Annotated in this window: 52 protein-coding genes (1 of these 52 only partly in view); 30 read left to right on the top strand and 22 right to left on the bottom strand. The window is 67.3% G+C overall.

All coding sequences use genetic code 11. The features are described 5' to 3' along the window. From ACCC97_RS12240 to ACCC97_RS12215, 6 genes are all read right to left on the bottom strand, one after another. Positions 1 to 196 carry the 5' portion of an AAA family ATPase gene (locus ACCC97_RS12240; protein WP_413333016.1) on the bottom strand. Its footprint begins 476 nt before the window's first position, so 196 of the gene's 672 nt are visible here — the first part of the coding sequence; its start codon is at positions 194 to 196; its stop codon lies beyond the left edge, outside the window. Next, complete coding sequence (gene pnuC, locus ACCC97_RS12235) at positions 193 to 786, bottom strand: nicotinamide riboside transporter PnuC (protein WP_413333028.1); 594 nt, start codon at positions 784 to 786, stop codon at positions 193 to 195. Before pnuC ends, ACCC97_RS12240 begins: the two co-directional genes overlap by 4 nt. 165 nt (positions 787 to 951) lie before the next feature. Then, a complete protein-coding gene (gene ftsB, locus ACCC97_RS12230) occupies positions 952 to 1,230 on the bottom strand; it encodes a cell division protein FtsB (protein WP_007835683.1) in 279 nt (92 codons plus the stop codon). Positions 1,231 to 1,249: 19 nt separating this feature from the next. Beyond that, complete coding sequence (eno, locus tag ACCC97_RS12225; protein ID WP_007835681.1) at positions 1,250 to 2,533, bottom strand: phosphopyruvate hydratase; 1,284 nt, start codon at positions 2,531 to 2,533, stop codon at positions 1,250 to 1,252. Between the two features lie 48 nt (positions 2,534 to 2,581). Then, the gene (locus ACCC97_RS12220) at positions 2,582 to 2,872 is read right to left on the bottom strand and encodes a DUF1330 domain-containing protein (RefSeq protein WP_007835679.1); all 291 of its coding nucleotides are present in this window, start codon (positions 2,870 to 2,872) and stop codon (positions 2,582 to 2,584) included. A gap of 61 nt (positions 2,873 to 2,933) precedes the next feature. Then, positions 2,934 to 4,616 (bottom strand): CTP synthase, encoded by a 1,683-nt coding sequence (locus ACCC97_RS12215; RefSeq protein ID WP_007835677.1) that lies wholly within the window; start codon positions 4,614 to 4,616, stop codon positions 2,934 to 2,936. Between the two features lie 123 nt (positions 4,617 to 4,739). Between ACCC97_RS12215 and coaBC the strand changes: the two genes are divergently transcribed. The 4 genes from coaBC (at position 4,740) to ACCC97_RS12195 (ending at position 7,558) form a co-directional block, all read left to right on the top strand. Beyond that, entirely contained in the window at positions 4,740 to 5,963 is a 1,224-nt protein-coding gene (gene coaBC / locus ACCC97_RS12210) for a bifunctional phosphopantothenoylcysteine decarboxylase/phosphopantothenate--cysteine ligase CoaBC (protein WP_007835675.1), read from the top strand. Beyond that, a complete protein-coding gene (locus ACCC97_RS12205; RefSeq protein ID WP_007835674.1) occupies positions 5,963 to 6,430 on the top strand; it encodes a hypothetical protein in 468 nt (155 codons plus the stop codon). Before coaBC ends, ACCC97_RS12205 begins: the two co-directional genes overlap by 1 nt. Continuing rightward, positions 6,427 to 6,873, top strand: coding sequence for a dUTP diphosphatase (gene dut, locus ACCC97_RS12200; protein ID WP_007835673.1), 447 nt, complete (start codon positions 6,427 to 6,429; stop codon positions 6,871 to 6,873). Before ACCC97_RS12205 ends, dut begins: the two co-directional genes overlap by 4 nt. Positions 6,874 to 7,057: 184 nt before the next feature. Continuing rightward, the gene (locus ACCC97_RS12195) at positions 7,058 to 7,558 is read left to right on the top strand and encodes a glycine zipper 2TM domain-containing protein (RefSeq protein WP_007835672.1); all 501 of its coding nucleotides are present in this window, start codon (positions 7,058 to 7,060) and stop codon (positions 7,556 to 7,558) included. A gap of 65 nt (positions 7,559 to 7,623) precedes the next feature. Here the strand turns inward: ACCC97_RS12195 and ACCC97_RS12190 are convergent, their stop codons facing one another. Then, positions 7,624 to 8,148, bottom strand: coding sequence for an FKBP-type peptidyl-prolyl cis-trans isomerase (locus tag ACCC97_RS12190; RefSeq protein ID WP_413315070.1), 525 nt, complete (start codon positions 8,146 to 8,148; stop codon positions 7,624 to 7,626). Positions 8,149 to 8,162: 14 nt separating this feature from the next. On the opposite strand from ACCC97_RS12190, the gene ACCC97_RS12185 reads away from it, so the two are divergent. The 3 genes from ACCC97_RS12185 to ACCC97_RS12175 all read left to right on the top strand — a co-directional run bounded on the left by ACCC97_RS12185 (position 8,163) and on the right by ACCC97_RS12175 (position 10,154). Beyond that, positions 8,163 to 9,305, top strand: a complete 1,143-nt coding sequence (locus ACCC97_RS12185) for a JmjC domain-containing protein (RefSeq protein WP_413333013.1) — start codon at positions 8,163 to 8,165, stop codon at positions 9,303 to 9,305. After that, positions 9,295 to 9,798, top strand: a complete 504-nt coding sequence (locus ACCC97_RS12180; RefSeq protein WP_413333011.1) for a hypothetical protein — start codon at positions 9,295 to 9,297, stop codon at positions 9,796 to 9,798. Before ACCC97_RS12185 ends, ACCC97_RS12180 begins: the two co-directional genes overlap by 11 nt. A 95-nt stretch (positions 9,799 to 9,893) precedes the next feature. Beyond that, positions 9,894 to 10,154, top strand: a complete 261-nt coding sequence (locus tag ACCC97_RS12175; RefSeq protein WP_007835667.1) for a hypothetical protein — start codon at positions 9,894 to 9,896, stop codon at positions 10,152 to 10,154. A gap of 79 nt (positions 10,155 to 10,233) precedes the next feature. Here ACCC97_RS12175 and ACCC97_RS12170 read toward each other — a convergent pair whose 3' ends face one another. The 6 genes from ACCC97_RS12170 to ACCC97_RS12145 all read right to left on the bottom strand — a co-directional run bounded on the left by ACCC97_RS12170 (position 10,234) and on the right by ACCC97_RS12145 (position 15,149). Then, positions 10,234 to 11,010 (bottom strand): MBL fold metallo-hydrolase, encoded by a 777-nt coding sequence (locus ACCC97_RS12170; protein ID WP_413333009.1) that lies wholly within the window; start codon positions 11,008 to 11,010, stop codon positions 10,234 to 10,236. Positions 11,011 to 11,015: 5 nt separating this feature from the next. Then, positions 11,016 to 12,095, bottom strand: a complete 1,080-nt coding sequence (gene bamC / locus ACCC97_RS12165; RefSeq protein WP_007835664.1) for an outer membrane protein assembly factor BamC — start codon at positions 12,093 to 12,095, stop codon at positions 11,016 to 11,018. A 116-nt stretch (positions 12,096 to 12,211) separates the two neighbouring features. Continuing rightward, a complete protein-coding gene (gene dapA, locus ACCC97_RS12160) occupies positions 12,212 to 13,102 on the bottom strand; it encodes a 4-hydroxy-tetrahydrodipicolinate synthase (RefSeq protein ID WP_007835662.1) in 891 nt (296 codons plus the stop codon). Between the two features lie 78 nt (positions 13,103 to 13,180). Next, entirely contained in the window at positions 13,181 to 13,732 is a 552-nt protein-coding gene (locus ACCC97_RS12155) for a class I SAM-dependent methyltransferase (protein WP_413333026.1), read from the bottom strand. A gap of 31 nt (positions 13,733 to 13,763) precedes the next feature. Next, complete coding sequence (locus ACCC97_RS12150) at positions 13,764 to 13,904, bottom strand: hypothetical protein (protein ID WP_200936025.1); 141 nt, start codon at positions 13,902 to 13,904, stop codon at positions 13,764 to 13,766. Positions 13,905 to 13,922: 18 nt separating this feature from the next. Continuing rightward, the gene (locus tag ACCC97_RS12145) at positions 13,923 to 15,149 is read right to left on the bottom strand and encodes an MFS transporter (protein ID WP_413333007.1); all 1,227 of its coding nucleotides are present in this window, start codon (positions 15,147 to 15,149) and stop codon (positions 13,923 to 13,925) included. A gap of 180 nt (positions 15,150 to 15,329) precedes the next feature. On the opposite strand from ACCC97_RS12145, the gene ACCC97_RS12140 reads away from it, so the two are divergent. The 6 genes from ACCC97_RS12140 to ACCC97_RS12115 all read left to right on the top strand — a co-directional run bounded on the left by ACCC97_RS12140 (position 15,330) and on the right by ACCC97_RS12115 (position 22,071). Next, positions 15,330 to 15,785 carry a DUF2846 domain-containing protein gene (locus ACCC97_RS12140; RefSeq protein WP_007835658.1) on the top strand — a complete coding sequence of 152 codons (456 nt, stop codon included), beginning with the start codon at positions 15,330 to 15,332 and terminating at the stop codon, positions 15,783 to 15,785. Positions 15,786 to 15,876: 91 nt separating this feature from the next. Then, positions 15,877 to 17,874, top strand: a complete 1,998-nt coding sequence (locus tag ACCC97_RS12135; RefSeq protein WP_007835656.1) for a DNA topoisomerase IV subunit B — start codon at positions 15,877 to 15,879, stop codon at positions 17,872 to 17,874. 14 nt (positions 17,875 to 17,888) lie between these two features. Beyond that, positions 17,889 to 18,815 (top strand): lytic transglycosylase domain-containing protein, encoded by a 927-nt coding sequence (locus ACCC97_RS12130; protein ID WP_007835654.1) that lies wholly within the window; start codon positions 17,889 to 17,891, stop codon positions 18,813 to 18,815. 84 nt (positions 18,816 to 18,899) lie between these two features. Continuing rightward, positions 18,900 to 21,311: a DNA topoisomerase IV subunit A gene (parC, locus tag ACCC97_RS12125; protein WP_413333005.1), complete on the top strand. Its 2,412-nt coding sequence runs from the start codon at positions 18,900 to 18,902 to the stop codon at positions 21,309 to 21,311. Further along, complete coding sequence (locus tag ACCC97_RS12120) at positions 21,311 to 21,502, top strand: hypothetical protein (protein WP_413333003.1); 192 nt, start codon at positions 21,311 to 21,313, stop codon at positions 21,500 to 21,502. Before parC ends, ACCC97_RS12120 begins: the two co-directional genes overlap by 1 nt. A 47-nt stretch (positions 21,503 to 21,549) precedes the next feature. Next, entirely contained in the window at positions 21,550 to 22,071 is a 522-nt protein-coding gene (locus ACCC97_RS12115) for a hypothetical protein (RefSeq protein ID WP_007835649.1), read from the top strand. On the opposite strand, the gene ACCC97_RS12110 is transcribed toward ACCC97_RS12115, so the two are convergent. Then, on the bottom strand, positions 22,068 to 23,189 hold the full coding sequence (locus tag ACCC97_RS12110; RefSeq protein WP_413333001.1) for an MBL fold metallo-hydrolase: 1,122 nt from the start codon (positions 23,187 to 23,189) through the stop codon (positions 22,068 to 22,070). The genes ACCC97_RS12115 and ACCC97_RS12110 overlap by 4 nt on opposite strands. Before the next feature lie 222 nt (positions 23,190 to 23,411). On the opposite strand from ACCC97_RS12110, the gene ACCC97_RS12105 reads away from it, so the two are divergent. Continuing rightward, a complete protein-coding gene (locus ACCC97_RS12105) occupies positions 23,412 to 25,004 on the top strand; it encodes an esterase/lipase family protein (protein WP_413332999.1) in 1,593 nt (530 codons plus the stop codon). Between the two features lie 22 nt (positions 25,005 to 25,026). Then, on the top strand, positions 25,027 to 25,557 hold the full coding sequence (locus tag ACCC97_RS12100) for a cysteine hydrolase family protein (RefSeq protein ID WP_007835646.1): 531 nt from the start codon (positions 25,027 to 25,029) through the stop codon (positions 25,555 to 25,557). Here the strand turns inward: ACCC97_RS12100 and ACCC97_RS12095 are convergent, their stop codons facing one another. Further along, complete coding sequence (locus tag ACCC97_RS12095; RefSeq protein WP_413332997.1) at positions 25,558 to 27,267, bottom strand: hypothetical protein; 1,710 nt, start codon at positions 27,265 to 27,267, stop codon at positions 25,558 to 25,560. A gap of 142 nt (positions 27,268 to 27,409) precedes the next feature. On the opposite strand from ACCC97_RS12095, the gene ACCC97_RS12090 reads away from it, so the two are divergent. From ACCC97_RS12090 to ACCC97_RS12035, 12 genes are all read left to right on the top strand, one after another. Further along, complete coding sequence (locus tag ACCC97_RS12090) at positions 27,410 to 28,081, top strand: amino acid ABC transporter permease (protein ID WP_007835644.1); 672 nt, start codon at positions 27,410 to 27,412, stop codon at positions 28,079 to 28,081. Between the two features lie 24 nt (positions 28,082 to 28,105). Then, positions 28,106 to 28,759 (top strand): amino acid ABC transporter permease, encoded by a 654-nt coding sequence (locus ACCC97_RS12085; protein ID WP_007835641.1) that lies wholly within the window; start codon positions 28,106 to 28,108, stop codon positions 28,757 to 28,759. 55 nt (positions 28,760 to 28,814) lie between these two features. Beyond that, complete coding sequence (locus ACCC97_RS12080) at positions 28,815 to 29,612, top strand: transporter substrate-binding domain-containing protein (protein WP_413316368.1); 798 nt, start codon at positions 28,815 to 28,817, stop codon at positions 29,610 to 29,612. A gap of 137 nt (positions 29,613 to 29,749) precedes the next feature. Continuing rightward, positions 29,750 to 30,505, top strand: a complete 756-nt coding sequence (locus ACCC97_RS12075) for an amino acid ABC transporter ATP-binding protein (RefSeq protein ID WP_007838571.1) — start codon at positions 29,750 to 29,752, stop codon at positions 30,503 to 30,505. Then, positions 30,506 to 31,249, top strand: a complete 744-nt coding sequence (locus ACCC97_RS12070) for a sugar phosphate isomerase/epimerase family protein (RefSeq protein ID WP_007838569.1) — start codon at positions 30,506 to 30,508, stop codon at positions 31,247 to 31,249. A gap of 14 nt (positions 31,250 to 31,263) precedes the next feature. Next, positions 31,264 to 32,217: a sugar kinase gene (locus ACCC97_RS12065; RefSeq protein WP_413332994.1), complete on the top strand. Its 954-nt coding sequence runs from the start codon at positions 31,264 to 31,266 to the stop codon at positions 32,215 to 32,217. 5 nt (positions 32,218 to 32,222) lie between these two features. Next, on the top strand, positions 32,223 to 33,212 hold the full coding sequence (locus ACCC97_RS12060; RefSeq protein ID WP_413332992.1) for a 2-hydroxyacid dehydrogenase: 990 nt from the start codon (positions 32,223 to 32,225) through the stop codon (positions 33,210 to 33,212). A gap of 124 nt (positions 33,213 to 33,336) precedes the next feature. Next, a complete protein-coding gene (locus tag ACCC97_RS12055; RefSeq protein WP_413316137.1) occupies positions 33,337 to 34,362 on the top strand; it encodes a substrate-binding domain-containing protein in 1,026 nt (341 codons plus the stop codon). Between the two features lie 46 nt (positions 34,363 to 34,408). Next, a complete protein-coding gene (locus tag ACCC97_RS12050; RefSeq protein WP_007838561.1) occupies positions 34,409 to 35,251 on the top strand; it encodes a MurR/RpiR family transcriptional regulator in 843 nt (280 codons plus the stop codon). Positions 35,252 to 35,492: 241 nt separating this feature from the next. Further along, the gene (locus tag ACCC97_RS12045) at positions 35,493 to 36,947 is read left to right on the top strand and encodes an MFS transporter (protein ID WP_413332990.1); all 1,455 of its coding nucleotides are present in this window, start codon (positions 35,493 to 35,495) and stop codon (positions 36,945 to 36,947) included. 19 nt (positions 36,948 to 36,966) lie between these two features. After that, the gene (locus ACCC97_RS12040) at positions 36,967 to 37,626 is read left to right on the top strand and encodes an aspartate/glutamate racemase family protein (protein WP_413332988.1); all 660 of its coding nucleotides are present in this window, start codon (positions 36,967 to 36,969) and stop codon (positions 37,624 to 37,626) included. A gap of 22 nt (positions 37,627 to 37,648) precedes the next feature. Continuing rightward, positions 37,649 to 39,007: an MFS transporter gene (locus ACCC97_RS12035; RefSeq protein ID WP_237726176.1), complete on the top strand. Its 1,359-nt coding sequence runs from the start codon at positions 37,649 to 37,651 to the stop codon at positions 39,005 to 39,007. Between the two features lie 70 nt (positions 39,008 to 39,077). Here the strand turns inward: ACCC97_RS12035 and ACCC97_RS12030 are convergent, their stop codons facing one another. The 5 genes from ACCC97_RS12030 to ACCC97_RS12010 form a co-directional block, all read right to left on the bottom strand. Next, the gene (locus ACCC97_RS12030; RefSeq protein ID WP_413332986.1) at positions 39,078 to 39,536 is read right to left on the bottom strand and encodes a RidA family protein; all 459 of its coding nucleotides are present in this window, start codon (positions 39,534 to 39,536) and stop codon (positions 39,078 to 39,080) included. After that, the gene (locus tag ACCC97_RS12025; protein ID WP_413332984.1) at positions 39,533 to 40,504 is read right to left on the bottom strand and encodes a transglutaminase family protein; all 972 of its coding nucleotides are present in this window, start codon (positions 40,502 to 40,504) and stop codon (positions 39,533 to 39,535) included. Before ACCC97_RS12025 ends, ACCC97_RS12030 begins: the two co-directional genes overlap by 4 nt. 25 nt (positions 40,505 to 40,529) lie before the next feature. Continuing rightward, positions 40,530 to 41,357 (bottom strand): basic amino acid ABC transporter substrate-binding protein, encoded by an 828-nt coding sequence (locus ACCC97_RS12020; protein WP_413332982.1) that lies wholly within the window; start codon positions 41,355 to 41,357, stop codon positions 40,530 to 40,532. Between the two features lie 127 nt (positions 41,358 to 41,484). Next, a complete protein-coding gene (locus ACCC97_RS12015; protein WP_042673131.1) occupies positions 41,485 to 44,220 on the bottom strand; it encodes a circularly permuted type 2 ATP-grasp protein in 2,736 nt (911 codons plus the stop codon). 62 nt (positions 44,221 to 44,282) lie between these two features. After that, the gene (locus ACCC97_RS12010; RefSeq protein WP_413332980.1) at positions 44,283 to 47,795 is read right to left on the bottom strand and encodes a DUF2126 domain-containing protein; all 3,513 of its coding nucleotides are present in this window, start codon (positions 47,793 to 47,795) and stop codon (positions 44,283 to 44,285) included. A gap of 141 nt (positions 47,796 to 47,936) precedes the next feature. On the opposite strand from ACCC97_RS12010, the gene ACCC97_RS12005 reads away from it, so the two are divergent. The 3 genes from ACCC97_RS12005 to ACCC97_RS11995 all read left to right on the top strand — a co-directional run bounded on the left by ACCC97_RS12005 (position 47,937) and on the right by ACCC97_RS11995 (position 53,007). Beyond that, positions 47,937 to 50,378 (top strand): DNA internalization-related competence protein ComEC/Rec2, encoded by a 2,442-nt coding sequence (locus tag ACCC97_RS12005; RefSeq protein WP_413316144.1) that lies wholly within the window; start codon positions 47,937 to 47,939, stop codon positions 50,376 to 50,378. Positions 50,379 to 50,539: 161 nt separating this feature from the next. Then, complete coding sequence (locus ACCC97_RS12000) at positions 50,540 to 52,036, top strand: circularly permuted type 2 ATP-grasp protein (protein WP_007831587.1); 1,497 nt, start codon at positions 50,540 to 50,542, stop codon at positions 52,034 to 52,036. A gap of 14 nt (positions 52,037 to 52,050) precedes the next feature. Then, positions 52,051 to 53,007, top strand: a complete 957-nt coding sequence (locus ACCC97_RS11995; protein WP_007831588.1) for an alpha-E domain-containing protein — start codon at positions 52,051 to 52,053, stop codon at positions 53,005 to 53,007. Between the two features lie 445 nt (positions 53,008 to 53,452). Here the strand turns inward: ACCC97_RS11995 and ACCC97_RS11990 are convergent, their stop codons facing one another. After that, a complete protein-coding gene (locus tag ACCC97_RS11990; protein ID WP_413332978.1) occupies positions 53,453 to 53,971 on the bottom strand; it encodes a hypothetical protein in 519 nt (172 codons plus the stop codon). A gap of 115 nt (positions 53,972 to 54,086) precedes the next feature. Beyond that, positions 54,087 to 55,583: a glycerol kinase GlpK gene (gene glpK, locus ACCC97_RS11985; protein WP_413332976.1), complete on the bottom strand. Its 1,497-nt coding sequence runs from the start codon at positions 55,581 to 55,583 to the stop codon at positions 54,087 to 54,089. Positions 55,584 to 55,734: the final 151 nt, after the last annotated feature.

The raw sequence follows: 55,734 nt of genomic DNA, 5'->3' as shown, positions 1-55,734 counted from the left end.
CGATGGCCCTTTGCTCGTCGGGGCGCGGCGTGCGGGCTTCGCGTTCGCACCATTCGCGCAGGTACTCGCTCACCAGCATCGTCGGCGTGCCGCGGTCCTTCAGGCGCTGCGCGATGGCGCGGGCCAGCTCGGTCTTGCCGGTGCTCTCGGCGCCCACGAGTGCGATGACACAGCCGGTCGGCAACGTGGGCGTCATGCGCGTACCGCCTCGGCCGGCATGCGCTGCCGCCACGCGACGTAGCCGGCCACGCTGAGCACGGCGAACACCGCATACAGGCCCACGGTGAGCCACAACCCTTTGTGGATGAACAGGCCCACGCTCACGACGTTCACGGCCAGCCAGATCAGCCAGTTCTCGATGAACTTGCGCCCGAGCAGGAACTGCCCGACCAGGCTCAGGCCGGTGGCGAAGCCGTCCCACCAGGGCACGTCGGTGTCGGTGAAACGGCGCAGGAAGAGGGCGACGGCCGGCCATGCCAGTGCGCAGGCGGCTAGAGTGAAAGCGATGCCGCGCGGCGAGAGCCGGGCGACATGCAAGGCGCTGCCGTCGGCCCGGTGGCCGCGCAGCCATTGCGACCAGCCCCATAGGGCGACGAAAGCGAAGAAGACCTGGAGCGAGGCATCGCCGTAGATGCGCGCCTTGGCGAACACCACGACGTAGAGCAGCGAACTGATGATGGCCAGCGGCCATCCCCAGTGAATCTCGCGCATGTTGCAGCCGACCATGACGAGCGCCAGGAGCGAGGCCACGAGTTCGAGCCAGCTGACAGGAGAGCCCCACAGCAGAAATGCAGGGGCCGAGAGAAGCTCGAGGATCAGGTTCTCCCCCGGAGGGCACCGTCGCAGTCTGTGCGTGGGACACCGCGGAACCGGCTTTGCCGGGCCGCTGGTGTCGCCCCCTGGAAGGGGGTTGGCGAAGCGACACGAAGTGCGCGAAGACTGAGGGTCATCCTAGTGAGCGATCTGTACGAACACTTCGTTCGGCTTGACCATGCCGAGCTCCGCGCGCGCGCGCTCCTCGACCATCTCGAGGCCGTTCTTGAGGTCGTTGACCTCGGAGGTCAGGCGCTCGTTGGTCAGCGTGGCCTTGGCGTTGGCTTCTTTCTGGTCGGCCAGCTTGGTGCGCAGCTGGGCCACGTCGCGCACGCTGCCGCGCCCATTCCAGAGCTGCCACTGCAGGATGGCCAGCAGGAGCAACAGGACGATCGGAGGAACGAGGCGGGCGCGCATGCCGCGTGGCGTCCGGGCGTTACTTCAGGTTGTAAAACGCGCCGCGGCCGGGGTACACGGCGATGTCGCCGAGATCTTCTTCGATGCGCAGCAGCTGGTTGTACTTGGCGATGCGGTCCGAACGCGAGAGCGAACCGGTCTTGATCTGGCCGGCGTTGGTGCCCACGGCGATGTCGGCGATGGTGCTGTCCTCGGTTTCGCCCGATCGGTGCGAAATGACGGCGGTATAGCCCGCGCGCTTGGCCATCTCGATGGCGGCGAAGGTTTCGGTTAGCGTGCCGATCTGGTTGATCTTGATGAGGATCGAGTTGGCGATGCCCTTCTCGATGCCCTCTTGCAGGATCTTGGTGTTGGTGACGAACAGGTCGTCGCCCACCAGCTGCACGCGCTTGCCCAGGCGTTCGGTCAGGTGCTTCCAGCCGTCCCAGTCGCCTTCGTGCATGCCGTCCTCGATGCTGATGATCGGGTACTTGTCGACCCAGTTCGCGAGCATGTCGGTCCAGCTTTCGGCCGTGAGCGAGAGGTTCTCGCCCGACAGCACGTACTTGCCGTCCTTGTAGAACTCGCTGGCCGCGCAATCGAGGCCCAGGGCGATCTGTTCGCCGGCGGTGTAGCCGGCCTTGTCGATGGCTTCCAGGATCAGCTGGATGGCTGCTTCATGGCTCTCGACGCTGGGGGCGAAGCCGCCTTCGTCGCCGACCGCCGTGCTGATGCCGCGATCGCCCAGGATCTTTTTCAGGGCATGGAACACTTCGGCGCCGTAGCGCACGGCCTCGCGGAAGCTCCTGGCGCCCACGGGGATGATCATGAACTCCTGCAGGTCCAGGCTGTTGTTGGCGTGCGCGCCGCCGTTGATGACGTTCATCATCGGCACCGGCAACTGCATGCCGCCCATGCCGCCGAAGTAGCGGTACAGCGGCAGGCCCGATTCCTCGGCCGCGGCGCGTGCCACGGCCATCGACACGGCGAGCGTGGCGTTGGCGCCCAGTCGGGCCTTGTTGTCGGTGCCGTCGAGGTCGATCATCGTGCGATCGAGGAAGGCCTGTTCGCTGGCGTCGAGGCCCAGCACGGCTTCCGAGATCTCGGTGTTGATGTTCTCCACGGCCTTGAGCACGCCCTTGCCGAGGTAGCGGCTCTTGTCGCCGTCGCGCAGCTCGATGGCCTCGCGCGAACCGGTCGATGCGCCCGAGGGCACGGCCGCGCGGCCCATGGTGCCCGATTCGAGCAGCACGTCGCACTCGACGGTGGGGTTGCCTCGGCTGTCGAGAATTTCGCGGCCGACGATGTCAACGATTGCACTCATCTTCTGTCTTTCTCTTTCTGGTCTCTTTGGCGGATGAATAAATGGGGATCAGAGGCCCTCGACGGCGATCATGTTCATGATCGCGGCGCCGGCACGCGCCTCGCGTGCCTTGAGGTACTCGGGCGTCTCGTAGAAGGCCTTGGCCTTCTCGAAGCTGGGGAACTTGAGGATCACCACGCGCGTGGGCTTCCAGTCGCCCTCGAGCGGCTGCACCTGGCCGCCGCGCACGCACACTTCGGCGCCATGCGCCTGCATCGCGGCGCTGGACCACTTCTTGTATTCCTCGTACTGCGTCGGGTTCGTGACCTCGACGTGGGCGATGACGTAGCCGCTGCTCATTCAAATACCTCCGTGCTTCGCACTGCGGTGCGAGCTTGCTTGGGGCGGCCCGGCGCGGCGCTCATGCAACGGCCTTCAACGTCTTGTTGGTGCTGCCCGCGCCCTTTTCCTTGTGGTCGAGCGCCGCCTTGATGAAGGCGTTGAACAGCGGGTGGCCGCCCCATGGCGTCGACTTGAACTCGGGGTGGAACTGCACGCCCATGAACCACGGGTGCACGTCCTGCGGCAGCTCGACGATTTCGGTCAGATGCTCGCGCTGCGTGAGCGCGGAGATCACCAGGCCGGCGTTGCGCAGTTCGTCGAGGAAGTTGACGTTGGCTTCGTAGCGGTGGCGGTGGCGCTCGGTGACCACGTCGCCGTAGATGCTGTGGGCCAGCGTGCCGGGCGTGACGTCGGAGCTCTGCGCGCCCAGGCGCATGGTGCCGCCGAGGTCGGACTTCTCGTCGCGCGTCTTCACCGTGCCGTCGCGGTCCTTCCACTCGGTGATCAGCGCGATCACGGGGGTGGGCGTCTCGGGGTCGAACTCGGTGCTGTTGGCGTTCTTGAGGCCGGCCACGTGGCGGGCGTACTCGATGGTGGCAACCTGCATTCCCAGGCAGATGCCGAGGTAGGGTACCTTGCCTTCACGGGCGAAGCGGGCCGCCGAGATCTTGCCCTCGACGCCGCGCTGGCCGAAGCCGCCGGGCACCAGGATGGCGTCGTACTTGGCCAGGCGCGACACGTCTTGTGCCGAGATGGTCTCGGAGTCGATGTAGTCGATCTTCACGCGCGCATGGTTCTTCATGCCGGCGTGGCGCAGGGCCTCGTTGAGCGACTTATAGCTGTCCGACAGGTCGACGTACTTGCCGACCATGGCGATCGACACTTCCTTTTGCGGATGCTCGACCTCGTAGACCAGGTCGTCCCAGCGCTGCAGCTTGGCGGGCGGCGTGTTGATGCGCAGCTTGTCGCAGATCAGGCCGTCCAGGCCCTGTTCGTGCAGCATGCGGGGCACCTTGTAGATGGTGTCCACATCCCACATGGAGATCACGCCCCATTCGGGCACGTTCGAGAACAGCGAGATCTTGGCGCGCTCGTCGTCGGGAATCGGGCGGTCGGCGCGGCACAGCAGCACGTCGGCCTGGATGCCGATGGCGCGCAGTTCCTTGGCGGTGTGCTGCGTCGGCTTGGTCTTGAGTTCGCCGGCGGCGGCGATCCAGGGCACGTAGCTCAGGTGCACGAAGGCCGAGTTGTTCGGACCGTTGCGCAGACTCATCTGGCGCACCGCTTCGAGGAAGGGCAGCGACTCGATGTCGCCCACGGTGCCGCCGATCTCGACGATGGCCACGTCCACCTCGTGCGCCGTGCCGATGCCGGCGCCGCGCTTGATGTATTCCTGGATCTCGTTGGTGATGTGCGGGATCACCTGCACCGTCTTGCCGAGGTAGTCGCCGCGGCGTTCCTTCTCGAGCACGGTCTTGTAGATCTGGCCGGTCGTGAAGTTGTTGGCCTTGCGCATCCGCGTGTTGATGAAGCGCTCGTAGTGGCCGAGGTCGAGGTCGGTCTCGGCGCCGTCATCGGTGACGAACACTTCCCCATGCTGGAAGGGCGACATCGTGCCGGGGTCGACATTGATGTACGGATCGAGCTTGATGAGGGTGACTTGGAGGCCGCGCGATTCGAGGATCGCGGCGAGCGAGGCGGAGGCGATTCCCTTGCCAAGGGAAGATACGACACCACCGGTGACGAAGACAAATTTGGTCATGCCAGTTCCGGATGCGTGAATCCGGGCAGTGGGAAATTGCGATTATAGATGTGCCCTTTGCGACACCCCCCGCCAAGGGCTTGTTGCCGTTTGTTCGATGGCCTATGAGCAACAATACGGCCCATGCAAGATCTCGCCGGCAAACACATCGTCCTTGGCCTCACCGGAGGCATCGCCTGCTACAAGTCGGCCGAGCTGTGCCGGCTGTTCGTGAAGGCCGGGGCTACTGTCCAGGTCGTGATGACCGAGGCGGCCGAGGAGTTCATCACCCCGGTGACCATGCAGGCGCTCTCGGGCCGCACCGTCTACACCTCGCAGTGGGACACGCGCGAGCCCAACAACATGCCGCACATCAACCTCAGTCGCGAGGCCGATGCGATCGTGCTGGCGCCCTGCAGCGCCGACTTTATCGCTCGCCTGGTGCAGGGCCGCGCCGACGACCTGCTGAGCCTGATGTGCCTGGCCCGCCCGATGGACCGCGTTGCGCTGCTGATCGCGCCGGCCATGAACCGCGAGATGTGGGCCCACCCCGCCACCCAGCGCAACCTGATGCAGGTGGCTGCCGACGGCGCAACCGTGCTGGGCGTGGGCAGCGGCTGGCAGGCCTGCGGCGAAACGGGCGATGGGCGCATGCTCGAACCTGCGCAGCTGTTGGAGGACATCACGGCCTTCTTCCAGCCCAAGCTGCTGGCGGGGCAGAAAGTGCTGGTCACGGCCGGCCCGACCTTCGAGGCGCTCGACCCGATCCGCGGCATCACCAACCATTCGTCCGGCAAGATGGGCTTTGCCATCGCCCGCGCGGCCCGCGAGGCGGGGGCCGAGGTCACCCTGGTGGCCGGCCCGGTGCATCTGCCGACCCCGCGCGGCGTGACGCGCGTCGACGTGCTGTCGGCGCAGGACATGCTCGAAGTGACCACCCATGCCGCGCAATCTGCTAGCATTTTTGTAGCGACTGCCGCCGTGGCCGACTGGCGTCCGGCCACGCAGAGCGATCAGAAGATCAAGAAGGACGGCAGCGGCAAGACGCCGGTGCTCGAGTTCGTCGAGAACGCCGACATCCTCCTGAGCGTTGCCAAGAGCGAGCGGGCACAGGCCCGAAAGCTCTTCTGCGTGGGCTTCGCGGCGGAGAGCGAGAACCTCGCCGAGCACGCCAAGGCCAAGCGCGAGCGCAAGGGCATTCCGCTGCTGGTGGGCAACATCGGCCCGCTGACCTTCGGGCAGGACGACAACGCGCTGCTGCTGGTGGATGCCAAGGGCGTGCGCGAGCTCCCGCGCGCGCCCAAGCTCACGCTGGCGCGAGAACTCATGGCCGAGATTGCCGCCCGACTTCCCGACTGGAGGGCCTGATGAATCCCCATCCCCAGTGGAACACGCCGCCGAACGGCGACTTCGCCCGTTATGTCGAGCGGCTGTCGGCGCAGGCCGCGCTGCCGAAGCGGGCGGCGAAAGAGGGCGAGCCCGGGCTCGACGTCGGCATGGGCCCGTCACCCGGCCAGCAGGGGCCGGTGAGCGCGGCCATGCAGCGCAGCGCAGAACTGCCGAATGGCGAAGTGCCGAAGAAGGAGCCTGGCTCCTTCGACCCCCTGACCCTCAAGGTGCTGGGCGCCGTCGGCGCGCTGGTGTTCCTCGTGCTGTGGGCCGCCGGCGTGCCTTTCGGCGTGCTGCTCCTGCTGGCGGGCGTGGCCATCTGGTTCGGCAAGAAATTGAAGGGCGTGAAGCTCACCCCCGGCGTCGCCAAATGGCAGCAGGTGCTGGAAGAGGCGGCCCGCAAGCAAAGAGAACAGCAACAGAAGCAAGGCAGCAAGCAAAAGTGAAAGTCGACGTCCGTATCCTCGATCCGCGCATGGTGGATCAATTGCCCGCATATGCCACCCCTGGAAGCGCCGGCCTCGACCTGCGGGCCTGCCTCGATGCCCCGATCACGCTGGAGCCCAACGGCTGGCAGCTGGTGGGCACGGGCATCGCGATCCACCTGGCCGACCCGGCCTATGCGGCGCTGATCCTTCCGCGCTCGGGGCTGGGCCACAAGCACGGCATCGTGCTCGGCAACCTCGTCGGCCTGATCGACAGCGACTACCAGGGCGAACTGAAGATCAGCGCCTGGAACCGCAGCGACACACCCTTCGTGCTGCAGCCGATGGAGCGGCTCGCCCAATTGGTGATCGTCCCCGTGGTACAGGCGCAATTTCGGGTGGTCACAGACTTTGCACCTTCGCAACGCGGCGAGGGCGGCTACGGCTCCACGGGCAAACATTGAGCAAATGCTGAAGGGAAGCTGAGTTTCGGGGCGGTAAAGACTGGAACTGGCGAAGGCCGGGCGGCCTCGAAGGTTTCAGTGTGTGTTCTGGCGTCATCGCGGCGGACGCTGCGGCGTTAGTCAGGCACACGCAGGGTGCATGCATTCATCATTCGTGCACTGTTCTATCCGAGGAGCCTCCAACATGAAGATCTCAATGCGCTTTGTTTCCGTCACCGCTTCCGTGCTGGCCGTGGCCACGCTCACGGCATGCGTGGCACCGGCGCCCGTCTACCAGACCTCGCGCTATCCGTACCAGGCGCCCCCGCAGGCCATCCAGTACCGCGAAGCTTCCTACGTCGAGTACGGCCACGTGGCCAACATCGAGGTGCTGCGCAGCGAAACAGCCGGCACCGGCACCACCGGCGGCGGCGCTGTCGCCGGCGGGGTCATCGGTGGTGTGGTGGGCAACCAGTTCGGGCGCGGCAATGGACGTGCAGCGGCCACCGCGCTGGGCATCGTGGGCGGCGCCCTGCTGGGCAACACCATCGAGGCTCAGCAGAACGGGCCACGTGCCTATGAAACCTATCGCGTGTCGGTGCAGACCGACAACGGCGGTTACCGCGCCTTCGATGTGCAAAGCCCGGGCGACCTGCGCATCGGCGACCGTGTGCGCATCGACAACGGCCAGATCTCGCGCATGTAGCCGTCGACGATCTTCCGTACGCAAAAAAGCCGAGCATGCTCGGCTTTTTTTTGGCTGACGGAGCCTCAATGCAGCGTATGGTTGCCCGGCGCCATCGGCGCGACCTTGAAGAAGCCCGTGCCCGCCGAGCCGCGGCCGACTTCCTCTTCGGTGGCCTCGCGCACGGAGCGCACCGTGATGTCGAGCCGGATCGCGATGCCTGCCAGCGGATGGTTGCCGTCCAGCACCAGGTGCTCCGGATAGATCTCGGCCACGGTGTAGATCGCGTCTTTCGGAATGTCGCTGTTCACGCCCTTGGGAAGGGCGGAGCCGTCGAAGGTCATGCCTTCTTCCGTGCCTTCGGGAAAAAGCGAGCGCGGCTCCAGGAAGAGCAACTGGTCGTTGAAGTCGCCGAAGCCCTGTTCGGGTTCGATCTGCAGCTGCACCCGGGCGCCGGGCTCATGGCCTTGCAGGGCCGCTTCGATCACGTCGAAGAGGTCGTCGCCGCCGACCATGAATTCCACCGGCTCGTCGAGCACGTCCAGCACGTCGCCGAGCGTGTCTTTCATGGTCCAGGTCAGGCCGACCACGCATTGTTCAGAGATTTCCATTGCAGAATTCTCCCATGGAGATCAATCAACCCCTGCCATTGCTCGGCGGCCTGAGTGCCGCGCAGTTCATGCGGCGGCACTGGCAGAAAAAACCCTTGCTCGTCCGACAGGCGATACCCGCGATGGTGCCACCGATCGAACGTGCTGCGTTGTTCGCGCTGGCCGAACGCGAGGAGGTCGAATCGCGGCTCATCCGGCATGGCAAGGCCGGCTGGTCGCTCAAGCATGGGCCGCTGGCCCGGCGTGCCTTGCCGCCGTTGAAGCAACCAGCCTGGACGCTGCTGGTGCAGGGCGTCGACCTGCATCACGAAGGCGTACACGAACTGTTGCAGCAGTTTCGCTTTCTGCCCGACGCTCGCCTCGACGACCTGATGATCAGCTATGCCAGCGATACCGGCGGGGTCGGCGCGCATTTCGACAGCTACGACGTGTTCCTGCTGCAGGCGCAGGGGCGTCGCCGCTGGTCCATCGGCAAGCAGAGCGACCTGCGCCTGCAGCCGGGCGTGCCGCTCAAGATCCTTGAGAACTTCGAACCCGAGCAGACCTTCGTGCTCGAACCCGGCGACATGCTGTACCTGCCGCCGCGCTATGCCCACGACGGCGTGGCCGTGGGTGACGACTGCATGACCTGTTCCATCGGCCTGCGTTCGTCCGCATTGGGCGAACTCGGCGCCGACCTGCTGGCGCGCATGGCGCAGGCGTACGCCGAAGACCTGGAAGATGCGGGGCCTGCCGAGCTGGCGCGCTACCGTGACCCGATGCAGCCGGCGGTCGATGCACCCGCGCAGATGCCCGCCGCATTGCAGGGCTTCGCCCGCAAGGCCATCGAGGCCGCACTGCGCGATGCCGATGCCGTCGATCGCGCACTTGGCGAGTCGCTCACCGAGCCCAAGGCCAATGTCTGGTTCGGCGAAGGCGGCGAGGCACCCGATGCAATGCAGCGCGTGGCACTCGACCGCCGCACGCGCATGCTCTACGACACGCGGCACATCTACATCAACGGCGAGAGCTTTCGCGCGGGAGGGTCCGACGCCACGCTGATGCGCCGCCTTGCCGACCGGCGCGCGCTGGATTCCCGCGAGCTGGCCCGTGCCAGCGAAGGCGCTCTCGCGCTGCTTGGCGAATGGTGCGAGGCAGGTTGGCTTCATGCCGAATAATCACACCGGAGCGCCGCTGAGCGACGGCCGCTTCGATGGCCGCGAAGCCTTCGATGCGATCCTGCGTGCCGCACTGTCGGCCGCCGCGCGGGAGGGCTGGAAGGAGATCGTCTTCAGCGACCCCGACTTTGCCGACTGGCCATTGGGTGAGCGCGCGAGCATCGAGGCGTTGCAGGCCTGGTCGGCAAGCGGCCGCCGCTTCGTGCTGCTCGCCCAGCGCTTCGATGTACTCGAACGCGGCCACGCGCGCTTCGTGCCGTGGCGCCGCATGTGGGACCACATCATCGAATGCCGCGCGACCGGCAAGGCCGCGGACTCCGAAGTGCCCAGCGCCATCTGGACGCCCACCTGGTTCGTGCATCGCATCGACCCCGAGCGCAGCCGCGGCGTGAGCGGCACCGATGCGCCCGCCCGCCGCGCCTTGCGCGATTCGATCGACGAATGCTGGCGCATCGCGCGGCCGGCGTTTCCGGCATCGACATTGGGCTTGTAAGCCAATGCCGCGAATGCGGCCGCGAGACATATTCGGACAGGTGGGCAGGTCTAGAATTTTTTTCGTTCCAGACCTTCATTGCCAAAGGAGATTCCATGAAGAAGTCATCGTCCGTCCTGGTTGCCTCGCTGATTGCCGCTGCCGCGCTCGTCGCCTGCGGAAAGAAGGAGGATGCTGCGCCGGCTGTCGTGACGCCGCCTCCTGCGCCCGTGACCGAACCCGCGCCTGCGCCTGCACCTGCCACCGATCCGGCCGCATCGGGGGCGGCAACGCCGGCGCCCGGCGCATCGTCCGCGCTCGACGCGGCGAACGCAGCCACCGAGGCAGCGAAGAAGAACGAAGCGCCGAAGCAATAGGCCAGGCCTCGGCACCCGCCATGATGAAAGCCGCCACGAGGCGGCTTTTTTTCTTAGGAGAGCGTGAGGATCGCGCGGCTCATACGTCGAGCCAGGGCGAGCCCTGCGATGCCGTGGCGGTGAGCATCTCGGCCTCGTCGCCGCCGAGGGCCTCGGCCATCAGGCGGCGCACGATCTCGGGTCGGTTGTTCTGCTCGCTCAGGTGCGCAGCCACCACGTGGCGCAAGCCGTCGTGCAGCACCGCGCGTGCGATCTCTGCGGCGGCCGTGTTCGACAGGTGGCCGTAGTTGCCGCCGACACGATGCTTGAGAAATGGCGGATAGGCCGAATTGGCCAGCAGATCGCTGTCGTGGTTGAACTCCAGCAGCAGCGCATGCACGCCGCTCAGGCGGGCCAGCACGTGGGCCGTGGCGTGGCCCAGATCCGTCAATATGCCCAGCGTGCGGTTGCCGTCGGTGCAGCGAAGCTGCAGCGGCTCGCGCGCATCGTGGGGCACGGTGAAGGGCTGCACGCAGATGTCGCCGACCTCGAACTCGGCGTCGTCGCGCGCCAGGTTCAGCAGGCCCTCGAAATCGCGCCCGCCGGTGGCGAGCCACGTGCCTTCGCTCATCCAGACGGGGATGCGGTTGCGCCGCGACAGCGAATGGGCGCAGCCGATGTGGTCGCCGTGCTCGTGCGTGACGAAAACCGCATCGATGTCGCTGGCGGCGAGGCCTGCCTGGGCCAGCCGCAGATCGAGCTGCTTGAGGCCGAAGCCGCAGTCGATCAGGAAGCGGGAGGTGCGGCCGGCGCTGGTCGCTTCGACCAGCGCGGCGTTGCCCGTGCTGCCGCTGCCGAGGCTTCGGAAGCGGAGCATGCGGGTTACTTCAGGTCGTCTGCGATGACCTTGACGATGCGCTCGGCGTTGGCCGAGGTTTCAGGTGCGCCGGCTGCGTCGAGCACGGACACCGTCGTGGCTTCGCCCTGTCCCTTGACCGAGATGCGGAACTTGATCGGTGCTTCGTCCTTGGGCGAGCTGCTGAACAGCTTGCCGAAGAAGCCGGGCTCCTTCTTGTCGGGGTTGGGGGTCACGTAGCGCACGTAGTACAGGCCGGCGCTGCGGTCGCGGTCTTCCACGGTGAAGCCGGTGCGGTCGAGCGCGAGCCCGACGCGGCGCCATGCGCGCTCGAAGCCTTCGCTGATCTGCACGACCGGCTGGTTGCCGACCTTGGCGACGGTGGCGGTCTTGGTCGTCGCGGTGGTGGCGGCCAGGATCTTCGACTGCTCCTGCGAGACGCCGAGCTTGACCATCAGGCGGCGCAGGAATTCGGTCTCGAGCTCAGGATCGCTGGGGCGAGGCTGCCACACGGTCTGGTCCTGGCGCGAGTTGTTGTAGACCTCCTGCATGCCGCGGTGGCTGATGAAGATCTCGGTGCCGTTGGGCGTGCGTTCCAGGCGGGTGCGGAAGCGGTCGAGTTCGCCGGTCGAGTAGACCGAGTCGACCAGCTTGCCCAGCGTGCCGCGGATGATGTCCTGCGGCAGCTTGGCGCGGTTCTCGGCCCAGTCGGTTTCCATGATGCCCAGGTTGCGCTGGTCGGTGGTCAGCAGGAAGCCGCTTTCCTGCCAGAAGTCCTTCACCGGGTCCCAGAGCTGGTCGGGCGTACGGTTGACGACGATCCATCGCTGCGTGCCCGAGCGCTCCATGCGCACGTCGCCGAGGTTGCTCACGGCGGTGGGCACGCCCGGGGCGTTGGCGATGCCGGCCTGGTAGGCATTGGCGGTCACGGCGCCGCCGGGGATGGCGTAGCGGTTGTCGCGCGAGAGTTGGGAGAGATCGGGTGGGACTTCGAGCGTCGGGGCCTTGCCTGCACTCTTGTAGTCGATCTTGTCGCTCTCGAGGACGGAGCAGGCGGCGAGGCTGGCAACGAGGGCCAGCAGTGCAAGTCGCGAAAGGTTCTTCAACGTCGTCTTCCTTGTTGGAATGGTTCGGTCAATCTAGGGGCCGCAGTGCCCGCCATCTCAGAGCACGGTTCGGGCAAAAGGTTGCTTAACCTTGCTGCAGCCAGGGGAAAGGATGCTCAGCCCTTCAGCAGGCCGGTGGCGCGCAGGGCGCCTTCGACCGCGGGGCGGCTCGCTTCGCCGAGTTCGGTGAGCGGCAGGCGCAGCGTGCCGCCGCACAGGCCGAGCCGCGCCATGGCCCACTTCAGCGGGATCGGGTTGGGCTCGACGAACAGGTTGCGGTGCAACGGCATCAGCTCGAACTGGATCTGCATGGCGCGTTTGACGTCGCCCGCCAGTGCCGCCACGCACAGTTCGTGCATCTTGCGCGGCGCGACGTTGGCCGTGACGCTGATGTTGCCCTGGCCGCCGCAGAGCATGAGCGCGACCGCGGTCGGGTCGTCGCCGGAATAGACGGCAAAGTTCTTAGGCAGGTCGCGAATGAGCCACTGGGCGCGCTCGATGTTGCCGGTGGCTTCCTTGATGCCGATGATGCCGGGCACCTGCGCCAGTCGCAGCACGGTGTCGTGCGCCATATCGGCAACGGTGCGGCCGGGCACGTTGTAGAGCACGACGGGCAGGTCGCCCACGGCTTCGGCGATGGCCTTGAAATGCTGGTACTGGCCCTCTTGCGTGGGCTTGTTGTAGTACGGCACGACCTGGAGCTGCGAATCGGCGCCCACGCCCTTGGCGAACCTGGCGAGCTCGATGGCTTCCTTGGTCGAGTTCGCGCCGCAGCCGGCCATCACGGGCACGCGGCCCCGGGCCTGCTCGACCGAAACACGGATGATTTCGCAGTGCTCTTCGACATCGACCGTCGGCGATTCGCCGGTGGTGCCGACCACGCCGAGGCAGTCGGTGCCTTCTTCGATGTGCCAGTCGATGAGCCGCCGCAGGGCGGGGTAGTCGACACTGCCGTCGTCGTGCATCGGCGTGACGAGCGCGACGATGCTGCCTGTCAGTTGCTCCAAGGGGAATCTCTTTGTCGGTGGACGAAAGTGCCGATTCTACTTACTCCGGCGTGCCGCAAGACAGCCGCCCCAACCCCCTCAGTTTCCCGCAAGGAGGTGCCGGGGCGGCTGGCCGTCGTTGCTGCCGGCGGGGCGGATGGCGGCAATGCGCTGCACGAAGCGCGCAGGTTCGGGCATGAAGCCGTCCTCGTAGGCCACTACGCGCAGGCCGGTGCAGGCCGCCAGCAGTTCGCCGGGCTGCAGCAGGAAGTCGGGGCGCGAGGGCTTGCCGACGGTCTCGTTGCCCGCCGCGAAGGTTTCGTAGAGCAGCACGCCGCCCGCTGCCACCGCGGCCACGATGTCGGCCATGCGCGGGCGCCAGAGGTAGTTGGTGACGATCACGGCGCCAAAGGCCTGGCCGGCGAAGGGCCAGGGGCCCGACTCGATGTCCGCCGAGACGGTGCGGCCGAAGGCGCCGGCCGCCGCTATGGCTTCAGGCGAGCGGTCGACACCGGTGGCCGGATGCCCGCGGCCCGCGAACCACTGCATGTGCCGCCCGGCGCCGCAGGCCACGTCGAGCACCGTGGCGCCGGGCGCGAGCAGGTGCGTCCAGCGAACGATCCATTCGGAAGGCGCGGACGGGCCGTGCATCTGTACAGCATCTTTCATGGCGGGGCGGGCCTCAGAAGCAGGACCAGATCTGGTCGACCAACGTCACGAGGAAGTCCGGGTGGACGTAGAGAGCGAACACGCCGCCCAGCACTGCCAGCGCGGCGGCCAGCCAGCCCGCGTGGACGATGTGGTGGCGCATTTGCGAAGTCATGGCCGTGTTTATACGCAATCAGCCCGCGGCCCCCAGCGGCTGTGGCGACGAGCGCGAGATGGCGCTTTCCTTCACTGGCAGGTTGATCAGCGCCGCGAACACGCCCAGCGCGACCGCGATGTACCAGACGATGTCGTAGCTGCCCGTGGTGTCGTACAGGTAGCCGCCGAGCCACACGCCCAGGAACGAGCCCACCTGGTGGCTCAGGAACACAAAGCCGCTGAGCATCGACAGGTGCGCCACGCCGAAGATGCCCGCCACGATCGCATTGGTCGCGGGCACAGTCGACAGCCACAGGAAGCCCATCGCCGCCGAGAACACATACACGCTGAGCGGTGAGATCGGTACCAGCAGGAACAGCGCGATCGACACGGCCCGCGCGAAATAGATCGCCGCCAGGATCTTGCGCTTGGCCAGCTTCTGCCCCAGCAGCCCCACCGTGTAGGTGCCGAACACGTTGAACAGCCCGATCAGCGCCAGCGCATAGCCCGCCACTTCGGCCGGCAGGCTCCGGTCGCGCAGGTAGGTCGGTATGTGGATGCCGATGAACGCAAGCTGGAAGCCGCAGACGAAGTACCCCGCCATCAGCAGCCCGAAGCTCGGATAGCGGAAAGCCTCGCCCACCGCCTGCAGCACCGATTGTTCGCGGTGCCCGGCCAGCGCGGACGTCTTCGGTTCGCGCAGGCCGAAGGCCATCGGGATGATCACGAGCACCAGCACCGCCACCACGGCAAGCGCCGTCTGCCAGCCCAGGTGGCCGATCAATCGCCCCTCGATGGGCGCCATCAGGAACTGCCCGAAGGAGCCGGCCGCCGCCGCAACGCCCATCGCCCACGATCGCCGTTCGGCCGGAATCTGCCGACCGATCACGCCGTAGATCACTGCATAGGTCGAGCCCGCCTGCGCCGCGCCGATCAGCACGCCCGCGCTCAGCGTGAAGAGCAGCGGCGTCGGCGAATGCGCCATGCCGAGCAGACCCAGCGCATAGAACACCGAGCCGCCGATCAGCACCCGGAACGCGCCGAAGCGGTCGGCCAGCATGCCCGCGAACACCCCGAAGATGCCCCATGAAAGATTCTGGACCGCCAGCGCGAACGAGAAGGTCTGCCGGCTCCAGTCCTGCGCCTGCGTGATCGGCTGCAGCCAGAGCCCGAAGCCGTGGCGGATGCCCATCGACAACGTGACGATCATGGCCCCGCAGAACAGGACTTGCTTGATGGAGAGGACGGGGGCTGGGGCTTGCATCGCGTCGAATGTAGCGACTTGAGGGCTTCGGCAGGCGGCAGGTCGGCCGACGGCATTGATGATTTATCGAGGTGGCTTTGATGCGACCGGTGCATCAAAACCGGTGAGGGCCCCGCAAACCCTTGTGTGTGATTTGTTACATTTGTGTTCCAGCGCACTTCCCCACAAGGAATCCAGACAATGAGAAGAACCGCCTTGAAGTTCGCCGCGCTCGCAGCGCTGACGATCCTCGCCGCAGGCTGCGCCAGCACTGGCGTCAAGCACCAGGACATGGCCGGCACCATTCCCGCCGTGAAATCAGGCGAGGGCCGTATCTATTTCTTCCGCGCGGCGACACCCTACGGCTCGGCACTGCAGCCCCTCATCCGCCTCAACAAGGTGGTGGTGGGCGCATCGAAGTCTGGTGGTTTCTTCTACGTGGACCGTCCGGCCGGCACCTACCTGGCCGCGACCACGACCGACGCCGGGAAGACGCTCGGCATACCCCTGGAAGCCGGCGAAACCAAATACGTGCGCATGTCGCCATCGTTCGGCCTGGTGATCGGCAGCATCGTTCTCGACCTCGAGCCGGCCGAAAAGGCCAGGCCCGAACTCGCCTCGCTGGCCTATACCGGCCAGGCCATCATCAACAAGTAAGTCCGGTCATCGTGCAAACCTTCGGCTTCCGGTCGAAGGTTCCTGTATGGGTATCCAGTCATTTGGTGGCGACTGACTACAATCCGCCCCCATGGCGACTCCCCTCAAGACTCCCCCCAGTTCAGCGTCCGCATCGTCCGGCTACTCGGAAGGCTCCATCCGCGTGCTCAAGGGCCTCGAGCCCGTGAAGCAGCGCCCGGGCATGTACACCCGGACCGACAACCCGCTGCACATCATCCAGGAAGTGCTCGACAACGCCGCCGACGAGGCGCTGGCAGGCTATGGCAAGAAGATCAAGGTCACGTTGCATGCCGACGGCTCGGCCAGCATCGAAGACGACGGCCGGGGCATTCCGTTCGGCCTGCACCCCGAAGAAAAGGCCCCCGTGATCGAGCTCGTGTACACCCGCCTGCACGCGGGCGGCAAGTTCGACAAGGGCTCGGGCGGTGCCTACAGCTTCTCGGGCGGCCTGCACGGCGTGGGCGTTTCGGTGACCAATGCGTTGTCCAAGCGGCTCGAAGTCACCTCGCACCGCGAAGGCTCCGTCGCCAAGCTGGCCTTCAGTGCCGGCGACGTGATCGAGGCGCTCGAAATCCGCAAGCTCGAGGCCGGCGAGCGCCGCCAGGGCACCACCGTGCGCGCCTGGCCCGACGCCAAGTATTTCGAGACCGCCGTGCTTCCCATGGGCGAGCTCACGCACCTGCTGCGCAGCAAGGCCGTGCTGATGCCTGGCGTGAGCGTCACGCTCGTCAATGAGAAGACCAAGGAAACCCAGCAGTGGCTCTACAAGGGCGGCCTGAGCGACTACCTCATGCAGACGCTCAACGGCGACCCCGTCATTCCGCTGTTCGAAGGCAGCGGCCACGCTGACAAGAACGCCGACAACTTCGCCGAAGGCGAGGGCGCCGACTGGTGCGTGGCCTTCACGGAAGACGGCCAGCCGGTGCGCGAGAGCTACGTCAACCTGATTCCCACCAGCGCCGGCGGCACGCACGAAAGCGGCCTGCGCGACGGCCTGTTCACCGCCGTGAAGGGCTTCATCGAGTTGCACTCGCTGCTGCCCAAGGGCGTGAAGTTGCTGCCCGAGGACGTGTTCGCGCGCGCCTCGTACGTGCTCAGCGCCAAGGTGCTCGACCCGCAATTCCAGGGCCAGATCAAGGAACGCCTGAACTCGCGCGACGCGGTGCGCCTGGTGTCGAGCTTCGTGCGCCCCGCGCTCGAACTGTGGCTCAACCAGCACGTCGACTATGGCCGCAAGCTCGCCGAGCTGGCCATCAAGGCCGCGCAGACGCGCCAGCGCGCCGGCCAGAAGGTCGAGAAGCGCAAGGGCTCCGGCGTGGCCGTGCTTCCCGGCAAGCTGACCGACTGCGAGAGCAAGGACATCAGCCACAACGAAGTCTTCCTGGTCGAGGGCGACTCCGCCGGCGGCAGCGCCAAGATGGGCCGCGACAAGGAAAGCCAGGCGATCCTGCCCCTGCGCGGCAAGGTGCTCAACACCTGGGAAGTCGAGCGTGACCGGCTCTTCGCCAACACCGAGATCCACGACATCTCGGTGGCCGTGGGCGTCGACCCGCACGGCCCCAACGACACGCCCGACATGAGCGGCCTGCGCTACGGCAAGGTCTGCATCCTGAGCGATGCCGACGTGGACGGCTCGCACATCCAGGTGCTGCTGCTCACCTTGTTTTTCCGGCACTTTCCGAAATTGATCGAAGCCGGCCACGTGTATGTTGCAAAGCCGCCATTGTTCCGGGTCGACGCCCCCGCGCGCGGCAAGAAACCGGCCTCCAAGGTCTATGCGCTGGACGAAGGTGAACTCACCGCCACGCTCGACAAACTGCGCAAGGACGGCGTCCGCGAAGGTGCCTGGAGCATCAGCCGCTTCAAGGGGCTGGGCGAAATGAGCGCGGAACAATTGTGGGAAACCACGCTCAATCCAGACACCCGGCGCCTGATGCAGGTCCAATTGGGGCGGTTCGACTTTACGGCCACCCAGGGCGAGATCACCAAGCTCATGGGCAAGGGCGAAGCGGCAGCGCGGCGCGAACTCATGGAGTTGCGGGCCGACGATGTCGACATCGACGTCTGATTCCTCCACCACGCATGTCAGCTTTCAAGCGTTCGTTGTTGCTTTCGGCCTTCCTGCTGTGTACACAGCAGGAGGCGGCGCACGCCGCTGACATCTACGGCTACGTCGACAGCAAGGGCGTGGCGCATTTCGCCGCCGAGAAGGTCGACGAGCGCTACCAGGTCTTCTTCCGTGGCGGCCAGAGCTTCGACACGGCGCAGGGCCTTTCTCCGCTGGGCCGCGGCGCCCGCAAGCTCGACGGCAAGGTGCCGGCCGCGTCGCAGTCGCTGCTGGCCATGTTCGAGGCCTCGCCCGGCTACAAGACCGCCAAGTCCGCCCTGCGCGACGCATCGAACAAGCACGACATCGACTACGAACTGCTCCAGGCCCTGGTCGCGACCGAGTCGGGCTTCGACGCGCAGGCCGTCTCGCCCAAGGGCGCCATGGGTCTCATGCAGTTGATGCCCGCGACGGCTCAGCGCTATGGCGTGTCGGCCGACAAGCGCGCGACCATCGAGAAGAAGCTGTTCGACCCGCGCATCAACATCGCCGCCGGTTCGCGCTACCTGCGTGACCTGATCGCGATGTTCCCGGGACAGATCGAGCTCGCGCTGGCTGCCTACAACGCAGGCGAGGGGGCTGTGCAGCGTGCGGGCAACAAGATCCCGAACTACAAGGAAACGCAGAACTATGTACAGACCGTGCTGCAGTTGTATGCGTACCTGAAGCCTTCGGCAGTGACGGTGGGCGGAAACCTTCGGGGTGGCAGTGGCGGCGGCAGGACGCCGGGGCGCATCCGCATGGAAATGGCGGTGCCAAAGGGCGGCGCGATCGGCCGCGGCAACATGCCCTCCGAATCGCCGCGCAGCGCTCCGACGATGCCCGAGCTGCCCGAGCTGCCCGACGTGCCGACCGGCGCGGCCGAGCCGGGCGCCACCGCGCCGCCGTCCCCGTTGTCCTGACCTCCGGGGACTGCCAAGTACCGTCCTCGCGACCGCAAACAAGGCGCGCAGCCTCAAGCAACTGTTTTTCTTTCCCTCTCATTCATGGACGACTCTCAACCTCCGCTCGATCTCCAGGGTCCCACCGACGGCGACACGACCCTGACCCTCGCCGACTACGCCCAGACCGCCTACCTCGAATACGCGCTCAGCGTGGTCAAGGGCCGCGCGCTGCCCGATGTGTCCGACGGCCAGAAGCCGGTGCAGCGCCGCATCCTGTACTCGATGTCGCGCATGGGCCTGGGCTTCGGCGGCACCAACGGCACCGTGGGTGCCAAGCCCGTGAAGAGCGCGCGCGTGGTCGGCGACGTGCTCGGCCGCTTCCACCCGCACAGCGACCAGGCCGCGTACGACGCGCTGGTGCGCATGGCGCAAGATTTTTCGCAGCGCTATCCGCTGGTCGACGGCCAGGGCAACTTCGGCAGCCGCGACGGCGACGGCGCCGCGGCCATGCGCTACACCGAAGCGCGACTGGCGCGCATCACCAGCCTGCTGCTCGACGAGATCGATGAAGGCACGGTCGACTTCATTCCCAACTACGACGGCAGCACCGAAGAGCCGCGCCTGCTGCCCGCGCGGCTGCCGTTCACGCTGCTCAATGGCGCCAGCGGCATCGCGGTCGGCCTTGCCACCGAGATCCCGAGCCACAACCTGCGCGAGATTGCCGACGCCTGCGTGGCGCTGATCAAGTCGAACGGCAAGCTCAGCGAGGAAGAACTCTTCGCCATCGTGCCCGGCCCCGACTACCCGGGCGGCGCGCAGATCATCAGCAGCGCGGGCGACATCGCCGATGCCTACCGCACCGGCCGCGGCTCGCTCAAGGTGCGTGCGCGCTGGAAGATCGAAGACCTCGCGCGCGGCCAATGGCAGTTGGTGGTCAACGAGCTGCCGCCGGGCGTCAGCACGCAGAAGGTGCTCGAAGAGATCGAGGAAATCACCAACCCGAAGGTCAAGACCGGCAAGAAGGCGCTGAGCGCCGACCAGACGCAGCTGAAGGCCGCGATGCTGTCGGTGCTCGACGTGGTGCGCGACGAGTCCAGCAAGGACGCGGCCGTGCGCCTGGTGTTCGAGCCCAAGACCTCGCGCATCAGCCAGGACGAGTTCATCACCACGCTGCTCGCGCAGACCTCGCTCGAAACCTCGTCGCCGATCAACCTCACGATGGTCGGCATCGACGGCAAGCCCACGCAGAAGTCGCTGCGCCAGATGCTCAACGAGTGGATCGCGTTCCGCGAGGTTACCGTCGAGAAGCGCTCGCGGCACCGGCTCAACAAGGTGCTGGAACGCATCCACATCCTCGAAGGCCGTCAGCTGGTGCTGCTGAACATCGACGAGGTGATCGCGATCATCCGCGCGGCGGAAGACCCGAAGGCCGCGCTCATCGCACGCTTCAATCTCAGCGAACGGCAGGCCGAGGACATTCTTGAAATTCGCCTGCGCCAACTTGCGCGGCTCGAAGCCATCAAGATCGAGCAGGAGCTTTCGGGCCTGCGCGACGAGCAGAAGAAGCTCGAAGACATTCTCGGCAGCCCGACCGCATTGCGCCGCCTGCTCGTGAAGGAAATCGAGGCCGACGCCAAGACCTTCGAGGACGCGCGCCGCACGCTCATCCAGGCCGAGAAGCGCGCCGTGGCCGAGGTGAAGGTGGTCGACGAGCCCGTCACCGTCATCGTGTCGCAGAAGGGCTGGGTCCGTGCGCAGAAGGGCTGGGCGAGCGAGAAGGCTGCGGGCAACGGTGCGAACGCAGAGAAGGGCGCAGCGCCGGAATACAGCTTCAAGTCCGGCGACTCGCTCTACGGCGCCTTCGAATGCCGTAGCGTCGACACGCTGTTGGTCTTCGGCAGTGCCAAGGACAAGAGCGTGCGCGTCTACACCGTGCCCGTGTCCTCGCTGCCCGGCGCGCGCGGCGACGGCCAGCCGGTCACCACGCTCATCGAGCTCGATGCCGGCACGCACGTCACGCATTTCTTCGCCGGCCCCGTCGGCGCCAGCGTGCTGCTTGCCAACACCGGTGGCTACGGCTTCATCGCCACGGTCGAGAACATGATGTCGCGCCAGCGCGGCGGCAAGGCCTTCATCGACGTGGGCGAGGGCGAGCAGCTGTGCCGTCCGTCGCTGGTGGGCGGCGCGAGCGGCGCCGAGCCGATGCCTGCCGCCACGCACGTGGCCTGCGCCTCGACCGGCGGCCGCATCCTGACCTTCGACATCGCCGAGCTCAAGAGCCTGCCGAAGGGAGGGCGCGGCCTCACGCTGATCGACCTCGAGGCCAAGGACACCCTGGCCGGCGCCGCGGCCTACACGCGAAGCGTGAAGATCGAGGGCATCGGCCGCGGCGGCAAGGAGCGCGATGAAACGCTGGAAATCCGCACACTCAACAACGCCCGCGGCAGCCGTGCACGCAAGGGCAAGGCGGCCGACCTCGGCTTCAAGCCGTCGAGCATCGTGCGGGTGCAGTAATGGGCGGCATCGACATCAGCGTCATCGGGATCTTCATTGCCGTGGTCACCGGCTTCGGCAGCTATGTGCTGGGCCGGCGCATGCGCGAAAAGCGGGCGGCGAAGAAGCGCGAGAAAGACTGCATTGCTTCGCAGGCGAACGAGACGCGGCAGGTGCGGCGCGCGCGGGAGCGCAAGGAGCGCGGCGAGTAAACATGGCCGCTTGCGCTTGGAGTCGAACAGCAGGAGGAGAGAGCGTTATGGCAGTAGCTGAGGGACTGCTCGGTTGCGTTCGCTATATCGCGTTCGCAGGCGCAGCGGCTGTGTTGTCGGGGTGTGCGAGCGTCGAATACAAGGACGCGATGGGCGACAGGACTGCAAGACTGCGTGTTGTCCAGAATGCGTCGGCCCGGGTGATCTCTTACTCCTTCGCGGTGCGCGAGAGTTGCCGCAGGGAGGGACCCAAGGGCGGTGTGCTCTTCAACGAGCGATCGGAGTCCAGGAGGGTAGGCATGGCGCCCCGTCTGAGTACCGACTTCATGAGCTCTGAGCGGATCATTCCGGCGGACGTTGAAGTGGTGCTGCTGGCTGGCGGCAGCACCGTGTGGTCGAATTGCGTGGGAACCGTTCGCTTCGTCCCTCGCAGCGGCGAACAGTACGAAGCGATTTTTCTCTGGCCTGCATCGGCGCCTCGCTGCACCATTCAGTTGCGCAGGATTGTTCTGGCCGGAAACGGCGAGGTTTCACGTATCGAGGAGCCCAGCGCTTCGCGTTGCGACTAGCGCAACCCTTGCCACCACCGCGTGTTGGTCCGCGCCTGCCCCACCGTCACCACCTCCCCGATCACCGGCGTCGCCAGCTCGATCTTCTTTGCCTCCGCGAGGTTCGCGATGCGGTCCAGCGGGTCGTGCCAGGTGTGGAAGGAAAGGTCGAAGGTGCTGTTGTGCACCGAGAAGAACACCTTGCCGCGCAGGTCCTCGAAGGCCTGCACGCTTTGCTCGGGCGTCATGTGCACGGCCGGCCACATGTTGTCGTAGGCGCCGTTTTCCATCAGCGCGATGTCGAAGCCGCCGAAGCGTTCACCGATCTGCTTGAAGCCGGGGAAGTAGCCCGAATCCCCGCTGTAGAACAGGCGCTGCTCGCCGCTCTGCACTACCCATGAGGCCCATAGCGTGCGGTCGCGGTCGCCCAGCGTGCGGCCCGAAAAATGCTGCGCAGGCGTGGCGGTGAGCTTCACGCCGTCGTGTTCGCCGCTTTGCCACCAGTCGAGCTCGCTCACGCGCTCGGCCGGCACGCCCATCACCACCAGCCGCGTGCGCACGCCCAGCGGCACGAAGTAGCGCTGCACGCTCTTCGAGAGGTACTCGATGGTCGCCACGTCGAGGTGGTCGTAGTGGTCGTGCGAAAGGATCACGCCCTCTATCGGCGGCAGCTGTTCGAGCGCGATCGGCGGCTGGTGAAAGCGCTTCGGCCCGGCCCACTGCACCGGCGATGCACGGTCGCTGAACACCGGGTCGATCAGCCAGTACTTGCCGCGCAGCTTCAGCAGATGCGACGAGTGGCCGAGGCGCACCACGTGGTTGGCCTTGGTGTCGAGCGCATCGAGCGCGCCGCGGTTCAGCGCCTGCACGGGGATCGCATCGACCGGCACGGTGTCGACCTTGCTGCCCACGATGAAGCGCGACCAGATGCGCCATGCGCTGGCCTGGGTCGGCAGGTCGGGGTTGGCCATGTTGTGGAAGCCGCCGTCGCGGAATTGCGGCGAGTTGTCGTAGCGCGTTTCGCCGCCGCCGGCGGCGCCGCATCCCGCCACGAACGCGCAGCCGGCGGCCGCCAATGCAGTGCCACGGCGCAGCAGTTGAGGCAGGTAGGAGCCCTGCGAACCTGGATCGTCAGCCATGGGAGTGCCTTCTGGATTGTGTTTGTCGGATGGCGCGAGACTAGCGACGATGCGCGTTTCAATGGTTTCAACCGTAGAAACATTTGGGGAGCGGGGGTATCCGGGACGCTTGTCCGGGGCGAAACAGCGAACAGTCCTATGCCATGCGCGATATGGCGCTCCCCTTCACCCCTCGGCAAACTGAAAATCTTCATCGATCCCAAGGAACGAGGCGGCAGAGCCATGAGCAGCAATCGCTACCCCATCATCTACGTGCGTGGCTACGCCATGACCGAAGCGGAGCGCGATGACACCGCCGCCGATCCGTTCTGCGGTTTCAACATCGGCTCCACGGTGTATCGCGCCACCGTCAAGAAGGAAGCGCCGGCGCAGAAGTTCGTCTTCGAGTCGCCCATGGTGCGGCTGCTGGCTGACTTCCAGTACCAGAGCGTCTACCAGAACGGGCTGGACATCCTCGACCCCGACTGGAAGCCCTCGCCCGATGAAAACGGCAGGGACGTCGACGGCATTCCCTCGGCTTCGGTCATCATCTACCGCTACTACGACTCGGGCTCCGAGCTGCTCGGCGATGGCCGGGCCAGGGACATCAAGGTGTACGCGCAAGGCCTGAGCCAGTTGATCCTGCGCGTGCGCGACCTCGTGGCGCTGCGCGAGGGGTCCGGCTCCTCGCCCGCGGATTTCCGCTGCTACCTCGTCGCGCATTCGATGGGCGGCCTGGTGGTGCGCGCCTTCCTGCAGAACCCCGAGCTCGGCGATGCGGCCGCGCGTGCGTGCGTCGACAAGGTGTTCACCTATGCCACGCCGCACAACGGCATCGACATGGGCGGCATCAACGTGCCGGCCTGGCTTACGGCGGCTGAGATGAACACCTTCAACCGCGAGAAGATGTCGGAGTTCCTGGCCACGCCGGCGGTCAACGGCCGCATGGACTACCTGCCGGCCACGGCCTTTCCGGCCGAGCGCTTCTTCTGCATGGTCGGTACCAATCGCGGCGACTACGAAAGCGCCAAGGGCCTGTCGCGCATGTTCGCGGGCCACGGCAGCGATGGGCTCGTGCGCATCGAGAACGCCTCGCTCTGGGCCTCCGACGCTGCGGGCAAGACGCAGCCGGTGGCCACCGCCTACACCTACCGCTCGCACTCGGGCTTCTTCGGCATCGTCAATTCGGAGGAGGCCTACCAGAACCTCGTGCGCTTCCTGTTCGGCGACGTGCGGGTCGATCTGTGGTTCGACATTGAGGGCGTCACGCTGCCGCCCGACCTGCCCAAGGGCGCCGACGTCGATGCGCTCTACCAGGTCGAGCTGCTCGCCGCACCGCGCGGCAAGCGCTGGTACCTGAGCCGGCGCGTGGCCGAGGAAGATTCGCCCGCCTGCCGTACGCACAAGGAACTGACCGACCCGGCCAAGGCGGATCGCCGGTCGATCTACCTTTCCACCGTGTTTCTCGCCAACAGGGCCCGCGTGAAGCAGGACCGCCCGACGCTTGCCTATGCCATGACGCTGGGCGTGCGCGTGCCCGACTACCAGGTCAACAACAAGTTCTGGCTCGATGGTCACTACGAAGGCAGCTCGCTGTTCCGCGACACGCTGGTCATCGAGATCGCGCCGCCCGCGCCTGGCGATCCGGCGCAGAGCTGGAACGTCAAGTACGGCTGGCAGACCGACACGGCGGGGCAGGCCTCGCTGCCGATGAGCCCGAAGCAGCTGGCCAGCGGCAAGCTGCAGTTCATGGTGCCGCTGTCGAGCCTCGGCGCCGCACCGGCGGCGCCCGGCATCAGCGGGAAAGTACGGCTCGAAGTGAGTGCCTGGAACTGAGGGGAGCCGCTACGATGGGCGCATGAACACTGCCGTCCTCGTCATCGACGTCCAACGTGGCCTTTGCGACGATCCGCCGCGCCCCCATGAAGCCGGGCAAGTGATGCAGCGCATCAATGCGCTCACCGAACGTGCCCGTGCAGCCGGTGTGCCCGTGGCCTTCATCCAGCACGAGAATGCGGTCGACCTGGAATTCGATTCCGAGCGCTGGCAGCTCGCCGGTGCGCTGAACACCGATTCGCGCGACGTCCGCATCCGCAAGACCACGCCCGACTCCTTTCTGCGCACGCCGCTCGAAGCCTGGCTGTCGGAGCATGGCGTGAAGTGCGTGGTGGTCTGCGGCTATTCGTCGGAGTTTTGCGTCGACACCACCGTGCGCCGCGCCGCCGCGCTGGGCTACCACGTGGTGCTCGCAGCCGACGCGCACACCTCGCACGACAAGCCGCACGCGACGGGTGCGCAGATCCGTGCGCATCACAACGCCACGCTGTCGGACATCACGAGCTTCGGCGTGCCGATTCGCGCGGTGGCCAGCGCCGACATCGCGTTCTGATCAGTCGGCCCCCGGCCGCCACACCCGCGCCAGCGCGGCCATCTTCCCCTTGAAGCCCAGCCTGTCGTTCGACAGCGCGTCGATGAAATCCGACAGCCGCTGCGACTTCACCATCGTGTAGATGGTGAGCCAGGTCGTAAGGACGAACACCACGCCGAACCACAACGCCTTGCGCCACAGCGGTGCGTCGGCCTCGGCCAACAGGTTCATGCCGAGGAAGCCGGTGGTGATGGTGCCGATCAGGCCGAACAGCGTGACCACCGTGAGGCGCACCACGGTGCTGGCCTGCCGGCGCAGGCTGTCGGCGTCGAGATATGTGTTCATGTCGGCGATGCGCGCCTTGACCTCGTCGTAGAGCGGGTCGAGCCCGAGGTGCGCGGCACACATGTGCGACAGCGCGCGCACCTGCGCCTGTTCCGAGATCTCGTGGAACCAGTAGCGGTGCGTGAAGCGCAGGAAGCGCTCGAAGCTCGCGCGGATCGCGCGCTTGAACTGCTTCACGCTCGGCGTGCTGCGGATGTCGAGCCGCTTGAGCGCCTCCACCAGCTGGTCGGAGAACATCAGCAGCGAGGCCTTCTGGAAATGCGCGATGAGGAACAGCAGGAAGTGCTGGTGCCTGAACTGCGCGAGCACGCCGCGGTCGCGGCAGCAGAAGAACTCGGAGTGCGCATCGCCCACCACGATGAGGGCGTGGCCGTTGCACAGGTAGCGCGTGTTGGGTGCTGCGCCGGCGTTGACCCAGAAGCGGTCGTAGCAGTACTTGTGCTCGAAGTCGGCGAGATGGTGGTCGGCGTAGGGCAGGTGCGCGTCGGTGGTGCCGGCACCCGTTACCAGCGCGAGCCGCACGAAGTCGTCGCGCGTGAGGCGGCACGGGTCGTCCAGCGAGAGGTAGGCCATGACCGGCATGCGGTAGTACTCGATCTGCCGGTAGCGCAGCACGCCGGGGTCTTCCGAATGGTCGCTCACCAGCGGCTGCATCAGGTAGGCCCAGTGCGAAGAGATGCGCGGCGCGCGGTGCTGCGCCACGTGCGAGAGGAAGCTCTCGCGCTGCTGCGCGTCGGAGCTTGCGAGGACGCGGCCGTCGGCGCCCAGCCATTCGACGCTCGCCATGCAATGCAGCGCCGAACCATCGGGCTCCCAGCCGGAGGGGTAGGCGCGGCCGAAGCGGTAGAGGATTTCCTGCGCCTGCGCGAGGCTCAGGTGGTCGGCCCCGACCTCGAGGTTCACCATGACCACGTCGATGTCGAAGAAGAAGTAGAGGTCGCAATGCACCACGTCGAGCGTGACGGGCGCGTCGCCCGCGCGGGCCACCACGCGCACCGATGCGATGTCTTGGCGGCGGAAGACGCGCATCGGTGAATCGCCGTCGTTGCCGGAGGCCGGACCGCCGCTGCTGCCGTTGCGGGAGCGGCCCTCGCCGTAGAGAAAGCGCTGCACGTACGGCAGGAAGCTCACGAACTCGTTGTAGTGCCGCTCGTGAAAGCGGCTGCTGTCGCCGGTGTATTCGTCGACCTCTTCGCGCCATGGCGAGGCATCGCCCATCTCGCGCAGCACATGCCAGGGCGCGTGGTGGTGCGCGTGCCCGGCGTCCGGCGCAGGCATCAGCCGCAAGGGCCAGAGCAGGGCCTGGCGGAAATGCTGCACGGTGGGGGCGCCTGTGGAGAGCGCAGTTGCCTCTGTGGGCATGGTGGCCGCGGGTGGGTTCAGCATGGCTTCAGTGTAGGCAGAAGGCGAGACAAAACGACCACTTAGGGGAATCCCTAGGCAATCATGAAACCGGTTTCAGATAAGCTGCAAGCATTGCTTTTGAGGCATGCACGCGCCACGCGCGCACCTTCCGGGTTCGCCCTTCATGAACTACCAGTTTCAATTCGACGCCGTCTTCGCCGCCTGGCCGTTGCTGCTCAAGGGCACGTGGATCACGGTCCAGCTCTCGCTCGTGGCCACGGTGCTCGGCCTCGTGGTCGCCATCTTCTGCGCCTGGGGCAAGACCTCCGGGCCTGGCTGGCTGCGCTTCATCGTGAATGCCTATATCGAGGTGATCCGCAACACGCCGTTCCTCGTGCAGCTGTTCTTTTTCTTCTTCGCGCTGCCGGCCATCGGGCTGCGCTGGTCGCCGCAGACGGCCGCGCTGGTGGCGATGGTGGTGAACCTCGGTGCGTATGCGACCGAGATCATCCGCGCGGGCATCGAGTCGATCCCCAAGGGGCAGATCGAGGCGGGCAGGGCGCTCAACCTCAAGCCCTGGGAAATCTTCCGCTTCGTCATCATCAAGCCCGCGCTGAAGGCCATCTACCCGGCGCTCACGAGCCAGTTCATCCTGCTGATGCTGAGCTCGGCGGTGGTGTCGGTCATCTCGGCCGACGACCTGACCTCGGTGGCCGCCAACCTGCAGTCGCAGACCTTCCGCAGCTTCGAGATATACATCGTCGTGGCTGCGATCTACCTCGCGCTGGCGCTGGCCTTCTCGACGATGTTCAAGCTGATCTACAGGCGCACGCTCAACTATCCGGACCGCCGGTAAGAAACGACGGACGGAGACAACACCATGCGCACCTTCGGCTTTCCCGAATTCCTTTTCATCCTCGAAGCGGCCAAGTGGACGCTTGCGCTGTCGGCCATCGCCTTCGTGGGCGGCGCGATCCTGGGGCTCATCGTCGCGTTGATGCGTACGTCGCAGTCGACGTGGGCGCGCGGCGTGTCGACCACTTTCATCCAGATCTTCCAGGGCACGCCGCTGCTGCTGCAGCTGTTCCTGGTGTTCTTCGGCGCGCCGGTGCTGGGGTTGGACATCAATCCGTGGGTGGCTGCCGGTGTCGCGCTCATCCTGAACAGCGCCGCTTTCCTCGGCGAGATCTGGCGCGGTTGCATCGAGGCCATTCCGCGCGGCCAGTGGGAAGCCGCCGAGGCGCTGAGCCTCAGGTACACGTCCCGCATGCGCGACGTGGTGTTGCCGCAGGCGCTGAAGATCGCGCTGGCGCCCACGGTGGGCTACGTGGTGCAGATCATCAAGGGGACGTCGCTCGCGGCCATCATCGGTTTTGTCGAAGTCACGCGCGCCGGGCAGATCGTCAACAACGCCACCTTCCAGCCGCTCATCGTGTTCTCGGTGGTGGCGGCCATCTACTTCGCGATCTGCTGGCCGCTGTCGCTGCTGGCCGCTCGCATGGAGCGCCGCCGCGCCCGGGCGCTTGCCCGCTGACCCTTTCCGTTTTCTCTTTCTCGTCGCTTCCTTTCTTTATTCAGGAGACACACCCATGACCCGTATCACCACCCGCCGTGCCGCGCTCGCCGTGCTGGGCCTCGGCGCCGCTCTCACCGTGTTCGCACCCTTCGCCTCGGCACAGTCGGTGGCCGACATCAAGAAGAAGGGCGAGATCACCATCGGCATGCTGGTCGACTTTCCGCCCTACGGCACCACCGATGCGAAGAACCAGCCCGACGGCTACGACGCCGACGTGGCCAAGCTGCTTGCGAAGGACTGGGGTGTCAAGGCCAACATCGTGCCGGTCACGGGCCCCAACCGCATCCCGTTCCTGCTGACCAACAAGGTCGACCTGCTGGTCGCCTCGCTGGCCATCACGCCCGAGCGTGCCAAGCAGGTGCAGTTCTCGCAGCCCTACGCGGCCGCGACCATCGTGCTGTACGGCGCGACCAAGGCCCCCATCAAGGCCGCGGGCGACCTGAAGGGCCTGCGCGTGGGCGTGGCCCGCGCCTCGACGCAGGACGTGGCCGTGACCAAGGCCGCGCCCGAAGGCACCGAAATCCGCCGTTTCGACGACGACGCCTCGGCCATGCAGGCGCTGATCTCGGGCCAGGTCGATGCCATCGGCTGCTCGGTGACCGTGGCGGCACAGATCGCCAAGCGCGTGCCTGCCGGCACCTACGAAAACAAGTTCACGCTGGTGCAGCAGTCGATGGGCATCGCGATGCGTCCGGGCCAGGAAGAGCTGCACAAGGCGGTGAACGAATTCGTGCAGAAGAACACCGCCAACGGCGAGCTCAACAAGCTGTATCAGAAGTGGCTGCAGGCCGACCTGCCGAAAATGAACTAACCCCCAGGCTTCGCGCACTTCGTGTCGCTACGCCAACCCCCTTGCAGGGGGCAACACCTGCGGCCCGGCAAAGCCGGTTCCGCGGTGTTCCTTGAGAAGGCGCAGGGCGCCCCACAGTGAGTATCGGAACAACGAGCATGACGACGGAATCGATCATCCGCATGGAAGCGGTCAACAAGTGGTACGGTGAATTCCAGGTGTTGACCGGCATCGACCTGTCGGTGCGCCAGGGCGAGCGCATCGTGATCTGCGGGCCTTCGGGTTCGGGCAAGTCGACGCTCATCCGCTGCATCAACCGGCTGGAGACGGTGCAGAAGGGCCGCATCGTGGTCGACGGCATCGACCTCACGGCCGGCGGCAAGAACGTGGATGCCGTGCGCGCCGAAGTCGGCATGGTGTTCCAGCAGTTCAACCTGTTCCCGCACCTCACCATCCTGGAGAACTGCACGCTGGCGCCGATGCGCTCGCGCGGCATGACGAAGGCGCAAGCCGAAGAGGTGGCCATGAAGTACCTCACGCGCGTACGCATTCCCGAGCAGGCCGGCAAGTACCCGAGCCAGCTCTCCGGCGGCCAGCAGCAGCGCGTGGCCATCGCCCGCGCGCTGTGCATGGCGCCCAAGATCATGCTGTTCGACGAGCCCACTTCCGCGCTCGACCCCGAGATGGTCAAGGAAGTGCTCGACACCATGATCGGCCTTGCCGAAGACGGCATGACCATGCTGTGCGTGACGCACGAAATGGGTTTTGCCCGCAGCGTGGCCGATCGCGTGATCTTCATGGCCGACGGAAAGATCGTCGAGCAGGCGCCGCCGGAAGAGTTCTTCGGCAACCCCAAGGACGAGCGCACGCGCCAGTTCCTCGGCCAGATCCTCAGCTCCCACCAAGCGCACTGAATGTCCTTTCCCGTTCTGATTTCTCTGTCGTCCTTCGGTGCGGCCGAGGTGGGGCGGCATGGCCAGCTCTGGTGCTCGCAGCTGGCATTGGCGGCTGGCGCCGATTCGGTGGAAGTGCGCGGCGAGATGCTGCGCGACGCCGGGGCCGAACTGCCCGCCCTGAGCGGGCTCGCTTCCGTGTACTCCAGCCCCGAGGGCCTGTGGGCCCAGGGTGGCTGGCTCGACAGCGCCGCGCTCAAGCGCGGCATCGCCGCGGCCACGCGCATAGGCGCCAAGCGGCTCAAGATGTCCATCGGCGACTTCCAGGCCTCGTCGCACGGCTCGCTCTGGGGCCTGAAGGTGGAACTGGCCGAAACACGCGTCGAGCTGCTCATCGAGAACGACCAGACCGTGCGCGCCGGCACGCTGCCCGCGCTGCAGACTTTCTTCGAGGTGGCCGACCGTGCCGGGGTGCCGCTCGGCATGACCTTCGACATGGGCAACTGGCACTGGCTCGGCGAATGCCCGCTGCAGGCGGCGCAGGCGCTGGGCCACCGCGTGCGCTACGTGCATTGCAAGGGCGTGCAGCGCCTGCCGCACAAGTGGGTGGCGGTGCCGCTGGGCGATTCGGCCGCGCCGTGGCGCGCGGTGCTGCGTGCATTGCCGGCTGACGTGCCCCACGCCATCGAATACCCTCTCGCAGGCGACGACCTGCTGGCCGTTACCCGCGCGCAGATCGATTTCATCCGCGCCGCGCGCGCATAGATCGAGAGACACACATGACAGAACCCACCGCTTTCGACGTCGCCCTGTTCGGCGAAGCCATGCTGCTGCTCGTGGCCGACCGGCCCGGTCCGCTGGAAGACGCCCAGTCGTTCCACAAGCGCACCGCCGGCGCCGAGACCAACGTGGCCATCGGCCTCTCGCGACTGGGCCTCAAGGTCGGGTGGGCCAGCCGCCTGGGCACCGACTCGATGGGCCGCGCGTTGCTGGCCGCGATGCGCGCCGAAGGCATCGACTGCTCGCACGTGATCACCGACGCGACGCAGCGCACCGGCTTCCAGTTCAAGGGCCGCGTCACCGACGGCAGCGACCCGCCGATCGAATACCACCGCAAGGGCTCGGCCGCGAGCCACATGGGCCCGGCCGACGTCGACGAGGCCTGGCTGCGCTCGGCGCGCCATTTGCACGCCACGGGCGTGTTCGCCGCCATCTCCGACACCAGCCTGCAGGCCGCGCTGAAGACCATGGACGTGATGCGCGCGGCCGGCCGCACCATCTCCTTCGACACCAACCTGCGCCCGACGCTGTGGTCGTCCACCGAGACCATGCGCCATTGGGTCAACGAACTCGCCTCGCGCGCCGACTGGGTGCTGCCCGGCATCGAAGAGGGACTGCTGCTCACGGGCCACGACAAGCCCGAGGACGTCGCGAAGTTCTATCGCGAACGCGGCGCGAAGCTGGTGGTCGTCAAGCTCGGCGCCGAGGGCGCCTACTACGACAGCGACGTGGCCGGCACTGGCCGCGTCGACGGCTTTCCGGTGAAGGAAGTGATCGACACCGTGGGCGCGGGCGACGGCTTCGCGGCCGGTGTGGTGAGCGCGCTGCTCGAAGGCCGCAGCGTGCCCGATGCCGTGCGCCGCGGCGCATGGATCGGCGCGCGCGCCGTTCAGGTGCTGGGCGATACCGAAGGCCTGCCGACGCGGGCGCAACTCGAAGAAGCGGGGCTCTGAACGCCATGACGAACGCATCGAAGAAGAACATCCTCGTCTTCCGGCCGCTGCCCGAGGATCAGCTGGCACGCCTGCAGGCCGCGCACCACGTCACCGTGGCCGATCCCCGCAAGGAGCCCGAGGCCTTCGCCGCCGCGCTGCGCACCGCGCACGGGTTGATCGGATCGAGCCATACGGTCGATGCCGCGCTGCTCGATGCGGCGCCGCAGCTGCAAGTCATTTCGAGCGTGTCGGTCGGTGTCGACAACTACCCGCTGGCCGAGCTGCACAAGCGCGGCATCGTGCTGTGCCACACCCCCGACGTGCTCACCGAGACGGTGGCCGACACGGTGTTCGCGATCCTCATGGCCACGCAGCGCCGCGTGGTCGAACTCTCGAACCTCGTGCGCGAAGGGCGATGGACCAGGAACATCGGCGAAGAGCTCTTCGGCACTGACGTGCATGGCAAGACGCTGGGCATCCTGGGCTTCGGCCGTATCGGGCAGGCCGTGGCAAGGCGCGCCGCACTGGGTTTCGGCATGCCGGTGCTCTACCACTCGCGCCGCGCGGTCGACCTGCCTGCGCAGGCGCCCGAACTGCAGGGCCGCGCCACGCACACGCCGCTCGACGATCTGCTCGCGCGCGCCGACATCGTGCTTGCGATGCTGCCGCTGACCGACGCGACGCGCGGCATGATCGACGCGGCCTTCTTCGCGCGCATGAAGCCCGGTGCGTCCTTCATCAACGGCGGCCGAGGCGCCACCGTGAACGAAGACGCGCTGCTGCACGCCCTCGACCACGGCACGCTGCGCGCCGCCGGCCTCGACGTGTTCGCGAAGGAGCCGCTGCCGGCCGACTCGCCGCTGCGCACGCATCCGCGCGTGACGCCGCTGCCGCACATCGGCTCGGCCACGCACGAGACCCGGCACGCGATGGCGGAGCTGGCGACGACCAATCTGCTGCAGGTGCTGGCCGGGGAGAAGCCGGCGGCGCCGTACGACACGGCGGCTGCATGAGTCCCTCAAGGCTTTTCTCCCTCCCCTTCCGGGGGAGGGCAGGGGTGGGGGCAAGCGGCGCATCCACTGGGCACTCTGCCTGCCCCCACCCCAACCTTCCCCCAGGAGGGGAAGGAGCAAGACCATGAAGCCGACGGGCCGCGCCACCATCGCCGATGTCGCCGCGGCGGCCGGCGTCTCCAAGGCCACCGTCTCGCGCTTCCTCAACCACCGCGAACGCCTGCTGAGCCCCGACATCGCCGCGCGCGTCGAAGTCGCCATCGCCGCGCTCGCCTATTCGCCGAGCCCGATGGCGCAGGCCCTGAGCCATGGCCGTTCGCGCCTCATCGGCCTGATCGTGGCCGACATCACCAACCCGTATTCCGTCGCGGTGCTGCGCGGCGCCGAGAAGGCCTGCCAGGACGCCGGCTATCTCGTGATGCTGTTCAACCTCGGCAACGAGAGCGAACGCGAGCGCGAAGCCATCGATGCGCTGGCGGGCTACCAGGTCGACGGCTTCATCCTCAACACGCTGGGTCGAGGCAGCAACGTGGTCGATGCGGTCACGCTGCACGGCAAGCCGGCGGTGCTGGTCGACCGCCGCCACGCGGGCATGCACACGGACTTCGTCTCGCTCGACAACCCTGCCGCGATGACGGCCACCTGCGGCCACCTGGTCGAAGGCGGCTACCGCGATCTGCTCTACGTCACGGAGCCGCAGAAGGGCGTGAGCTCGCGGCGCGAACGCACGGCAGCGTTCGGCGCCTGCGTGGCCGCGCATGAGCCGCGCGTGGCGGGCGAGGTGTTCGAATCGGTCGAGGGTGAGAGCGATGCGCTCGACGAGGCTTTGCGCGCCTTGCGCCAGCGCGCCAAGCGCGGCCGCCGCGCGGCCGTGGTCGCGGGCAATGCGGTGGTCACGCTGCGCATTGCGCAGGCGATGGCGCGGCTGGGCTGGCAGTTCGGCACCGACCTGGGCTTTGTCGGTTTCGACGATCCGGAATGGGCCTCGCTCATCGGTCCCGGCCTGAGCACCGTGGCCCAGCCCACCGACGCCATCGGCCGCACCGCCGCTACCTGCCTGATCGAGCGGCTGCGGGGACTGGACGCGGCGCCGCGCCAGTTGCTGCTGCCTGGAGAGCTGGTGGTGCGGGGCTCGTCGCGGGCGCTCTAGCATCCGCGAACAGTTGAAGCTGGCATCATCGCGTGCCCAGACCACCATGTCACCTTCCGCAGACTCCTTCGTCCGCCGCGTTCGCAGCCAGCTCGACCAGCTGTCCGCGACGGAGCGCCAGCTTGCCGACTTCGTGCTGGAGTTCCCGGGCGAGCTGGCGAGCTATGCCGGTAACGAACTGGCGGAGCTTGCGGGCGTGTCGCCCTCGACGGTAAGCCGCTTCATCCGCCGCATCGGGTACGAGAACTACGAGGAGGCCCGGCGGCAGGTCCGTGAGGAAAAGCAGACCGGCTCGCCGCTGTTCCAGAACGCCACCGAGGCTTCCAAGCGGGGCCACCTGGTGGCCACGCATTTCCAGCAGTCTCAGGCCAACCTGGCCAGCACCTTCGATCGGCTCGACGACCGGCAGATGGCAGAGATCGTCAAGGCGATCATCGGCGCGAACCAGGTGCTGATCTTCGGCAGCCGCAGCAGCCATGCCTTCGCGCAGTACCTGCGCTGGCAGATCATCCAGGTGGTCCCGCGCGTCACCGCCATTCCGGGGCCTGGAGAAACGCTGGCCGAGCACCTGGCCGGGCTGGGCACGCGCGACTGCGTGATCGTCTTCGGCACGCGCCGGCAGACGCGGCAGATGGACACCCTGCTCGAGGCCGCGAGCCGCATCGGCGCGCGCATCGTCTACATCAGCGACCGGGCGTCGCCGGACTTTGCCGGTGCCACCTGGTCGCTGCAGTGCGATTGCCGCGGCCCCGGGCTGCTGGACAACCACACCGCGGTGATGGGCGTGTGCGATCTGCTCGCCACCATGGTGATCGAGGCCTCCGGCTCCGCCGGCCGCAAGCGGCTGGCAGCCATCGAGCTCGGCCACGAGGAAAACGGCGAGCTCTGAGCCGCACGCCAACGGTGCGCACCCGCACGTTCACGGTGCGCCCGGCCTGAAATTTCCCCTGTAATTCCCCGAAAGTTCGGGCATGGCGCTTGCTCATGGTTGCTTGTGACTGAAATCATAATTTCACAAAACATATATAGGTGAAATCGATATGTCATTGCAACGAGGTCGCCGATAGCATGCGAAAGGCGATTCCGGACAGCACCGAGCAAGCACTTCTTCCTTTCTCAAGGGGTTTCCAATGGCTGGACCTGCACTTTCCTCCGGGCCTGACTCGCCCCGGGTTGCCGAGCTCGACCGCGCGCTCGACAAGATCGGTGTCACGCGCTCGCATCACACGATCATCTTTCTGATCCTGATCGGTTGCCTGTTCGACAGTTTCGAGCAGAACGCCGTCGGCATCGTGGGGCCCATGCTGCGCCAGCAGTGGGGCCTGAGCGCATCGGACATCGGCCTGCTGAACACCGTCACCTTCACCTGTGCGGCGATCGGGCGGATCGTTTCGGGCTTCATTGCCGATCGCTACGGACGCCGCGTGATGCTGTCGCTCGATCTGCTGCTGTTCACGCTGGGCGCGGGCGTCTGCGCGACGGCGCCGAACTTCACGGTGATGGCGCTCGGGCGTGCCATCGTCGGCTTCGGACTCGGCGGCGAGATCGCCATTGCGGTGACCATGCTGGCCGAGTTCTGCTCGACCAGGTTCCGCGGCACGGCAGTGGGGTTGGTCAACGTGGGGGCAGGCGGCCTCGGCAACTTCCTCGCGCCGGGCTTCGGCCTGCTGGTGTTCTGGATGTTCCCGGGCGACAACGCGTGGCGCTGGCTCTTTGCCTGCCTCATGGTGCCGGCGCTGCTCGGTGCGTTCTATCGCCGCTACATTCCGGAAACGCCGCGCTTTCTGCTCTCGCAGGGCCGCGTGAAGGAGACGAACGCGGTGCTGTCGCGGCTGGCGTCGGGCCGGCTCTCGGCGAAGAAGGTGCCGCAGCAGCAGTACATCAACGAGGACGGCGCGGACGCGCAGCCTGCGAAGGTCAAGGTGCGCGTCACCGAGATCTTCCGCGGTGCGCTGGCGCGGCGCACCATCCCGCTGTGCATCACGATCTGGATGACCTACGGCGCGCAGATCTCGGTGCTCACGCTGATGCCGACCATCCTCGTCACGCTGGGCTACAGCATGTCGAAGAGCCTGGTGTTCACGATGGTGATGCAGGGCGGCAGCCTGCTGGGCGCCATTGCGGCGTCGCTGCTGGGTTTTCACTTTCCGCGCAAGCGCGTGTTGACGGCCGGCGCCGTGTGTGCCTGCCTGGCGGCCCTGACGATCGGTTTCGTGGCCAAGAGCATCGCCGTGATCCTCATTGCGGGCGCGGTGTTCCAGTTCTTCGTGCTGCTGCTGAACACGACCATCTGGATCTTCGCGCCCGAGCTCTACCCGACGCGCGTGCGGGCCTTCGGCACTGCCTTCATCCTGGCCACGGGCACCGCGGCGGGCGCGTTGATGCCGCTCGTCGCCGGGCGCCTGTTCGATGCCTTCGGCCTCGTCGGCGTGTTCGGGCTGGCGGCCGGCATGTACGCGGTCTTCGTGATCAGTGTGCAGAGCGTGCCGGAAACCTATGGCCAGTCGCCCGACGCACTGCCCCTGCCCGGTGAAGGCCCGACCACCGACGCCACCCCGGCCGCCAAGATCGCGCAGCCGGGTTGAACCTCAGAAAGCTTCTCGCATGACGAACATCCTGCTCATCAACCCCAACTCGTCGACCGCCACCACGGAGATGATGACGAAGATCGCCAACGGCGAGGCCCCTGCGGGCTGCCGTGTGACCGGGCGCACCGCCACGGGCGGGCCCTCGATGATCGTCAACGAGCAGGAGCTCGAGGCCGCCGCCACCGAGGTGCTGAAGGTGTGGCGCGAGGCTGGCGTTGCGCGCTGGGACGGCGTGATCGTCAGTGCCTTCGGCGACCCGGGAATCGACCTCGTGCGAGCGAACGCGCGGGTGCCGGTGGTCGGCATCGCGGAGGCGTCGATGCGCGAGGCGAGCAATGGACATCGGCGCTTCGGCATCGCCACGGTGACGCCCGAGCTGGTGGCACCCATCGAGCGGCGCGCCCGTGCGCTCGGGTTGCTCGGCCTGTACGCAGGCACCCGCCTGACACAGGGCGACCCGCGCGAACTGGCGGCCGAACCGCAGGCGCTGGAGGACGCGCTGGCACGGGCCGTGCAGCGCTGCATAGACGAAGACGGCGCGCAGGCCGTGATCATTGGCGGCGGCCCGCTGGGCCAGGCCGCGCTGGCGCTGGCACCGCGCTTCGGCGTGCCGGTGATCGCACCGATTTCCGCCGCAATGCGGCAGCTGTGTGCGCGACTCGAAGTCGCGTCCTGAACATGAGGAGCAAGACATGAGCATGAGCACGGCGGCAAATCCGGGCGCATCTGCAGCGGCGTCAGGCACGGGCGTGGACTCGCTCGCGGAACGCGACCTGACCTTCAGGCGCATCGTCTGGCGCCTGATTCCCTTCCTCACGCTGGTGTGGTTCCTGGCGTGGATCGACCGCGTCAACGTCGGCTTCGCGAAGCTCACGATGATGAGCGACCTGCAGTGGTCCGACGCCATCTACGGCGCGGGTGCGGGCGTGTTCTTCATCGGCTACTTCTTCTTCGAAGTGCCGAGCAACATGCTGCTGCAGAAGTTCGGCGCCAAGAAGACCATCATGCGCATCACCATCGGCTGGGGCGTGGTGTGCGTGCTCATGGCCTGGGTGAAGACACCGCTGCAGTTCTATGCGCTGCGCTTCCTCATGGGGGCGTTCGAGGCGGGCCTGCAGCCGGGCGTGATCCTGTACCTGACCTACTGGCTGCCCGCACACCGGCGCGGCAAGGCGCTCGCGTTCTTCGTTTCGGCTTCCGCGCTGTCGCTGATGTTCGGCAGCCCGATCGCCGCCTACCTGATGGAAGCGCTCGGCGGCGTGGGTGGCTTTCGCGGCTGGCAGTGGCTGTTCGTGATCGAGGGCATTCCATCGATCGTGGCGGGGGCCGTGGCGTACTTCGTCCTCAGCGATTCGCCCGCCAAGGCACGCTGGCTGAGCGCGCGGCAGAAGGCGCATGTCGAGAGCGAACTGGTGCTCGAGGCCAGGAGCCTGGGCCATCGCGAACACAGCTTCCTGGCGTCGATGCGCAACCCGCAGCTCTGGGTGCTCACGCTGATCTTCTTCTGCATCGTGGCGGGCAATGCCACGCTGGTGTACTACGGGCCGAGCATCGTGCGGGAGGTCGGCGTGAACGACATCAAGACGCTGGGCTGGGTCATGGCGGGCATCTACGCCTGCGGCTGGATCGGGATGATCGGCAACGGCTACCTCTCGGACCGGCGCAAGGAGGTGAAGTGGCACACGGCCATCGCGGCCGGGCTGGGAGCGCTGGGCCTGCTGCTCACGGCCTACTTCCTGGGCCAGAAAAACATGGCCGGCGTGATCGTGTCGCTGGCGCTGTCGTCGGCCGGCACGATGGGCTCGATCCCGATCTATTGGCAGATACCGAGCCGCTACCTGTCTGCCACGGCGCTGGTGGTGGGCCTGGCGTTCATCAATTCGGTGGCCAACCTCGCGGGGTATTTCTCGCCGCAGCTGCTGGGCTACCTGAAGAGCAGCACGGGGCAATATGCGCAGGGCCTGACGATCATCGCGGTGGTCGAGTGCATGGCGACAGTGCTGATCGTGCTGTTCGTCTCGCGCGAGAAGGCGCGCAGCCCCGCGCCGGGGGAGTGACTGGACGAGCGCTGCCCGCTGCCGCAGCGGCTCGCCCGAGCCGGGCGTCAACTGAAAAAGATCGACGGGATCAGCCGACTTCGGCGATCAGCTCGATCTCCACACAGGCTCCCATCGGCACCTGAGCGACGCCGAAGGCGCTGCGTGCATGCGCGCCCTTTTCGGGACCGAAGACTTCGGCGAAGAACTCGCTCGCGCCGTTGGTCACGAGGTGCTGTTCGGTGAAGGTGCCGACCGAGTTCACGAGGCTCATCACCTTGACGATGCGCTTGACCTTGTTCAGGTCACCCACGGCCGCGTGCAGCGTGCCGAGCAGGTCGATGGCGATGGCGCGTGCGGCCTGCTTGCCTTCCTCGGTGCCGATGCCGGCGCCGAGCTGGCCGGCCCAGACCTTGCCCTCCTTCTTCGCAATGTGGCCCGAGAGGAACACGAGGTTGCCGGTCTGCACGAAGGGCACGTAGGCGGCCGCGGGGGCGGCGACCGGGGGCAGGGTGATGCCGAGGCTGGAAAGTTTGTCGTAAACGCTCATGGAGACTCCTTGTCTTGGGAAGGCGATTGTGTCTGTGTTGGCGGCAGGCCCTCGACCACTTCCCCCACGGGCTGCACGGTCACGCCGACCCGCAGCGTGTGCCTGGCGCCGCCATGGAGTACGCCGCGCATCGGCGACACGTCGGAATAGTCGCGGCCGATGGCGAGCGTGACGTAGTCCTCGCCCGGCTGGCGGCCGTTGGTGGGATCGAAATCGGCCCAGCCGCCCGCGCTCTCGGAACCGTCGTCCTCGCCCTTTCCGGGCAAGTACACCGACACCCAGGCGTGCGACGCATCGGCGCCCACCAGCCGGGGCTGGCCGGGCGGCGGCTGCGTCAGAAGATAGCCGCTGACGTAGCGCGCGGGCAGGCCCATGGTGCGGAAGCACGCGATCATGATGTGGGCGAAGTCCTGGCACACGCCCTTGCGCTGTGCGAGAGCCTCGACGGCGGGGGTGTTGATCTCGGTGCTGTCGGCGTCGTACGCGAAGTCCTCGTACATGCGCTCGGTGAGGTCCATCGCCACGTCGAAGGTAGGGCGGCCAGGCACGAAGCTGGCGCGCGCATAGGCCGCGAAGTCGCCGTGGCGCGGCACGTAGGGCGAGGGAAAGACGAACTCCGAGGCCGCATCGAAGGTGGCGTCCTTGCGGAAGCGGAAGCGCTCGCGCACGGCTTCCCACGGCAGTTCGCGCGCCACGGCGGGCGACAGCACGGGCTGCGAGGTTTCGACCACGCTCTCGGCCGTGACGACGAGCCGGTCGTGCGTGGCTTCGAGTGCGAAGAAGGCGCGCGTGTTGCCGTACAGGTCGGCCAGCTCGTTGCGCTGCGCAGGCGCCGGCTCGATGGCAAGCCGGTGGCTCACGAGCCGCTGCGAATCCGTGGCCAGCGGCTTGAGGTGGGCGAGGTGCTGCGCGGTCTCGACCGGCGGCGAGTACTCGTAGCGCGTTTCGTGGGTGACGTGAAGCAGCATGATCGACAGTGCCCGTTGCGTGGGTCTACTTGGCCTCGGCGCCGAAGTGCGAAGCGTAGATCTTCGCGTAGGTGCCGTCGGCCCGGATGCCTTCGAGGCCCTGGTTGATCCTGGCCAGCAGGTCGGCGTTGCCCTTCTTCACGGCAATGCCGTACTTCTCGACCGGAAAGCCCGCGTCGCTCACGGTCTTGAAACCGCCCGCGGTGTTGTTCGCGATGTAGTGCACCACCACGCCGTTGTCTGCCACCACGGCCTGCACGCCGCCGGCCTCGAGTTCCTTGAGCGCGAGCGGCGTCGATTCGAAGCGCTTGATGGCGGTGCTCGATTTGCCCAGCAGCTTGCCCACGACCTCGTCGCCGGTGGTGCCGTTCTGCACGCCGACTTTCATGTTCTTGATGTCCTCGAATTTCGTGACGGGCGAGTCGCTCTTCACGGCGATCAGCTGCCGGGCGTCGAAGTAGGGCTGCGAGAAGTCCATGGTCTGGCGGCGCTCGTCGGTGACGGTGATGGCCGACACCAGCAGGTCGCGGTCGCCCTGGTCGAGCGCATTGAAGATGCCTTCCCACGGCGTGTTGACGAACTTCACCTCGAAGCCCGCCTTCTGCGCGACCGCCTTCACTACGTCGACGTCGAAGCCTACGATCTCGCCCTTGTCGTTCTGCGATTCGAAGGGCGTGTACGCGGCGTCGGTGCCGACCACGAGCACGCGCGCGGCGGCCGGTGCCGCCGGTGCACCGGTGGCGGACGGTGCGGATGCCGGCTCCTGCTTGTCGCAGCCGGCGATGGCGAGGGCCGCGAAGAGGCCCGCGGCGGTGAGTGCGAAGCGGCGGTTGATGGTGACGCGATGGGGCATGGCGGTGCTTCTCTGTGAACTTATTGTGGAACGCCGCGGAACCGGCTTTGCCGGGCCGCAGGCGTTGCCCCCAGCGAGGGGGTGTGCGTAGCGACACGAAGTGCGCGAAGCATGGGGGAGTGCCTGTTCACGCCCCGACGGAGCGCAGCGATTCGGAGGTCAGCGTGAAGTAGCGTGTGCCGATGGCGTCCGACACATGGTAGGCCGCCGTTTCGCAGTTGGCGAGCAGTTCGGCGAGGGCCGGATAGTTGCCATGAGGCCCTGTGGCGCAGAGGTGTTCGAGCGTCCAGCTGGCCGGATCGGACAACTCGTACGACAGCGCCGTCAGCTTGCCGGGCGCACTGCCGGCCAGCCGGGCGATGCGTCCGCGCAGCGTCTGCGTGACCCATGCGAGCGAGCGCGGATTCTCGGCGTCGAGCACCAGCAGGTCGACCATGGTGGCGACGTCGCGGCGCTGCTGGTAGCGGGCATGGAAGGTGATGGTGCTGTCGAACAGCGCCACCATCGCCTCGAAGCCGCTGACCTCGTGCACGGCGCCGTTCTCGAAGCCGGCCTCCAGCGCGTTCGACAGGAAGCCCAGGCGTTCGATGTGGCGGCCGATGGACAGCAGGCGCCAGGCATCGTCGCGCGTCATGCGGTCGGTTTGCGCGCCGGTCATGGCGGCCAGCGCGGTGCTGGCGGATTCGAGGGCGCGCAGCGCGGCGCCGGTGGCAAAGCTGCCTTCGCCGGCCTGCTCGGCCGCGCGGCGCAGGAAGTCGGCCTCGGCGCGCACGATCTGGTTCCAGTTGTCCTGCGACAGGCGTTCGCGCACGGCGGCGGCGGCCTGCCGGATGCACATCAGGCTGAAGCCCACGCTGCCGCCGCGCTCCACGTCGCCGAGTTCGGCGATCAGTGCGCGTTCGAACACCCGGCGCGACTTCGGCGCACTGGGCGCCTCGGCTGGCACCAGTGCGTTGCGCAGCGCCATGCGGTGCAGCCATTCGAGCAGCGGGCGCGACGACTGGTCTTCGCTGCCCAGCAGGTTGAGCGTGAGGCGCGCGAGGCGTACGGCGTTCTCGGCGCGCTCGGTGTAGCGCCCGAGCCAGAACATGTTCTCCGCGGCGCGGCTGGTGACGGGGGCGCGGTGCCGCGCGAGCGAGGCCGGCGTGGCGTGCGGCTGCAGCAGCGTGGTGCGGTCGACCTCGCCGTGGGTCTGCACCCACACGTCGGCGCTGCTGCCGCCGCGCTGCATCGAAGCGATCTGTGCGTCGGGCCCCGCGAGCCGGGCCAGGCCGCCGGGCAGCACGCGCCACGATTGCGCGCCGTCGCTCACCGCGAACACGCGCAGCAGCACTGCGCGCGGCGCGATGTGGCCCGGGCCCATGTCGTTGGCCCAGGTGGGCATCTGCGACAGCGGCAGATAGCCCTGCACGGTGTGGCCGTCGCCTTCGCGCACGATGCGGCCGGCCCATTCGTCGAGCTCGCGCCGTCCGAGCTGGCTGCCGAGCACGGCGTCGAAGCTGGCGTGGCCGTCGAAGCCGGGGTAGGTGGGCTTGATGGCGCAGTCGGCCAGTTGCGGCAGCACCGATTCGAGCGCCGCGCGCTCGCCGCACCACCAGGTGGGCAACGCGGGCAGCTTGAGCTTCTCGCCGATCAGGCGGCGCGCCAGCCCCGGCAGGAAGCCGAGCAGCGCGGGCGATTCGAGGAACGCCGAGCCCGGCATGTTGGCCACCAGCACATTGCCGGCGCGAATGGCCTGCAGCAGGCCGGGCACGCCGAGCGTGGAATCGGGGCGCAGCTCCAGCGGGTCGAGGAACTGGTCGTCGAGCCGCTTGATGAGGCCGTGCACCGGGCGCAGGCCCTGCAGCGTCTTGAGGTACAGCCGCTGGTCGCGCACCGTGAGGTCGCTGCCCTCGACCAGCGTGAGGCCCAGGTAGCGCGCGAGGTAGGCGTGCTCGAAATAGGTTTCGTTGTACGGGCCGGGCGTGAGCAGCGCGATGTGCGGCGGCACGCCGGCCGGGCACATGTGCTGCAGGCCTTCCATCATGGCGCTGTAGGTGGCGGCCAGGCGCTGCACGTGCAGCGCTTCGAAGGCCTGCGGAAACTGCCGCGTGATGGCCAAACGGTTCTCGAGCAGGTAGCCCAGGCCCGAAGGCGCCTGGGTGCGCTGCGAGACCACCCACCAGTTGCCGTCGGGGCCGCGCGCGAGGTCGAAGGCCGCGATGTGCAGCCAGGTGTCGCCCGGCGGCTTGACGCCGTGCAGCGCGCGCAGGTAGCCGGGGTGGCCGCGCACCAGCGCCGGCGGAATGAGCCCTTCGGCCAGCAGCTGCTGCGGGCCGTAGACGTCGGCCATCACGCGGTCGAGCACGCGCACGCGCTGCAGCACGCCGGCCTCGATCTGGCTCCAGCTCTCGGGCGAGACGATCAGCGGGAACAGGTCGAGCGACCAAGGCCGCTGCGGGCCGTTGGCATCGGCGTACACGTTGTAGGTGACGCCGTTGTCGCGGATCTGGCGCTCGAGGCTGGCTGCACGCCGGGGCAGGTCGCTGAAGCCGTCGGGGCCGAGTTGATCGAAGAAGGCGTTCCAGGCGGGCGTGAGCGGCGGTTGTTCGCCGGGCGGGGCCTGTGTCTGCGTCTGGGACTGGGATTGGGACTGCGATTGAGACTGGCCAGACGCTACCGGCCGCTCACCGGCGGTGTCATAGAGCGGCGCAGCGGCGGCAGGCACGGCTCCCGCCGCCGGCCGCACGGGCGCAGCCGCCGTGGCCGCTCCGCGCAGTTCATCGAAATGACCGGGCAGGGCCGCAGGGGCGAGCGCCGACGCCAGGGCAGCTGGAAACTCCAGCGCCTCGGCGTCGAACAGGGATTCGTTCAAAGGTTCCACAGGGGTGGATTGTCACACTGCCGTCACGGGGCGTCCGTTCGGGCAGCGTGCCGAATGACCCCTTACCGCCGCAGGTCCAGCGTGAACGGGAATTCGCGGCTGCCCGGCAGCTCGATGGTCGCCGGGGGCGTGCGCATGAGGCCGGGCGTGTGTCCGGTGCGGGTGAAGCGCGAATGGCGGCGGCTTTCGGCCTCGTAGGCGTTGACCGGGAAGGTGTCGTAGTTGCGCCCGCCCGGGTGGGCGACGAAGTACTGGCAGCCGCCCAGCGAGCGCTTCATCCAGGTGTCGACCAGGTCGAATGTCAGCGGCGCATGGGCCTTGATGCTCGGGTGCAGCGCCGACGGCGGGTTCCAGGCCTTGTAGCGCACGCCGGCCACGAACTCGCCCGTGACGCCGGTGGGCTGCAGCGGCAGCACCTTGCCGTTGACGGTGACGACATGGCGGCTTTCGTTCAGGCCGGTCACGCGCACCTCGATGCGCTCGAGCGACGAATCGACATAGCGCACCGTGCCGCCGGCCGAGCCTTCCTCTCCCATCACGTGCCATGGCTCCAGCGCATTGCGCAGCGACAGCTCCACGCCCATCGCCTGCATCTGGCCCACGAGCGGGAAGCGGAACTCGAAATGCGGCGCGAACCAGTCGGCGTCGAAGGCGTAGCCGGCCTGGCGCATCTCGCTGATGACGTCGTCGAAGTCCATCTTCACGAAGGTCGGCAGCAGGAAACGGTCGTGCAGCTCGGTGCCCCAGCGCGTGACGGGGGCCTTGTAGGGCTCGTCCCAGAAGCGGGCCACCAGCGCGCGGATCAGCAATTGCTGCGCGATGCTCATGCGCGCATGCGGCGGCATCTCGAAGGCGCGCAGCTCCAGCAGGCCGAGGCGGCCGGTGCTCGAGTCGGGCGAGTAGAGCTTGTCGATGCAGAACTCGCTGCGGTGCGTGTTGCCCGACACGTCGATCAGGATGTTGCGCAGCGTGCGGTCGACCAGCCATGCGGGCATGTTGGCGCCGTAGATCTCGCGGTTCTTAGCGATCTCTTTCAGCGCGATTTCCAGCTCGTAGACCTGGTCGTTGCGCGCTTCGTCCACGCGCGGCGCCTGGCTGGTCGGGCCGATGAACATGCCCGAGAACAAATAGCTCAGCGACGGGTGGTTGTGCCAGTACAGCAGCAGGCTGGCCAGCAGCTCGGGCCGGCGCAGGAAGGGGCTGTCGGCCGGCGTGGCGCCGCCCATCACGAAGTGGTTGCCGCCGCCGGTGCCGGTGTGGCGGCCGTCGGTCATGAACTTCTCGGCCGACAGGCGGGTTTCGAAGGCGGCGTTGTAGAGGAACTCGGTGTGATCGACCAGTTCCTTCCAGTTGTGCGCCGGGTGGATGTTGACCTCGATCACGCCCGGGTCGGGGGTGACGGCCAGCATCTTCAGGCGCGGGTCGCGCGGCGGCGGATAGCCTTCCATCACGATGCGCATGCCGAGTTCGCGCGCGGTGGCTTCGACGGCCGCGACGAGGTCGAGATAGTCCTCCAGGCGCGCGAGCGGCGGCATGAAGACGTAGAGCACGCCCGAGGCATTGCCCTTCTTCTCGGCCGCGGGGCCGTTGGCGCGGCGCGGGTCGCGCACTTCGACGCACAGCGCAGTGCGCGTGACCCAGTGGGCCGATTCGCCGCGCAGCGGCTGGCGCGCGGTGGTGGACGACTTGTCGGCAGCCTCGTCGGCGGCCGTGGCTGCGTCGCCTTCGCCTGCACTGCCCGGTGCCTGCATGCGCAGCGAGGCCGCCACGACGGGCGGCGTGCCGAAGGCATAGGGCACGGCGCCGCGGTCACCCTCCGCACCGCCTGCCGCCACGGCATAGCGCGCACGGTAGTCGGCCGCGCTCGGCAGCGCACCGCGCGGCGCGGTCGGGTCGCGCTCGATCAGGTAAGGATAGTCGCCTTTGCTCGCCCACGGCTGCGAGTCGAGCGGCAGGCGGTAGCCCATGGGCGAGTCGCCCGGGATCAGGTAAAGCCGGTCGTCGCGCAGGAACCAGGGCCCGGTCTTCCAGCCGGGGCCGGCGAGCGCGGGTGCATCGCTGTTCGCGTTGCCGGGCTCGATGGGCAGCATGTAGCCGATCACCGCGTCGAGCTTCTGCGTGAACACGCGGCGCAGGCGCACGCGCTCGAGTTCGTCGTCGAGCTTCGACTCGAAGGGGTCGACGTTCACCGGCAGGCGGCGTTCGCGCCAGAGGTAGTAGTAGGTGTCTTCGTAGCCGGGCTGGATGTAGCGCTCGGTCAGGCCGAGCTTGTGCGCCAGCACGGTGGTGAAGCGGCGCGCGTCCTCGCTCGTGTACTGCGTGGGAAAACGCTCGTCGGCGAAGAGCTCGGGGTCGTGCCACAGCGTCTGGCCGTCGGCGCGCCAGAAGATCGACAGCGCCCAGCGCGGCAGCTGCTCGCCCGGGTACCACTTGCCTTGGCCGAAATGCAGGAAGCCGCCCTTGCCGTACTCGGCGCGCAGCTTGTGCACGAGTTCGGTGGCGTAGCCGCGCTTGGTGGGGCCGAGCGCGTCGGTGTTCCATTCGGGCGCGTCGCGGTCGCTGGTGGCCACGTAGGTGGGCTCGCCGCCCATGGTGAGGCGCACGTCGCCGGCCTTCAGGCGCGCATCGACGGCGTCGCCCAGGGCCAGCACTTCGGACCATTGCTCTTCGGTGTAGGGCTTGGTGACGCGCGGCGATTCGTAGATGCGCGTGACCTTCATTTCATGGCCGAACTCGACCTCCGACTCATCCACGCCGCCCTCGATGGGCGCGGCGCTCGATGGTGTGGGCGTGCAGGCCAGCGGAATGTGGCCTTCGCCGGCCAGCAGGCCCGAGGTGGCGTCGAGGCCGATCCAGCCTGCGCCCGGCAGGAACACCTCGCACCAGGCGTGCAGGTCGGTGAAGTCGACCGTGGTGCCGCTCGGGCCGTCGAGCGCCTTCACGTCGGGCGTGAGCTGGATCAGGTAGCCCGAGACGAAACGCGCGGCCAGTCCGCAGTGGCGCAGCAGCTGCACCAGCAGCCAGCCCGAGTCGCGGCAGGAGCCGCTGCCGCTGGCGAGCGTTTCTTCCGGCGTCTGCACGCCGGGCTCCATGCGGATCAGGTAGTTGACGTCCTGCTGCACCTGCTGGTTGATGCCGACCAGGAAGTCGATGGTGCGCTGCTCCTTGCGCTCGATCTTGTCGAGGTAGGCCTGCAGCAGCGGCGTGGGCGTTTCGGTGACGAGGTAGGGCGCGAGTTCTTCGGCCTGCGACTGCGTGTACTTGAAAGGGAAGTTCTCGGCCTGCGGCTCGAGGAAGAAGTCGAACGGGTTGTAGACCGCCATCTCGACCACGAGGTCGACCGTGACCTTGAATTCGCGCGTCTTCTCGGGGAACACCAGCCGTGCCTGGTAGTTGGCGAAGGGGTCCTGCATCCAGTTGACGAAGTGCTCGGCCGGCTCGACCCGCAGCGAGTACGAGATCACGTTGCTGCGGCAATGCGGCGCGGGCCGCAAGCGCACGACCTGTGGGCCCAACTGCACCGGGCGGTCGTATTTGTAGTGGGTGACGTGGTGGAGAGCGGCGTGAATGGACATGCGTTTTTATGTGCAGTGCTGCGAGATTGCATCGAAAAGATGTCTCTTGTGAGACGCATACTAGCCCAGTTGCAAAGCAATTAACGCGCCACTGAGCGTGACTTTGGGGAGGGTTTGCATCATGGGTTCGGGAGTTTCTCGTTGACGCCGTTTCGCGCGTCCGGTGCCGCCGCGGGCAGATCGTGGGTGTTCGCGGCGCTGTGCGGTTCGCTGCTCGGTGCGGTCCTGCAGTTGCAGCAGGCAGGGCTTTGGCGGGCATGGATGTATGCGGGTTTGCTGCTCGGGGCCGGGGCCGGCCTGTGGTGGTGGCGGCGCCTGTCGGGCCGAGGGCTGTTGATGGCTTCGCTCGTGTGCGGCGCAATGGCGGGTGCGGGGCTTGCGGGATGGCGCGCCGCCATCTACGCGGGCGGTGCGCTGAACCCGGCGCTCGAAGGGCGCGACCTGCAGGTCACCGGTGTCGTGTCGGAGATGCCCCAGCGCAGCGAGGGCGGGACGCGGTTCCGTCTGGATGTCGAGTCTGCGGGCTGGGCCGACCCCGGCGAGGAGGGGCGGCCCACCGTGCCTGATCGCATTGCCCTCGGCTGGTATTCGGAAGGTTCAGGCCTGTGGGACCGAGCTTCGGAAGGCCGCACGCCGCCGGCCAGCGCTGTCGGCCCCCTCCACGCCGGCGAGCGATGGCGCCTGACGGTGCGCCTCAAGGCGCCGCACGGCAACCGCAATCCCCACGGCTTCGACAGCGAACTCTGGATGTGGGAGCAGGGCCTGCATGCCGGCGGCACTGTGCGAACCGGCACGCGCGATGCGGCGCCCGCGCTCGTTGCGCCAACGTGGCGGCATCCCATCGAGCGCGCACGCGAAGCCGTGCGCGACGCCGTCTTCGAACGCGTGCTCGACCGTGCCCGGGCAGGCGTGATTGCGGCCCTGGTTACCGGCGACCAGAGCGCCATCGACCGCTCGGGCTGGGACGTCTTCCGCGCCACGGGCGTGGCGCACCTGATGTCGATCTCCGGCCTCCACGTCACCATGTTCGCCTGGCTGGCCGCGCACGTCGTCGGCCTGCTGTGGCGGCGCAGCGCGTGGCTGATGCTGCGCCTGCCCGCGCAGCAGGCCGCGCTGGTGGGCGGCGTGCTGCTCGCCACGCTCTATGCGCTGTTCAGCGGCTGGGGCGTGCCTTCGCAGCGCACGGTCTGGATGCTGGCGACGGTCGCGCTGCTGCGCCTCACGGGCCGGCGCTGGCCCTGGCCGCATGTGTGGCTGTTGACGGCGGCCGTGGTGGTCGCGCTCGATCCCTGGGCCTTGATGCAGGCCGGTTTCTGGCTCAGCTTCGTGGCGGTGGGCGTGCTGTTCGCCACCGACGCCGGGGTGCCCGGAGAGCGGAAGACCGGCGCGTCTTCCCGCCTGCTCCAGTTCCTGCGTGAGCAGTGGGTCATCACGCTCGCGATCACGCCGCTCAGCCTGCTGTTGTTCCAGCAGGTTTCGCTGATCGGCCTGTTGGCCAATGCGGTGGCGATCCCTTGGGTCACGCTGGTGATCACGCCTCTGGCGATGCTCGGCGTGGCCGTGGCGCCGCTGTGGGATCTGGCGGCCCGCGCCGTGCAGGTGCTGGCGCTGTTGCTGCAATGGCTGGCCGGGCTGCCGTATGCCACGCTCTCGGTGGCCGCGCCGCCCTGGTGGATGGCCGCCTGCGGCGTGGCCGGCGGCGCGCTGCTGGCCATGCGGCTGCCCGGGTCGCTGCGCGCCCTCGGCGTTCCGCTGCTGTTGCCGGTGCTGCTGTGGCAGGCACCCCGGCCCGCGGCCGGCGAATTCGAACTGCTCGCCGCTGACGTCGGCCAGGGCAACGCGGTGCTCGTGCGTACCGCGACACACAGCCTGCTCTACGACGCCGGCCCGCGCTACAGCCTGGAAAGCGATGCCGGCCATCGCGTGCTCGTGCCGTTGCTGCGGGCATACGGCGAGCGCCTCGACACGCTGGTGCTGAGCCACCGCGACCTCGACCACACCGGCGGCGCGCCCGCGGTGCTCGCGATGCAGCCGCAGGCCGCGCTGCTGAGTTCCATCGAGGCCACGCACCCGCTGCAGGCGATGCGTGCGGCGCGGCGTTGCGAGGCGGGGCAGGCCTGGAGCTGGGACGGCGTGCGCTTCGAGGTGCTGCATCCGTTCGACACCGACTACCGCGGCTTCACCAAACCCAATGCGGTGTCGTGCGTGTTGCGCATCGACAGCGGCCGCGCCGTGGCGCTGCTGGTCGGCGACATTGAGCGGTTGCAGGAGGCGGCGCTCGTCACGCGCACGCCGGAACTGCTGCGCGCCGACGTGCTGCTGGTGCCGCATCATGGCAGCAAGACCTCGTCGAGCCCGGCGTTCCTCGACGCGGTGAAGCCGCGCATCGCCATCGTCCAGGCGGGGTACCGCAACCGCTTCGGCCATCCGGCGCAGGAAGTGGCGGCGCGCTACCTGGAGCGCGGCGGGCGGCTGGTCGAGAACACCCGGTGCGGCGCAGCGCACTGGAGCAGCGTGCGCCCCGGGGACCTGGCCTGCGAGCGCGAGCGGAACGCGCGATATTGGCAGCACAGCCCGCCCTGAAGCCGGCTCTGGATTTTCGGGGGAGGCCGTTGTTCCTGCCATCATCGGGACGCTTGCGCCAGGCCGAAAAAAAAGTCGCTCGACCCGTACGCGGCCTCGGCATAAGGGGTTCTACTGGCCCTGAACTTGCTAAGCTATAGCTCAAGGAGATTGGTCGTCCCATGCACAAATTCGACGAGATGTATGAGCAGTTGCCCTATGCGGGGGCTGCGATCCGACAGCACTACAAGCGCTACGACCAATGGCTCGCGAAGCAACCCGGTGAGGTGATGCGTTCGCGACGCGAAGAGGCGGAAATGATTTTCCGCCGGGTCGGCATTACCTTCGCGGTGTATGGCGCGAAGGATGAGGATGGCTCCGGCACCGAGCGGCTCATCCCGTTCGACCTGCTGCCTCGCATCATTCCGGCCCACGAGTGGGAGAGCATGGAAAAGGGGCTGGTGCAGCGCGTCACGGCGCTCAACCGCTTTCTTCATGACGTCTACCACGACCAGGAAATCATCAAGGCCGGCATCATCCCGGCCGAGCAGATCCTGAACAACGCGCAGTTCCGCCCCGAGATGATGGGCGTCAACGTGCCGCACAACGTCTACTCGAACATCTCGGGCATCGACATCGTGCGCGCGCCCGATGCCCAGGGCAACGGCGAGTACTACGTGCTCGAAGACAACCTGCGCGTGCCCAGCGGCGTGAGCTACATGCTGGAGAACCGCAAGATGATGATGCGGCTCTTCCCCGAGCTGTTCAATCAGAACCGCATCGCGCCGGTCGCGCACTACCCCGACCTGTTGCTAGAGACGCTGCGCGCCAGCGCGCCGCCGGCCACGGCCGAGCCCACGGTGGTGGTGCTCACGCCGGGCATGTACAACAGCGCCTACTTCGAGCACGCCTTCCTCGCGCAGCAGATGGGCGTGGAGCTGGTCGAGGGACAGGACCTGTTCGTCAAGGACAACTTCGTCTACATGCGCACCACGCGCGGGCCGAAGCGCGTCGACGTCATCTACCGCCGCGTGGACGACGACTTCCTCGACCCCGAGGTGTTCCGCCCCACGTCCACGCTCGGCTGCGCCGGCCTGATGCGCGCGTACCGTGAAGGCAATGTCGTGATCTGCAATGCCGTGGGCACCGGTGTGGCCGACGACAAGTCGATCTACCCGTACGTGCCGAAGATGGTCGAGTTCTACCTCGGCGAGAAGCCGATCCTGAAGAACGTGCCCACCTATATGTGCCGCAACAAGGACGAGCTGCAGTACACGCTCGACAACATGAAGGACCTGGTCGTCAAGGAGGTGCACGGTGCCGGCGGCTACGGCATGCTGATCGGACCGGCCGCCACGCAGGCCGAGATCGAGGACTTCAAGAAGGCCGTGATCGCCAAGCCCGACGGCTACATCGCCCAGCCCACGCTGAGCCTGTCGACCTCGCCCACCTTCGTGGACGCCGGCATTGCGCCGCGCCACATCGATCTGCGCCCCTTCGTGCTCTCGGGCAGCGAGGTGCAGATGGTGCCCGGCGGCCTCACGCGCGTAGCGCTCAAAGAGGGGTCCTTGGTGGTCAACTCGTCGCAGGGCGGCGGCACCAAGGACACCTGGATTCTCGAAGCCGACCGCGCACCCAAGCCCAAGGCGGCGCCCGCGCAGTCGCAAAGCCAATCGTAGTAGGAGCACCACCGATGCTGTCACGCACCGCCGACCATCTCTACTGGATGTCCCGCTACACCGAGCGCGCCGAGAACACGGCGCGCATGCTGGACGTCAACTACCAGACCTCGCTGCTGCCCCAGTCCGCCGAAGTTGCCAAGTACGGCTGGCAGGGCGTGCTCTCCATCAGCGAGCTGCTGCCCTGGTACAACAAGAAGTACGACCAGATCGCGCCCAAGGAAGTGATGGAGTTCATGGTCAAGGACGAGAGCAACGCCTCGTCGATCGTGTCCTGTCTCAAAGCCGCGCGCGAGAACGCCCGTGCCGTGCGCGGCGCGCTCACCACCGAAGCCTGGGAAACGCAGAACACCACCTGGCTCGAAGTGAACCGCATGCTGCGCGCAGGCGACTTCGAGCGCGACCCGGGCCAATTCTTCGAATGGGTCAAGTTCCGCTCGCACCTCTCGCGCGGCGTCACGCTGGGCACCATGCTCCAGGATGAGGCGTTTTATTTCTCGCGCCTTGGCACCTTTTTGGAGCGCGCCGACAACACGGCGCGCCTGGTTGACGTGAAGTTCCACGCGCTCAACAGCGAGTTCTTCGGCACCGCCACCGAGGAAGACCAGGAGTACGACTTCTATCACTGGAGCGCGATCCTGCGCAGCGTCTCGGCCTTCGAGGTCTACCGCAAGGTGTACCGCGACGTGATCAAGCCCGAGCGCGTGGCCGAACTGCTGATTCTTCGCGCCGACATGCCGCGCTCGCTGCACGCGAGCCTGGTCGAGGTGGTGAACAACCTCGCGAAGGTGCAGAACGAGCAGAGCGCCGAAACCCAGCGTCGCGCCGGCAAGCTGCTGGCCGACCTGCAGTACGCGCGCGTCGACGAGATCCTGGCGACCGGGCTGCACGCGTACCTCACGCAGTTCCTCGACCGGGTGAACGAGCTGGGCGGGCGCATCAGCCAGGACTTCCTGGTTCCTGCGCACTGAGGTCCTGTGGGCGCGCGCGGCTGCACGGCCAGTGCGCCGATCCGGCGGGGCGTTGCGCACCGGCACGGTGACGTTCCACGCGCGATAGCTCCCGTCGACGGACCGGGCGCATGCCACGCTGACGCCGGGACGGGGCGATCCTGTGGCCCAACCGGTTTTCAGCGGTGTCTTGCACAACGGAACGAAGACCTTGGCGTTCGGTTCGATGGCTTCCCAGTGCGTGCCGTGGCGGGCGTTCTCCTGAAAGACGAACCGCCTCGCTTCTTCCCTGATTTCGTAAAGGCCGTGCTTGAACGAATTGGAGCGATCGTCGTCGATGCTCCAGCCCGCGGCGCTCGGCAAGGCGAAGAGGCACAGGACCACCGGCAGCACCCTGCGGTGCCTGCCCGAGCACGGGAACATCGACACTACTTCCTTCGTCATCGTTTTCTCTCCGGAGGGGGCGTCAGCGCGAAAAGGATTCGATGGCCACCGGCATCTCCGGCGCCTGCCATCGATAGGCGTCGCTCAGCACGTTGCGCGTGGGAATTTGGCCATTCCATCGGATGTGGAGCAAGTCCGCGAGGACCCAGGCGGTCCAGTCCGCGCGAAAAGGTCGTTGCCCCGCTTCGGAGCGCCAATGCATCCACAGGTATTCGGTGCCTTCGCGCGCGTTGGTGTTGGCTGCGGCGCCGAGCACCATCGCGCTGTCGGGCGCGGCCTGGTAGGTGTCGAGCAGGTAGGCGCGCACTGCGCCGTCGAGCGCGAAGCCAATGGCCCAAAGCCAGACCAGCAGGGTGCGCAATCGCCGCGTCTGCGTGCTGCGCAATGGCCACGCAAGCCACAGCACCATGGGCGCTGCAAGCACCGCGAGCTGCGCGATGCGCCGGCCGTCGTGGCCCAGCGCAATGAGCGCCAGCAGTGTTGCGCCTACCACGCAGCAGGCGGGCAGGGCATTGCGCGGAGGGGAGGGACGGGTGGTCAAGCAGGTAGCGCGGGAGATCGGGGCGGGCGCATTCTGCCCCGGGGCCTGCGCTACGCGCCCCAGTGCCCCGATGGTGGCGAGGTATTTGCGCCGCCCACGGTAGCCCCCGGAACGATCAGGTCGCCGTGGCCTGCCGCACCGCGCGCTCCCAGCGTGCCATCGACTCCTCCGCCTGCGCGCGGCCCATGGTGGGCATGAAGCGCCGCTCGATCTTCCACAGCTTCGACAGCTGGCGCGCGTCGGTGTAGACGCCGGTGGAAAGCCCAGCGAGATACGCGGCGCCCAGCGCGGTGGTCTCGATCACTTCGGGCCGCACCACCGGAATGCCCAGCAGGTCGGCCTGGAACTGCATCAGCAGGTCGTTCACGCTCGCGCCGCCGTCCACGCGCAGCTCGGCCACGGGCTTGCCGCCGGCGGCCACTGCGTCGCGGCTCATGGCCTGCAGCAGCGCGGCGCTCTGGTAGGCGATGCTTTCGAGCGCGGCGCGCGCGATGTGCGCGACCGTGGTGCCGCGCGTGAGCCCCGTGATCGTGCCGCGCGCGTCCGCGTCCCAGTAGGGCGCGCCGAGGCCGGTGAAGGCCGGCACCATCATCACGCCGCCCGCATCGGGCACGCTCTCGGCCAGCGACTGCACCTCGGCGCTGCCCTTGATGGCCTTGAGCCCGTCGCGCAGCCACTGCACCACGGCGCCGCCGACGAACACGCTGCCTTCCATCGCGTATTGCGGCGTCTTGTCGGTCTGCGCGGCGCTGGTCACGAGCAGTCCGTTGTGCGAGGGCTGGAACGCGCCGCCCGTGTGCATCAGCAAAAAGCAGCCGGTGCCGTAGGTGTTCTTGGCCATGCCGGCCTCGAAGCAGGCCTGGCCGAAGAGGGCGCTCTGCTGGTCGCCGGCCACGCCGCCGATGGGTAGCGCATGGCCCAGCAGTGCCGCGTCGGTATCGGCGAAGTGCGAACTCGACGGCTGCACTTTCGGCATGAGCGCGGCGGGGATCTCCAGTGCGGCGAGCAGGTCGGCGTCCCATTCGTTCCGGTGCACGTTGAAGAGCATCGTGCGCGAGGCATTGCTGACGTCCGTCACGTGCACCTTGCCGCCGGTGAGCTGCCACATGAGCCAGCTGTCGACGGTGCCGAAGGCCAGTTCGCCGCGCTCGGCCTGCGCGCGCGCGCCGGGCACGTTGTCGAGCAGCCAGCGCAGCTTGGTGCCGGAGAAGTACGCATCGATCACCAGCCCGGTCTTCTCGCGGATGGTGTCGGTCATGCCCGCGTCGCGCAGCTGCGCGCACAGCGGCTCGGCGCGGCGGTCCTGCCAGACGATGGCGTGGTGCACCGGCTGGCCGGTCTTGCGGTTCCACAGGACGGTGGTCTCGCGCTGGTTGGTGATGCCGATGGCGTGAATGTCGGTGGGCTGCAGCTTCGCCTTCACCAGCACTTCGCGCGCGGTGGCGAGCTGGCTGCGCCAGATTTCCATCGGGTCGTGCTCGACCCAGCCGGGCTGCGGATAGATCTGCGTGAGTTCCTTCTGTGCAATGGCGACGATGTGGCCTTCGCGGTCGAACACGATGCTGCGCGAGCTGGAGGTGCCTTGGTCGAGGGCTAGCAGGTAGGTGGTCATAGGGGCAATGTTTCTCTGAGTCCGCTCATCGAACCGACGTTGTCTTGCTCCTTCCCCTTCCGGGGGAGGGCCGGGATGGGGGCAGGCCTTCGATGAGGCGCGATGCGTCTGTGGAGGCCGCCGTGCCCCCACCCCAACCCTCCCCCAGAGG

Source organism: Variovorax sp. Varisp85, assembly GCF_047304045.1.
Classification (GTDB): Bacteria; Pseudomonadota; Gammaproteobacteria; order Burkholderiales; family Burkholderiaceae_C; genus Variovorax.
Note: the sequence above shows the minus strand (reverse complement) of the source record. Positions and strands in the feature narration are given on the sequence as shown.

Coding starts and splice junctions, on each gene's coding strand:
- ACCC97_RS12130 (WP_007835654.1), top strand. CDS start 17,889: ATGTCAGCTTTCAAGCGTTCGTTGTTGCTTTCGGCCTTCCTGCTGTGT.
- ACCC97_RS12055 (WP_413316137.1), top strand. CDS start 33,337: ATGAAGCCGACGGGCCGCGCCACCATCGCCGATGTCGCCGCGGCGGCC.
- ACCC97_RS12190 (WP_413315070.1), bottom strand. CDS start 8,148: ATGGAAATCTCTGAACAATGCGTGGTCGGCCTGACCTGGACCATGAAA.
- ACCC97_RS12045 (WP_413332990.1), top strand. CDS start 35,493: ATGGCTGGACCTGCACTTTCCTCCGGGCCTGACTCGCCCCGGGTTGCC.
- ACCC97_RS12100 (WP_007835646.1), top strand. CDS start 25,027: ATGAACACTGCCGTCCTCGTCATCGACGTCCAACGTGGCCTTTGCGAC.
- ACCC97_RS12195 (WP_007835672.1), top strand. CDS start 7,058: ATGAAGATCTCAATGCGCTTTGTTTCCGTCACCGCTTCCGTGCTGGCC.
- ACCC97_RS12070 (WP_007838569.1), top strand. CDS start 30,506: ATGTCCTTTCCCGTTCTGATTTCTCTGTCGTCCTTCGGTGCGGCCGAG.
- parC (WP_413333005.1), top strand. CDS start 18,900: ATGGACGACTCTCAACCTCCGCTCGATCTCCAGGGTCCCACCGACGGC.
- eno (WP_007835681.1), bottom strand. CDS start 2,533: ATGAGTGCAATCGTTGACATCGTCGGCCGCGAAATTCTCGACAGCCGA.
- ACCC97_RS12000 (WP_007831587.1), top strand. CDS start 50,540: ATGCACAAATTCGACGAGATGTATGAGCAGTTGCCCTATGCGGGGGCT.
- ACCC97_RS12205 (WP_007835674.1), top strand. CDS start 5,963: ATGAATCCCCATCCCCAGTGGAACACGCCGCCGAACGGCGACTTCGCC.
- ACCC97_RS12075 (WP_007838571.1), top strand. CDS start 29,750: ATGACGACGGAATCGATCATCCGCATGGAAGCGGTCAACAAGTGGTAC.
- ACCC97_RS12140 (WP_007835658.1), top strand. CDS start 15,330: ATGAGAAGAACCGCCTTGAAGTTCGCCGCGCTCGCAGCGCTGACGATC.
- ACCC97_RS12040 (WP_413332988.1), top strand. CDS start 36,967: ATGACGAACATCCTGCTCATCAACCCCAACTCGTCGACCGCCACCACG.
- ACCC97_RS12010 (WP_413332980.1), bottom strand. CDS start 47,795: ATGTCCATTCACGCCGCTCTCCACCACGTCACCCACTACAAATACGAC.
- ACCC97_RS12080 (WP_413316368.1), top strand. CDS start 28,815: ATGACCCGTATCACCACCCGCCGTGCCGCGCTCGCCGTGCTGGGCCTC.
- ACCC97_RS12065 (WP_413332994.1), top strand. CDS start 31,264: ATGACAGAACCCACCGCTTTCGACGTCGCCCTGTTCGGCGAAGCCATG.
- ACCC97_RS12155 (WP_413333026.1), bottom strand. CDS start 13,732: ATGCACGGCCCGTCCGCGCCTTCCGAATGGATCGTTCGCTGGACGCAC.
- glpK (WP_413332976.1), bottom strand. CDS start 55,583: ATGACCACCTACCTGCTAGCCCTCGACCAAGGCACCTCCAGCTCGCGC.
- ACCC97_RS12145 (WP_413333007.1), bottom strand. CDS start 15,149: ATGCAAGCCCCAGCCCCCGTCCTCTCCATCAAGCAAGTCCTGTTCTGC.
- ACCC97_RS12090 (WP_007835644.1), top strand. CDS start 27,410: ATGAACTACCAGTTTCAATTCGACGCCGTCTTCGCCGCCTGGCCGTTG.
- ACCC97_RS12115 (WP_007835649.1), top strand. CDS start 21,550: ATGGCAGTAGCTGAGGGACTGCTCGGTTGCGTTCGCTATATCGCGTTC.
- ACCC97_RS12185 (WP_413333013.1), top strand. CDS start 8,163: ATGGAGATCAATCAACCCCTGCCATTGCTCGGCGGCCTGAGTGCCGCG.
- ACCC97_RS12020 (WP_413332982.1), bottom strand. CDS start 41,357: ATGCCCCATCGCGTCACCATCAACCGCCGCTTCGCACTCACCGCCGCG.
- ACCC97_RS12095 (WP_413332997.1), bottom strand. CDS start 27,267: ATGCTGAACCCACCCGCGGCCACCATGCCCACAGAGGCAACTGCGCTC.
- ACCC97_RS12085 (WP_007835641.1), top strand. CDS start 28,106: ATGCGCACCTTCGGCTTTCCCGAATTCCTTTTCATCCTCGAAGCGGCC.
- ACCC97_RS12120 (WP_413333003.1), top strand. CDS start 21,311: ATGGGCGGCATCGACATCAGCGTCATCGGGATCTTCATTGCCGTGGTC.
- ACCC97_RS12025 (WP_413332984.1), bottom strand. CDS start 40,504: ATGCTGCTTCACGTCACCCACGAAACGCGCTACGAGTACTCGCCGCCG.
- coaBC (WP_007835675.1), top strand. CDS start 4,740: ATGCAAGATCTCGCCGGCAAACACATCGTCCTTGGCCTCACCGGAGGC.
- ACCC97_RS12135 (WP_007835656.1), top strand. CDS start 15,877: ATGGCGACTCCCCTCAAGACTCCCCCCAGTTCAGCGTCCGCATCGTCC.
- ACCC97_RS12035 (WP_237726176.1), top strand. CDS start 37,649: ATGAGCACGGCGGCAAATCCGGGCGCATCTGCAGCGGCGTCAGGCACG.
- ACCC97_RS12105 (WP_413332999.1), top strand. CDS start 23,412: ATGAGCAGCAATCGCTACCCCATCATCTACGTGCGTGGCTACGCCATG.
- ACCC97_RS12110 (WP_413333001.1), bottom strand. CDS start 23,189: ATGGCTGACGATCCAGGTTCGCAGGGCTCCTACCTGCCTCAACTGCTG.
- ACCC97_RS12215 (WP_007835677.1), bottom strand. CDS start 4,616: ATGACCAAATTTGTCTTCGTCACCGGTGGTGTCGTATCTTCCCTTGGC.
- ACCC97_RS12150 (WP_200936025.1), bottom strand. CDS start 13,904: ATGACTTCGCAAATGCGCCACCACATCGTCCACGCGGGCTGGCTGGCC.
- ACCC97_RS12175 (WP_007835667.1), top strand. CDS start 9,894: ATGAAGAAGTCATCGTCCGTCCTGGTTGCCTCGCTGATTGCCGCTGCC.
- ACCC97_RS11995 (WP_007831588.1), top strand. CDS start 52,051: ATGCTGTCACGCACCGCCGACCATCTCTACTGGATGTCCCGCTACACC.
- ACCC97_RS12180 (WP_413333011.1), top strand. CDS start 9,295: ATGCCGAATAATCACACCGGAGCGCCGCTGAGCGACGGCCGCTTCGAT.
- ftsB (WP_007835683.1), bottom strand. CDS start 1,230: ATGCGCGCCCGCCTCGTTCCTCCGATCGTCCTGTTGCTCCTGCTGGCC.
- ACCC97_RS12170 (WP_413333009.1), bottom strand. CDS start 11,010: ATGCTCCGCTTCCGAAGCCTCGGCAGCGGCAGCACGGGCAACGCCGCG.
- ACCC97_RS12220 (WP_007835679.1), bottom strand. CDS start 2,872: ATGAGCAGCGGCTACGTCATCGCCCACGTCGAGGTCACGAACCCGACG.
- ACCC97_RS12060 (WP_413332992.1), top strand. CDS start 32,223: ATGACGAACGCATCGAAGAAGAACATCCTCGTCTTCCGGCCGCTGCCC.
- ACCC97_RS12050 (WP_007838561.1), top strand. CDS start 34,409: ATGTCACCTTCCGCAGACTCCTTCGTCCGCCGCGTTCGCAGCCAGCTC.
- ACCC97_RS12030 (WP_413332986.1), bottom strand. CDS start 39,536: ATGAGCGTTTACGACAAACTTTCCAGCCTCGGCATCACCCTGCCCCCG.